Origin of the sequence: Kitasatospora sp. NPDC057015 (genome assembly GCF_042673745.1) — a bacterium.
GTDB lineage: Bacteria > Actinomycetota > Actinomycetes > Streptomycetales > Streptomycetaceae > Kitasatospora.
On sequence record NZ_JBHUSG010000035.1, the window covers coordinates 37339 to 95009 of the forward strand.

Annotated in this window: 46 protein-coding genes and 4 pseudogenes (1 of these 50 running past the window's edge); 36 read left to right on the forward strand and 14 right to left on the reverse strand. The window is 72.7% G+C overall.

The annotated features are described in order from the left end of the window. Positions 1 to 103: 103 nt before the first annotated feature. Complete coding sequence (locus ACFTWP_RS27665) at positions 104 to 982, reverse strand: CAP domain-containing protein (RefSeq protein ID WP_380267593.1); 879 nt, start codon at positions 980 to 982, stop codon at positions 104 to 106. Between the two features lie 383 nt (positions 983 to 1365). Between ACFTWP_RS27665 and ACFTWP_RS27670 the strand changes: the two genes are divergently transcribed. The 4 genes from ACFTWP_RS27670 to ftsY all read left to right on the forward strand — a co-directional run bounded on the left by ACFTWP_RS27670 (position 1366) and on the right by ftsY (position 7917). Next, positions 1366 to 1659, forward strand: a complete 294-nt coding sequence (locus ACFTWP_RS27670) for an acylphosphatase (RefSeq protein ID WP_380267594.1) — start codon at positions 1366 to 1368, stop codon at positions 1657 to 1659. Between the two features lie 482 nt (positions 1660 to 2141). After that, entirely contained in the window at positions 2142 to 2345 is a 204-nt protein-coding gene (locus ACFTWP_RS27675; protein WP_073925999.1) for a hypothetical protein, read from the forward strand. 311 nt (positions 2346 to 2656) lie between these two features. Then, on the forward strand, positions 2657 to 6382 hold the full coding sequence (locus ACFTWP_RS27680; RefSeq protein WP_380267595.1) for an AAA family ATPase: 3726 nt from the start codon (positions 2657 to 2659) through the stop codon (positions 6380 to 6382). 338 nt (positions 6383 to 6720) lie between these two features. Next, positions 6721 to 7917: a signal recognition particle-docking protein FtsY gene (gene ftsY, locus ACFTWP_RS27685; RefSeq protein ID WP_380267596.1), complete on the forward strand. Its 1197-nt coding sequence runs from the start codon at positions 6721 to 6723 to the stop codon at positions 7915 to 7917. A gap of 234 nt (positions 7918 to 8151) precedes the next feature. On the opposite strand, the gene ACFTWP_RS27690 is transcribed toward ftsY, so the two are convergent. Beyond that, entirely contained in the window at positions 8152 to 8883 is a 732-nt protein-coding gene (locus ACFTWP_RS27690) for a bifunctional DNA primase/polymerase (protein WP_380267597.1), read from the reverse strand. A gap of 700 nt (positions 8884 to 9583) precedes the next feature. On the opposite strand from ACFTWP_RS27690, the gene ACFTWP_RS27695 reads away from it, so the two are divergent. The 4 genes from ACFTWP_RS27695 to ACFTWP_RS27710 all read left to right on the forward strand — a co-directional run bounded on the left by ACFTWP_RS27695 (position 9584) and on the right by ACFTWP_RS27710 (position 15689). After that, complete coding sequence (locus tag ACFTWP_RS27695) at positions 9584 to 11038, forward strand: hypothetical protein (RefSeq protein WP_380267598.1); 1455 nt, start codon at positions 9584 to 9586, stop codon at positions 11036 to 11038. A gap of 397 nt (positions 11039 to 11435) precedes the next feature. Next, entirely contained in the window at positions 11436 to 12764 is a 1329-nt protein-coding gene (locus tag ACFTWP_RS27700; RefSeq protein WP_380267599.1) for an ammonium transporter, read from the forward strand. After that, positions 12764 to 13102 (forward strand): P-II family nitrogen regulator, encoded by a 339-nt coding sequence (locus tag ACFTWP_RS27705; protein WP_380267600.1) that lies wholly within the window; start codon positions 12764 to 12766, stop codon positions 13100 to 13102. The genes ACFTWP_RS27700 and ACFTWP_RS27705 overlap by 1 nt, the downstream gene beginning before the upstream one ends. Before the next feature lie 106 nt (positions 13103 to 13208). After that, complete coding sequence (locus tag ACFTWP_RS27710) at positions 13209 to 15689, forward strand: [protein-PII] uridylyltransferase (protein WP_380267601.1); 2481 nt, start codon at positions 13209 to 13211, stop codon at positions 15687 to 15689. A gap of 62 nt (positions 15690 to 15751) precedes the next feature. Here ACFTWP_RS27710 and ACFTWP_RS27715 read toward each other — a convergent pair whose 3' ends face one another. Genes ACFTWP_RS27715 through ACFTWP_RS27740 form a run of 6 tightly spaced genes read right to left on the reverse strand, consistent with a single transcriptional unit; the run spans position 15752 to position 22930 of the window. After that, on the reverse strand, positions 15752 to 16138 hold the full coding sequence (locus ACFTWP_RS27715; protein ID WP_380267602.1) for a CPCC family cysteine-rich protein: 387 nt from the start codon (positions 16136 to 16138) through the stop codon (positions 15752 to 15754). Continuing rightward, entirely contained in the window at positions 16039 to 16446 is a 408-nt protein-coding gene (locus ACFTWP_RS27720) for a hypothetical protein (RefSeq protein WP_380267604.1), read from the reverse strand. The genes ACFTWP_RS27715 and ACFTWP_RS27720 overlap by 100 nt, the downstream gene beginning before the upstream one ends. Next, a complete protein-coding gene (locus tag ACFTWP_RS27725; RefSeq protein WP_380267605.1) occupies positions 16433 to 16933 on the reverse strand; it encodes a hypothetical protein in 501 nt (166 codons plus the stop codon). Before ACFTWP_RS27725 ends, ACFTWP_RS27720 begins: the two co-directional genes overlap by 14 nt. Next, positions 16914 to 21716, reverse strand: coding sequence for a putative T7SS-secreted protein (locus ACFTWP_RS27730; RefSeq protein ID WP_380267606.1), 4803 nt, complete (start codon positions 21714 to 21716; stop codon positions 16914 to 16916). The genes ACFTWP_RS27725 and ACFTWP_RS27730 overlap by 20 nt, the downstream gene beginning before the upstream one ends. Position 21717: 1 nt before the next feature. Then, complete coding sequence (locus ACFTWP_RS27735; protein ID WP_380267607.1) at positions 21718 to 22347, reverse strand: hypothetical protein; 630 nt, start codon at positions 22345 to 22347, stop codon at positions 21718 to 21720. Continuing rightward, complete coding sequence (locus ACFTWP_RS27740) at positions 22340 to 22930, reverse strand: SseB family protein (protein WP_380267608.1); 591 nt, start codon at positions 22928 to 22930, stop codon at positions 22340 to 22342. The genes ACFTWP_RS27735 and ACFTWP_RS27740 overlap by 8 nt, the downstream gene beginning before the upstream one ends. A 208-nt stretch (positions 22931 to 23138) precedes the next feature. Between ACFTWP_RS27740 and ffh the strand changes: the two genes are divergently transcribed. Further along, complete coding sequence (gene ffh / locus ACFTWP_RS27745; RefSeq protein ID WP_380267609.1) at positions 23139 to 24707, forward strand: signal recognition particle protein; 1569 nt, start codon at positions 23139 to 23141, stop codon at positions 24705 to 24707. A 97-nt stretch (positions 24708 to 24804) separates the two neighbouring features. Continuing rightward, a complete protein-coding gene (locus ACFTWP_RS27750) occupies positions 24805 to 25332 on the forward strand; it encodes a GNAT family N-acetyltransferase (protein ID WP_380267610.1) in 528 nt (175 codons plus the stop codon). Positions 25333 to 25430: 98 nt separating this feature from the next. On the opposite strand, the gene ACFTWP_RS27755 is transcribed toward ACFTWP_RS27750, so the two are convergent. Further along, on the reverse strand, positions 25431 to 26261 hold the full coding sequence (locus tag ACFTWP_RS27755) for a class I SAM-dependent methyltransferase (protein ID WP_380267611.1): 831 nt from the start codon (positions 26259 to 26261) through the stop codon (positions 25431 to 25433). Positions 26262 to 26457: 196 nt separating this feature from the next. On the opposite strand from ACFTWP_RS27755, the gene proS reads away from it, so the two are divergent. The 19 genes and pseudogenes from proS to ACFTWP_RS27850 form a co-directional block, all read left to right on the forward strand. Continuing rightward, positions 26458 to 27870 (forward strand): proline--tRNA ligase, encoded by a 1413-nt coding sequence (gene proS, locus ACFTWP_RS27760; protein ID WP_380267612.1) that lies wholly within the window; start codon positions 26458 to 26460, stop codon positions 27868 to 27870. A 383-nt stretch (positions 27871 to 28253) separates the two neighbouring features. Then, positions 28254 to 28832, forward strand: coding sequence for a hypothetical protein (locus ACFTWP_RS27765; protein WP_380267613.1), 579 nt, complete (start codon positions 28254 to 28256; stop codon positions 28830 to 28832). Positions 28833 to 29270: 438 nt separating this feature from the next. Beyond that, positions 29271 to 29702, forward strand: a complete 432-nt coding sequence (gene rpsP / locus ACFTWP_RS27770) for a 30S ribosomal protein S16 (RefSeq protein ID WP_380267614.1) — start codon at positions 29271 to 29273, stop codon at positions 29700 to 29702. Between the two features lie 2 nt (positions 29703 to 29704). Beyond that, positions 29705 to 29944, forward strand: coding sequence for an RNA-binding protein (locus tag ACFTWP_RS27775; protein ID WP_030306741.1), 240 nt, complete (start codon positions 29705 to 29707; stop codon positions 29942 to 29944). A 131-nt stretch (positions 29945 to 30075) separates the two neighbouring features. After that, positions 30076 to 30729: a ribosome maturation factor RimM gene (rimM, locus tag ACFTWP_RS27780; protein WP_380267615.1), complete on the forward strand. Its 654-nt coding sequence runs from the start codon at positions 30076 to 30078 to the stop codon at positions 30727 to 30729. Between the two features lie 197 nt (positions 30730 to 30926). Then, entirely contained in the window at positions 30927 to 31745 is an 819-nt protein-coding gene (trmD, locus tag ACFTWP_RS27785) for a tRNA (guanosine(37)-N1)-methyltransferase TrmD (RefSeq protein ID WP_380267647.1), read from the forward strand. A 153-nt stretch (positions 31746 to 31898) separates the two neighbouring features. Next, positions 31899 to 32249, forward strand: a complete 351-nt coding sequence (gene rplS / locus ACFTWP_RS27790; protein ID WP_380267616.1) for a 50S ribosomal protein L19 — start codon at positions 31899 to 31901, stop codon at positions 32247 to 32249. A 548-nt stretch (positions 32250 to 32797) separates the two neighbouring features. Further along, positions 32798 to 33412, forward strand: coding sequence for a signal peptidase I (lepB, locus tag ACFTWP_RS27795; protein WP_380267618.1), 615 nt, complete (start codon positions 32798 to 32800; stop codon positions 33410 to 33412). Between the two features lie 100 nt (positions 33413 to 33512). Further along, on the forward strand, positions 33513 to 34445 hold the full coding sequence (gene lepB, locus ACFTWP_RS27800) for a signal peptidase I (RefSeq protein WP_380267619.1): 933 nt from the start codon (positions 33513 to 33515) through the stop codon (positions 34443 to 34445). Positions 34446 to 34691: 246 nt separating this feature from the next. Continuing rightward, on the forward strand, positions 34692 to 35669 hold the full coding sequence (lepB, locus tag ACFTWP_RS27805; RefSeq protein WP_380267620.1) for a signal peptidase I: 978 nt from the start codon (positions 34692 to 34694) through the stop codon (positions 35667 to 35669). A gap of 295 nt (positions 35670 to 35964) precedes the next feature. Then, complete coding sequence (lepB, locus tag ACFTWP_RS27810) at positions 35965 to 36645, forward strand: signal peptidase I (RefSeq protein ID WP_380267621.1); 681 nt, start codon at positions 35965 to 35967, stop codon at positions 36643 to 36645. A 46-nt stretch (positions 36646 to 36691) separates the two neighbouring features. Next, entirely contained in the window at positions 36692 to 37165 is a 474-nt protein-coding gene (locus tag ACFTWP_RS27815; protein WP_380267622.1) for an NUDIX hydrolase, read from the forward strand. A 54-nt stretch (positions 37166 to 37219) separates the two neighbouring features. Beyond that, positions 37220 to 37546 carry a DUF2469 domain-containing protein gene (locus ACFTWP_RS27820; RefSeq protein ID WP_190213000.1) on the forward strand — a complete coding sequence of 109 codons (327 nt, stop codon included), beginning with the start codon at positions 37220 to 37222 and terminating at the stop codon, positions 37544 to 37546. A gap of 410 nt (positions 37547 to 37956) precedes the next feature. After that, positions 37957 to 38196 (forward strand): annotated as a pseudogene (locus ACFTWP_RS27825) (YraN family protein); the annotation flags it as partial. Between the two features lie 108 nt (positions 38197 to 38304). Next, a pseudogene (locus ACFTWP_RS27830) lies at positions 38305 to 38502 on the forward strand (hypothetical protein); the annotation flags it as partial. A 1-nt stretch (position 38503) separates the two neighbouring features. After that, positions 38504 to 40105, forward strand: a complete 1602-nt coding sequence (locus tag ACFTWP_RS27835) for a YifB family Mg chelatase-like AAA ATPase (RefSeq protein WP_380267623.1) — start codon at positions 38504 to 38506, stop codon at positions 40103 to 40105. Positions 40106 to 40452: 347 nt separating this feature from the next. Next, positions 40453 to 41652 carry a DNA-processing protein DprA gene (gene dprA / locus ACFTWP_RS27840; RefSeq protein ID WP_380267624.1) on the forward strand — a complete coding sequence of 400 codons (1200 nt, stop codon included), beginning with the start codon at positions 40453 to 40455 and terminating at the stop codon, positions 41650 to 41652. Positions 41653 to 42455: 803 nt separating this feature from the next. Continuing rightward, positions 42456 to 43280: pseudogene (gene whiG / locus ACFTWP_RS27845) on the forward strand (RNA polymerase sigma factor WhiG); the annotation flags it as partial. A 313-nt stretch (positions 43281 to 43593) separates the two neighbouring features. Beyond that, positions 43594 to 44154 (forward strand): annotated as a pseudogene (locus ACFTWP_RS27850) (TetR/AcrR family transcriptional regulator); the annotation flags it as partial. 252 nt (positions 44155 to 44406) lie between these two features. Here ACFTWP_RS27850 and ACFTWP_RS27855 read toward each other — a convergent pair. Next, entirely contained in the window at positions 44407 to 45105 is a 699-nt protein-coding gene (locus ACFTWP_RS27855) for a M23 family metallopeptidase (protein WP_380267625.1), read from the reverse strand. 514 nt (positions 45106 to 45619) lie between these two features. Here ACFTWP_RS27855 and rpsB point away from each other — a divergent pair. The 6 genes from rpsB (at position 45620) to rlmN (ending at position 52036) form a co-directional block, all read left to right on the forward strand. Continuing rightward, positions 45620 to 46531 carry a 30S ribosomal protein S2 gene (gene rpsB, locus ACFTWP_RS27860; protein WP_380267626.1) on the forward strand — a complete coding sequence of 304 codons (912 nt, stop codon included), beginning with the start codon at positions 45620 to 45622 and terminating at the stop codon, positions 46529 to 46531. A gap of 130 nt (positions 46532 to 46661) precedes the next feature. Beyond that, positions 46662 to 47501, forward strand: a complete 840-nt coding sequence (gene tsf / locus ACFTWP_RS27865) for a translation elongation factor Ts (RefSeq protein WP_380267628.1) — start codon at positions 46662 to 46664, stop codon at positions 47499 to 47501. A 262-nt stretch (positions 47502 to 47763) separates the two neighbouring features. Next, the gene (gene pyrH, locus ACFTWP_RS27870; protein ID WP_073925897.1) at positions 47764 to 48519 is read left to right on the forward strand and encodes a UMP kinase; all 756 of its coding nucleotides are present in this window, start codon (positions 47764 to 47766) and stop codon (positions 48517 to 48519) included. 102 nt (positions 48520 to 48621) lie between these two features. After that, entirely contained in the window at positions 48622 to 49179 is a 558-nt protein-coding gene (frr, locus tag ACFTWP_RS27875) for a ribosome recycling factor (RefSeq protein ID WP_380267629.1), read from the forward strand. Between the two features lie 359 nt (positions 49180 to 49538). Next, complete coding sequence (locus ACFTWP_RS27880) at positions 49539 to 50741, forward strand: phosphatidate cytidylyltransferase (RefSeq protein ID WP_380267648.1); 1203 nt, start codon at positions 49539 to 49541, stop codon at positions 50739 to 50741. Between the two features lie 194 nt (positions 50742 to 50935). Further along, positions 50936 to 52036: a 23S rRNA (adenine(2503)-C(2))-methyltransferase RlmN gene (rlmN, locus tag ACFTWP_RS27885; RefSeq protein ID WP_380267630.1), complete on the forward strand. Its 1101-nt coding sequence runs from the start codon at positions 50936 to 50938 to the stop codon at positions 52034 to 52036. A 106-nt stretch (positions 52037 to 52142) separates the two neighbouring features. Here rlmN and ACFTWP_RS27890 read toward each other — a convergent pair whose 3' ends face one another. The 4 genes from ACFTWP_RS27890 to ACFTWP_RS27905 form a co-directional block, all read right to left on the reverse strand. Then, positions 52143 to 53297, reverse strand: a complete 1155-nt coding sequence (locus ACFTWP_RS27890; protein ID WP_380267631.1) for a hypothetical protein — start codon at positions 53295 to 53297, stop codon at positions 52143 to 52145. A gap of 16 nt (positions 53298 to 53313) precedes the next feature. Continuing rightward, positions 53314 to 54084, reverse strand: coding sequence for an ABC transporter ATP-binding protein (locus ACFTWP_RS27895; protein WP_380267632.1), 771 nt, complete (start codon positions 54082 to 54084; stop codon positions 53314 to 53316). A gap of 207 nt (positions 54085 to 54291) precedes the next feature. Next, a complete protein-coding gene (locus ACFTWP_RS27900) occupies positions 54292 to 55683 on the reverse strand; it encodes an aspartate aminotransferase family protein (protein WP_380267633.1) in 1392 nt (463 codons plus the stop codon). Then, positions 55680 to 56153, reverse strand: coding sequence for an Lrp/AsnC family transcriptional regulator (locus ACFTWP_RS27905; protein ID WP_190212991.1), 474 nt, complete (start codon positions 56151 to 56153; stop codon positions 55680 to 55682). Before ACFTWP_RS27905 ends, ACFTWP_RS27900 begins: the two co-directional genes overlap by 4 nt. 277 nt (positions 56154 to 56430) lie before the next feature. Between ACFTWP_RS27905 and ACFTWP_RS27910 the strand changes: the two genes are divergently transcribed. Next, a protein-coding gene (locus ACFTWP_RS27910) for a gamma-aminobutyraldehyde dehydrogenase (RefSeq protein ID WP_380267634.1) crosses the window boundary here: on the forward strand, positions 56431 to 57671 show its 5' portion. Its footprint extends 205 nt past the window's final position; the window shows 1241 of its 1446 coding nt (coding positions 1-1241); the start codon lies at positions 56431 to 56433; the stop codon falls past the right edge of the window.

A 57671-nucleotide genomic window follows, 5' to 3' on the forward strand; every position in this document is an offset into this window, starting at 1 on the left:
GGGGGGGGGGGGGGGGGGGGGGGGGGTGGTGGGCCCCCGGGGGGGGGGGGGGGGGGGGGGGGGGGGGCGGGGCGGGGGCGCCCCCCCCCCCCCCCCGCCGGGCTCAGAAGCCGAAGTCCTGGGTCCACCAGGGGCCGCCGGAGCCGGTGTGGACACCCACGCCGAGCTTGGTGAACTGGCAGTTCAGGATGTTCGCCCGGTGCCCCGGGCTGTTCATCCAGGCGGTCATCACGGCCTCCGCGGTGGCCTGGCCGCGGGCGATGTTCTCACCGCCGAGGTTGCTGATGCCGACGGCCTTCGCCCGGTCCCACGGGGTGTGGCCGTCCGGGTCGGTGTGGTCGAAGAACCCGCGTGCGGCCATGTCGTCGCTGAAGGCCTTCGCCAGCGCGTCCAGGCGCGCGTCGGCGGTGACCGGCGCGCAACCCGCCGCCTTGCGCTGCTCGTTCACCAGGGCCAGCACGGCGGCCGCGGGACTGGCCGCCTTGGTGCTCGGGCTCGCGGTGGTCGTGGGAGTCGCGCTCGGGCTCGGCTTCACCGTGGGGGCGGCCGTCGTCGCGGTGGCCGTCGCCGTGGGGGTGCCCGCGGTGGCGCCGGGGGAGGCGAGCGGCGAGCGGGCCTCGCCGCGGTCGGCCGCGGGAGAGGCGTCCGCACGGGTCGGGGTCGCGCTCGGGGCGCTCGCCCCGGCGCTCGCCGTGCCGTCGGGGGAGGCGGTGGGGGAGGAGCCGCCGGGCGTACCGGTGCCGTCGGGGGACAGTGCCGCCAACGGGGTGTCGCCGGCCACCACGGCGGCGTCCGGGGCGGGCAGGACACCGCTGATCACGCCCCCCGCGCCGGCGGCGAGCGCCGTGGCGCAGAGGGCCAGCAGCCCGCCCGTCCGGCGCCGGCGCTTCTGCTGCCTGGCCGCGCGAGCCGCTCGGCGGCCGGCTCGTCCCGGGGGCTCCTCGGTGTCGGCCGGCCGCGCGCCGCGTGCGTGTCGTGCCATCGAGCTGAACCCCTCCCGAAACTGTGAGCGATCGCAGAGGACTCTAGGGCATGCCGGCTGTGACGGGAGGGGAAGGGCGGAGAAGGGGAGGTGTGGGAGGGGTGAAGTGGGCGCGCGCCTGTTGGCTCGGCTCGCCTCCGGGGCGCTTCGATCCGGTGCCGACGGTCATCGCTCTCCCCCAACCTCCGGCCGGGGGTGCCCCCAGCGGTCGCTTCGCTCCCTTCCTCACTCCCTCTCCCCCAGCCTTCGGCCGGGGGTGCCCCCATTTCGGCACCGGCGCGCCCCTTCGGCTCGCTCGCGTCTTTGGGCTCGGCTCGCCGCCGGGCTGCTCGCGGTCGTGTGGCTCGGTTCGCCTGCGGGGTGGGGCCGATAGGGTCGGCCTCATGCATGGTCGTGACAGCAACGAGCCCGTCCGGGCCACCGTCTGGGTGCGGGGCAGGGTGCAGCAGGTCGGCTTCCGCTGGTGGACCCGCGCCCGGGCGCTGGAGATCGGCCTCAGCGGCTATGCGAGCAACCTCGGTGACGGCCGGGTCCAGGTGGTGGCCGAGGGGCTGCCCGCCGACTGCGAGCGGCTGCTCGCCCTGCTGCGCGGCCCGGACACGCCCGGCACGGTCACCGGGGTCACCGAGATCTGGACCGCCACGGGCGAGGGCTACGAGGGCTTCGCGATCCGCTGACCGCCGGGCTCGGGCCCGCCGGCCGGCCTCCTGTCGATCATGCCGGTCACCCGGACGGAGCACCTCCCGGACGGGGCGGACCGGACCCCGCACCGGATCCACGGCAACTGCCGGTGTCATGCGGTTGCCATCTGGGCAGACTCGTGGTTGACTCCGCATCGAGCAGTGATCCACCGCGAGTCGGTGGACCCATCGCGAGGCCGCCCGAGGGACCGCCGGCGTGACACTTCCGCCGTGCAGGTGACAGGGCCGTCGTCGCTTGCGGTGATCGTGTTGACCCGTTCCGTCTTTGGTGAGACGCTGGAAGCCCGCGCACACGACCGCGTTTTCCCGGTAGGCGCATGCCCTTGTGAGCCCAGCTCACAGTGGCTGTTCCGTAGTGCCCAGCCAGCACTGCCGGTGGCGCGAAGCGCGTGCGTCTTCCCTTCCCCCTAGACCCATACCGCACAGGTTCGGTCACTCAGCGTGGAGGACCACTCATCATGGCAAAGGCGCTTCTCGGGTACGTCGGCGGTCCCGACCCGCGAATGCTCTCCGAGATGCGACGGCTTCAGCAGCGCGTCCAGGACCTGGAGTCCGAGCTCATTCGGATGCAGGCCGAGAACGACGCTCTGATCGCTGTCGCGGACGAGCACTCGCTGCTCAGCAGCATCGATCTGGATCAGCGCGAGCCGGCACTCACCTGATCCCCGCCGTACCCTCGTCGGTCGACGCACTGTCGATCGACGGTTGTTCGACGCTGTTGTGCACTGAGCTCCCGTAAGGGACGCAGCTTGCAAGGGACGCCCTGACCGGCGTCCCTTCGTCGTGTCCGGAACCCTTTGCCGGTGAGGTTTCCCCTCCCGGCGCGCCTGAAACCGCCGGACCCCATGCGTCTGGAACCGCCGGATCGCCGGCGGTCGGAACCGCGCGCCCCCGCAAGCCTGGAGCCCTCCCCGTACCCGGCCGGATACAGTCGCGGGGCGGGGGCCGGCGCAGTGACGAGGAGGACCGGCGGATGCACCTGAAGAGTCTGACCCTGCGCGGTTTCAAGTCCTTCGCCTCCGCCACCACACTGCGCTTCGAACCCGGCATCACCTGCGTGGTCGGGCCCAACGGCTCCGGCAAGTCCAACGTGGTGGACGCGCTCTCCTGGGTGATGGGCGAGCAGGGCGCCAAGTCCCTGCGCGGCGGGAAGATGGAGGACGTCATCTTCGCCGGCACGAGCGGACGCAGCCCGCTCGGCCGGGCCGAGGTCAGCCTCACCATCGACAACTCCGACGGCGCGCTCCCCATCGACTACGCCGAGGTGACCATCACCCGGACGATGTTCCGCAACGGCGGCAGCGAGTACGCGCTCAACGGCGACACCTGCCGCCTGCTCGACATCCAGGAGCTGCTCTCCGACTCCGGCATCGGCCGCGAGATGCACGTCATCGTCGGGCAGGGCCAGCTGGACTCCGTCCTGCACGCCGACCCGATGGGCCGACGGGCCTTCATCGAGGAAGCGGCCGGCGTCCTCAAGCACCGCAAGCGCAAGGAGAAGGCGCTGCGCAAGCTGGACGCGATGCAGGTCAACCTCAACCGCGTCCAGGACCTGGTCGCCGAACTGCGCCGCCAGCTCGGACCACTGGGACGTCAGGCGAAGATCGCCCGACGGGCCGCCGGTATCCAGGCCGACCTGCGGGACGCCCGGATGCGCCTGCTCGCCGACAACCTCACCGGGCTGCGGCGCGCCGTCGAGGCCGAGGCCGCGGACGAACTCGCGCTGGCGGTCCGGCGCTCCACCGTGGAGCAGGAACTCGCCCGGGCCCTGCAGCGCGAGGCGGTGCTGGAGGCGCAGGTCCAGCAGCTCGGACCGCGGCTGGAGGCCGCCCGGCAGACCTGGTACCAGCTCTCCGCGCTGACCGAGCGGGCCCGGGGCACCATCGGCCTGGCCGAGGCCAGGGCCCGGCACGCCGAGGCGAGCGGGCAGGCCGAGGAGCGCCGCGGCCGCGACCCCGAGGAGCTGGAGCGCGAGGCGCAGCACGTCCGCGAGGAGGAGGCCGCGCTCGCCGAGGCCCTGGAGGAGGCCCGCTACGCGCTGGCCGAAGCGGTCGAGACCCGGGCCGGGCTGGAGCGCGACCTCGCTGCCGAGGACCGGCGCCTGAAGGCCGCCGCCCGCGCCGTCGCGGATCGGCGCGAGGGCCTGGCCCGGCTGCACGGACAGACCGCCGCGGCCCGCTCCAAGGCCGCCGGGGCCGAGGACGAGATCGGCCGGCTCGCCCGGTCCCGGGACGAGGCGATCGCTCGGGCCGAGGCCGCCGAGGCGGAGTTCCGGCAGCTCCAGGAGCAGGTCGACGGCCTCGCCGAGGGGGACGAGGCACTCGAACGCTCCCACCGGGACGCCCGCGCCGGCCTCGCCGCGGCCGACCGCGACCTCACGGCCGTCCGGGACGAAGCCGCCGCCGCCGACCGGGAGCGGGCCGCGACCACCGCCCGGCGCGACGCCCTGGCACCGGGCCTGCGCCGCAAGGACGGCAGCGGCACCCTCCTCGCGGCCGACGACGACCCGGCCGCCGGCGTGCTCGGCCCCGCCGCCGCCCTGCTGAAGGCCGAGCCCGGGTACGAGAGCGCCGTCGCGGCAGCCCTCGGCGCCGCGGCGGACGCGGTCGCGGTGGACGGCGTCGAGGCGGCCGTCCGGGCCCTCGCCCTGCTCCGCAGTCAGGACGCGGGGCGGGCGGCCCTGCTGATCGCCGGCCGGCCGGCGACGCCGAATGCCGCGCCGGACGAGCTGCCCGCCGGCGCCCGCGCCGCAGCCGACCTCGTCACGGCCCCGGCCGAACTGCTGCCGGCGGTCCGCGGCCTGCTGGCGGGCGCGGTGGTGGTCGACGGGTTGCCGGCAGCCCGGCGGCTGGTCGTCGAACGCCCGGAGCTGACGGCCTACACGCTCGACGGCGACCGGCTCGGCGCGGGCTTCGCCCAGGGCGGCTCGGCCGGCGCACCGAGCCTGCTGGAGATCCGGGCCGCGGTCGACGAGGCCGAGCGGGCCATCGAGGAGCTCGCCGCCCGGTGCGGGCGCCTCGCCGAGCGGCTCGGCGAGGCGACCGCCCGCCGCACTGCGGCGGCCGCCCCGGGGGAGCGCCTCGCGCGGGGCGCCCCCCACGCGCCGCAGGCCCGCGGGGCGCGCGGGGGGGGGGCGGGGCGCGGGGCGGGGGGGGGGGCCCCCCCCCCCCCCCGCCGCACTGCGGCGGCCGCCGAGGTGGAGCGCCTCGCGCTGGGCGCCCGCCAGGCGCAGCAGGACCGGGCCCGGGTCGCCGGCGCCCTCGGCCGGCTCGGCGGACAGGCCCGCGCCGCCGCCGGCGAGGCCGAGCGCCTCGCCGCCTCGGCCGCCCGGGCCGAGGAGGGACTGGAGCAGGCCCGGGCGGCCGCCGAGGAGCTGGCCGAGCGGCTGGCGGCGGCCGAGGAGGCGGCCTGCGCCGACGACCTGGAGCCCGACGGCGCCGAGCAGGAGCGACTGGCCGAGGCCGCCGCCGGGGCCCGACAGGCCGAACTGGAGGCCAGGCTCTCCGTCCGCACCCACGAGGAGCGCGTCCGGGCCCTGGCCGGCCGGGCGGACCAGCTGGACCGCTCCGCCCGCACCGAGCGCGAGGCCCGGGCCCGGGCGGTGGCCCGGCGGGAGCGGGCCGGGCACGAGGCGGGCGTGGCCAAGGCCGTGGCCACCGGCACCCGGCAGCTGCTCCGCTGCCTGGAGGTGTCGCTGGCCCGGGCCGCCGCGGACCGGGACGAGGCCGAGCAGGCCCGCTCCGCACGCGAGGGCGAACTGCGCACCGGCCGCGAGCACGGCCGGGAGCTGAAGGCCGAACTCGACAAGCTGGTCGACACCGGCCACCGGGACGAGGTGCTGCGGGCCGAGAAGCGGCTGCGGATCGAACAGCTGGAGACCAGGGCCCTGGAGGAGTTCGGCGTCGAGGCCGACGAGCTGCTCGCCGGCTACGGACCGGACGTGCCGGTGCCGCCCGGGATCCCGGAGGACGGGCAGCAGCCGGGGGAGCCCGTGCCGTACGTCCGGGCCGAGCAGGAGAAGCGGCTGCGGGCCGCCGAACGCGCCTACCAGCAGCTCGGCAAGGTCAACCCGCTGGCGCTGGAGGAGTTCGCCGCGCTGGAGGAGCGCCACCAGTTCCTCGGCGAGCAGCTGGACGACCTCAAGCGCAGCCGGCGCGACCTGATGGACATCGTCCGGGACGTGGACACCCGGGTCGAGCAGCTGTTCACGGCCGCCTACCGGGACACGGCCGCGCAGTTCGAGGGCGTGTTCTCCCGGCTCTTCCCCGGCGGGGAGGGGCGGCTGCTGCTCACCGACCCCGACAACATGCTGACCACGGGCGTCGAGGTGGAGGCCCGGCCGCCGGGCAAGAAGGTGAAGCGGCTGTCCCTGCTCTCCGGCGGCGAGCGCTCGCTCACGGCGGTCGCCCTGCTGGTCGCCATCTTCAAGGCGCGCCCGAGCCCGTTCTACGTGATGGACGAGGTGGAGGCGGCACTGGACGAGAGCAACCTGCGCCGGCTGATCGCCATCATGGAGGAGCTGCGGGAGAGCTCCCAGCTGATCGTGATCACCCACCAGAAGCTCACCATGGAGTCCGCCGACGCGCTGTACGGCGTCACGATGAAGGGCGACGGCATCTCGCAGGTGATCAGCCAGCGGCTGCGCGTCGCGGCACCGCCCTCCCGCCCGGCCGCCCCGGCGGGGGCCGGTCCGGTCTGAGCGGCGGGGCTGCGTAGGGGGGCTGCGTCGCGAGTCCGAGCGGCGGGTCTGCGCCGCGGGGCTGAGCCCGCCGGGTGATCCGCGCGCCCGACGGCCCCCGGGGCCGGGCGTGTGCCGCTTCCACGGGCCGGTCGCGGATACTGGGAGGGTTGTGACTCCTCCCCCTCGCCCGCGAGGGGGGCTGCGCACTCAGCCGCCCGGCGAAGCCGGAGCGGCCGGCCACGACCTCCGCCGAAGGGCGGCGGTCAAGCAGTGAAGCGGCGGTGCTGCGGCCCGCCGGGCGAAGGATCACCAGCACTCCCGGCCTCACGGACGGGCACCCAGCGAAGGAGTTTGATGTGGAATTCGTGATCCTTGCCGTGGTCATCGCGGTGGCCGTCATCGGCACGATCGCGGGCCTCGTCGTCAGCGGGAGGCGACGCAAGGAGCTGCCGCCGAAGGCGTCGGCACCGGTCATCACGGCGCCGAAGGCCCCGGTCGAGCCCGAGCCGGAACCCCAGGTGGGGGACGAGGCCGCGCCACCGGTCGAGGTACCCGTCCAGACCGTCGAGGAGGTCCAGCTCCCGCCGGCCCCCGCGGTCGAGGAGGCGCCCGCCCTCGAAGTCCCCGAGCCGACCGCCGGGCGGCTGATCCGGCTGCGCTCGCGGCTGTCCCGCTCGCAGAACTCGCTCGGCAAGGGCCTGCTCACGCTGCTCTCGCGCGAGCGGCTCGACGAGGACACCTGGGAGGAGATCGAGGAGACCCTGCTGGTCGCCGACGTCGGGGTGAAGCCGACCCAGGAGCTGGTCGAGCGCCTGCGCACCCGGGTCAAGGTGCTCGGCACCCGCACGCCCGCCGAACTGCGCGGCCTGCTCCAGGAGGAGCTCGTCCTGCTGATCGGTGCGGACACCGACCGCACGCTGCACACGGCCAAGCACGAGGACGGCCGCCCGGCCGTCGTCCTGGTGGTCGGCGTCAACGGCGTCGGCAAGACCACCACCTCGGGCAAGCTCGGCCGGGTCCTGGTGGCCGACGGCCGCAAGGTCGTCCTGGGCGCGGCCGACACCTTCCGGGCCGCGGCCGCCGACCAGCTGCAGACCTGGGGCGAGCGGGTCGGTGCGCGGACGGTGCGCGGACCGGAGGGCGGTGACCCGGCCTCGGTCGCGTTCGACGCCGTGAAGGAGGGCATCGCCGAGGGCGCCGACACCGTCCTGGTGGACACCGCCGGGCGGCTGCACACCAAGACCGGCCTGATGGACGAGCTGGGCAAGGTCAAGCGGGTCGTCGAGAAGCACGGTCCGGTCGACGAGGTGCTGCTCGTCCTGGACGCCACCACCGGCCAGAACGGTCTGGTGCAGGCCCGGGTGTTCGCCGAGGTGGTCGACATCACCGGCATCGTGCTGACCAAGCTGGACGGCACCGCCAAGGGCGGCATCGTGATCGCGGTCCAGCGCGAGCTGGGCGTCCCGGTCAAGCTGATCGGGCTCGGCGAGGGCGCGGACGACCTGGCGCCCTTCGAGCCGACCGCGTTCGTCGACGCGCTGATCGGTGACTGACCGGCGACCGATCGGCCACTGACCGATCGGCGACCGACCGGCCGCGGGTGACCGCGTCCGTGCGAACGGCCGCCGCAGGGGCCGCTTTCCCGAGGAGGGGGAGCGGCCCTTCGTCGTACCGGCACGCGGGCCGTCGTGCGCGGCGAGCGGGCTCCGGCGGGATGGACACGGTCCGACGGGTTGGACCGGGGTCCGACGGGTTGGACCGGGGTCGGACGGGGTGGACCGCGGGGCTCAGGAGGCCAGCCAGACGGGCTCGGCCCGGCGTTCGCGCCCGCGGTGGCAGGCGTAGGCGAGCGTACCGAGCAGCAGGCGGGCCTCCGGCGGGCAGCCGGCGTTGTCCCGGGTGGGGCGGCGCAGCCAGCGGACCGGGCCGAGCCCGTCCAGCACCGTCGGCGGCGCGGCCACGTAGCTGCCCTCGCCGTGACAGGCGAGGTCGAGCGCGGCGTCGTCCCAGCCCATCCGGTACAGCAGTTCGGGCAGCCGGCGGGCGGTGCCGGCCGCGACCAGGAACTGCAGCCGCCCGGTCGGCGGGGCCAGCACCGGGCCGACCTGGGTGCCCATCCGCTCCAGCCGCACCAGGGCCTGCAGCCCGGCCTGCTCGGGGACGTCCAGCACGTCGAAGGCCCGCCCGGTCGGGAAGAGCACGGCGCCCGCCGCGCCGAGCTCCGCGCCGGCCTCCCGGGGGGCCGGCCCGGCGGGGAGCCCGGCCGGGAGGCCGGCGCCAGGGGCGGGGTGCAGGCCCGGGGCCGCGCAGCGGGCGGCGCCGCAGGGGCAGCCCAGCGGTGCGCCGGCCCGGCCGACGGGGCCGGCCGGCCGGCCGGGCGCACCCGGGGCGACCGCCCAGCCCCAGCGCCCGGTGTACTCCGCTGCCGCCTGGAACGCGGTGGCGCGGATGCGGCGCCGGGTGCCGCGAGCCGCGAGCCGCAGGTGTCCCAGTCGAAGATCGCCGAACAGGTTGTCCATGCCTCCCCCAACAGGTTCTCGTTGCCAGTGGTTACGGGATGGTGACGTTGTGTCGATTGTCCGATGTGGTGCGTGTGGTGCGGGGGCGGCGCGCAGTGGCCGGTGTGCGCCAGTTCGTACGGCGCGATCCGGCGGTCGCCCTGCGGCGGCCGGTACGGGGGCGGAACGCCGGGGGCGGGTGCGCCCCCCGGTGCGGCGGGGCCGGCAAACTCGCCTGCGGCTGCTGCCGGTTGTCCTGTCGGTCGGGATATCACAGGTGACTTGGCGGCCCGCATATGCCGGTCCGGCCGGACTACCAGTGAAGCGTGTGCGGACTGCGCACAGTTCACCCGTGGGGGTGGCGAAAGGTGGCGTTTCTCCGGCGATGCTCCCCCGGATGGTCGAAAGAGCGTTACGTTCACCTCACCGAGCGCGACGAGGCATCCGCTCCAGCCCTTCCGGGGGCGGGAGTTGGGGAGTGCGACACCTCCTCGTCGGGCGGTGGCACACCAGTACGAAAGGCGTGAGTGCGAGGAAGCGTGGACACGTGGACCGTGGACGCGTGGAGACAGGCGGGTGCGACCGCACCACTGCGGGAGCAGCGGCGTCGGAGGGCACCCGGGCGGTACGAACAGGTACGGCACGTCTAGGAATCGCCCGCGACCGTCGGGCATCACGAGCGGGGCCCCGTGGGCGGGGCCGGGCGGGATGGGACGTTCCCATGGCAGAGAAGCAACCCAACGAGAAGCTGACCTCGTGGTTCGGCCGAAGCGGCTGGTCCAAGGGCGAGTTGGCCCGGCAGGTCAACCGCAGGGCCCGCCAGATCGGCGCGCACCACGTCTCCACCGACACCTCACGGGTGCGCCGCTGGCTCGACGGTGAACAACCCCGCGAGCCGATCCCGAAGATCATGTCGGAACTGTTCTCCGAGCGGTTCGGCTCGGTCGTCTCGATCGAGGACCTCGGGCTGCGCGCCGCCATCCCGGTCTCCACCGTGGGCGGCGGCGTCGACCTGCCGTGGAGCGCCCCGCAGACCGTCCAGCTGATCAGCGAGTACTCCCGCAGCGACCTGATGCTCAACCGCCGCGGATTCCTGGGCACTTCACTCGCCCTGACGGCCGGCGCCGCGCTGATCGAGCCGATGCAGCGCTGGCTGACCCCCGGCCCCGGCGGCGCCCCCACCCCCATCCTGGCGGCGGCCAACGGCGGCGAGCCGTTCAGCGGCCGGCTCTCCGAGCCGGAACTCGAACTGCTGGAGCAGACCACGGTCATGTTCCGGCAGTGGGACGCGCAGAACGGCGGCGGCCTGCGCCGCAAGGCCGTCGTCGGCCAGCTGCACGAGGTCACCGACCTGCTGCAGGAGAGCTACCCCGAGCACACCACCAGGCGGCTGTTCCGGCTCACCGCCGAACTCGCCCACCTCGCGGGCTGGATGTCCTACGACGTCGGGATGCACCCGAGCGCGCAGAAGTACTACGTGCTCGCCCTGCACGCGGCCAAGGAGGCCGGCGACCGCCCGTTCGGCGCGCTCATCCTCACCGACATGAGCCGGCAGATGATCCACCTCAACCGCGGCGAGGACGCGCTGGAGCTGATCCACCTGGCCCAGTACGGCAGTCGCGACACCGCCACCCCCAAGCAGCAGTCGCTGCTGTACGCGATGGAGGCCCGCGCCTACTCGACGATCGGCGAGGTCAACCGCTGCGCCCGCGCCGTCCGGCTGGCGGAGGACACCTTCACCGACATCCGCGAGGGCGACAACGACCCGGACTGGCTGAAGTTCTTCTCCGCGGCCGAGCTCAACGCCGAGAACGCGCACTCCTACCGCGACCTCGCCTACCACTCCAGCCGCAGCGACCTCTACGCCTCGATGGCGGCGCCGGTGATGGAGCGCGCGGTCGACCTCTTCCGCCGGGACGACGACCACGTCCGCTCGTACGCCTTCAACCTGGTCGGCATGGCCAGCGTCCACCTGCTGCAGAACGAGCCCGAGCAGGCCGCCGTGATGGCCGAGCAGGCGGTGGACATCGCCACCAAGGTGCGCTCGGAGCGGCTCAACACCCGGGTGCGCAAGACCTCGGAGGCGGCCAACCGCAACTTCAGGGGCGTGCCGGGGGTCAGCCGGCTGGCTGACCGGGTGGTGCAGGAGATCCCGGAGTTCGCCTCGGCGGTCTGACCGGGCCGCGGCCCGTCGGCCCCGCCGGGCCGGCGGCTCGCGGTGCCAGGTGCGGGTGCGCGGGCTGCACCGCCGACCGCAGACTTCCGGCCATCGAGGGCCGCCCGGGGCCGCCGCAGGGCCCGTCCCGCCGACCGTGGAGGCCACCGCCTCCACGGTCGGTGATCGTTTGGGCACTCCCGGTGCTGTGCGGCCGTACGGTAACCCAAGATCTGTCATGGCACGGCCGTAGTTCACGTCGGCGTAACCCGTGGGTTCACGTCGTCACGGCGGCGAAACACCGAGCCGCATCGGCCGAAACCCGCCTTCGACACTCTCCTCTTCATCGCCGACACCCCGGGTGGCACGGGACAGGTATCCCGCGGGTGGAGCGGCTTTCATTTACGAGGAGACGCCGATGCCGGACGGCTTCAGCGCAGGCGATACCGCCTTTGTGCTCATCAGTGCGGCCCTGGTCATGTTGATGACCCCGGGCCTGGCCTTCTTCTACGGGGGCATGGTCAGGGTCAAGAGCACGCTCAACATGCTGGTCATGAGCTTCGTTTCGCTCGCGATCGTCACCGTGCTCTGGGTGCTCTACGGCTACAGCCTCAGCTTCGGCCCCGACGCGGGCGCCGGTCTGATCGGCAACCTCGACTTCCTGGGGATGCAGGGCATCGGCCTGAACGACCTGACCGGCACCATCCCGGTCACCACCTTCGCGGTGTTCCAGCTGATGTTCGCCATCATCACCCCCGCGCTGATCAGCGGCGCCATCGCGGACCGGGCGAAGTTCGGTGCCTGGGCCCTGTTCGTCGCCCTCTGGGTGACGATCGTCTACTTCCCCGTCGCGCACTGGGTCTTCTTCTTCGACAAGGGCAACGGCGGCTGGCTCGGCGACCGCAACGGCGTGATCGACTTCGCCGGTGGCACCGCGGTCCACATCAACGCCGGTGTCGCGGGCCTGGCCCTCTGCCTGGTGCTCGGCAAGCGCGTCGGCTTCAAGCGCGACCCCATGCGCCCGCACAGCCTCCCGCTGGTGATGCTCGGCTCCGGCCTGCTGTGGTTCGGCTGGTTCGGCTTCAACGCCGGCTCGGCGCTGGCCGCCAACGGCGTCGCCTCGATGGCCCTGATCAACACCCAGATCGCCACCGCCGCCGCGGTCCTCGGCTGGCTGATCTACGAGAAGATCAAGCACGGCGCCTTCACCACCCTCGGTGCCGCCTCCGGCGCGGTGGCCGGCCTGGTCGCCATCACCCCGGCCTGCGGCTCGGTCAGCCCGCTCGGCTCGATCGCGATCGGCCTGATCGCCGGCGCCGCCTGCGCCGCCGCGATCAGCCTCAAGTACCGCTTCGGCTTCGACGACTCCCTCGACGTGGTCGGCGTGCACGCCGTCGGCGGTGCCATCGGCTCGCTGCTGGTCGGCCTGTTCGCCACCGGCACGGTCGGCCAGACCGCCAAGGGCCTGTTCTACGGCGGCGGCCTCGACCAGCTCGGCAAGCAGGCCATGGGCGTCGGAGTGGTCGCGGTCTACTCCTTCGTCTTCTCCTGGCTGATCGGCCAGGCGATCCACAAGACCATCGGCTTCCGGGTCTCCGAGGACGTCGAGGTGGCCGGCATCGACCAGGCCGAGCACGCCGAGTCGGCCTACGACTTCAGCGCGATGGGCGCCAGCCTGTCCCGCGCCACCCCGGCCCCCGCCGGGAAGACCGAGAAGACCGCCGAGAAGACTGAGGTTGGCGCCTGATGAAGCTCATCACCGCGGTCATCAAGCCGCACCGGCTGGACGACGTGAAGGCCGCCCTGCAGGCCTTCGGGGTGCACGGTCTGACCGTCACCGAGGCGAGCGGCTACGGCCGCCAGCGCGGCCACACCGAGGTCTACCGGGGCGCCGAGTACACGGTCGACCTGGTGCCGAAGGTCCGCATCGAGGTCCTCGTCGAGGACGACGACGCGGAGCAGCTGATCGACGTCCTGGTGAAGGCCGCCAGGACCGGCAAGATCGGCGACGGCAAGGTCTGGAGCATCCCCGTCGACACCGCCGTCCGGGTCCGTACCGGGGAGCGCGGGCCCGACGCCCTCTAACATCGTCTCGATCACTCACGCGGACCTGCGGCCGGTTACCGGTCGCAGGTCCGCTGACGGCATATCAGGACCGTGCACCGCCCGGACGACGGATGGGGATCTCGACATGACCACCGAATCCAGCCCGCCCTCCCCGCCCGCGGACGGACCGGACGGGCCCACCGGCTACGGCGACGCCCGGACCCGGCTGCTCGCCGACCCCGCCGTCCTCGGCGCCGAACGCCGCGCCGCGCTCGCCGCGCTCACCGACCGCTGGCTGGCCGGACTGCTCGACGCGGCCGGCGCCCCGCCCGGCGTCGCCCTGGTCGCGGTCGGCGGCTACGGACGCGGCGAGCTCTCCCCGCGCAGCGACCTCGACGTCCTGCTGCTGCACGACGGCCCGGTCGACCCCGAGCTGCCCGAGCGCATCTGGTACCCCGTCTGGGACGCCGGGGCCGCCCTCGACCACTCGGTCCGCACCCTCGGCGAGGCCCGCTCCGTCGCGGCGGAGGACCTCAAGGCCCAGCTCGGCCTGCTGGACGCCCGGCACATCGCCGGCGACGCCGCCCTCACCGCCTCGCTGCGCTCCGCCGTCCTCTCCGACTGGCGCGCCACCGCCTCCACCCGCCTGCCGGAGCTGCAGGAGCTCTCCGCGGAGCGGGCCGAGCGGCACGGCGAGCTCTCCTTCCTGCTGGAGCCCGACCTCAAGGAGGCCAGGGGCGGCCTGCGCGACGTGGTCACCCTCAACGCGATCGCCGCCTCCTGGCTCGCCGACGCCCCGCGCGACGGGCTGGACGCCGCCGCCCGCCGCCTCAGCGACGTCCGCGACGCCCTGCACCAGACCACCGGACGAGCCACCGAACGCCTCAGCCTGCAGGACCAGGACCAGGTCGCCGCGACCCTCGGGGTGCTCGACGCCGACACCCTGCTGCGCCAGGTGTACGAGGCCGCCCGCACCATCACCTACGCCGGCGACGTCACCTGGCGCGCCGTCGACCGGGTGCTCGCCGCCCGCTCCAGCCGGGGCCGGCGCTCCTCCCGGCTCTCCTTCCCGTTCACCGGCGTCGGCCGCGGCGGCGGCGCCGTGGCCCGGGGCGCGGTGGACCGCAGACCGCTCGCCGAGGGCGTGGTCGAGCAGGACGGCGAAGCCGTCCTCGCCCAGGGCGCCCGCCCCGCCACCGACCCGGTGCTGCCGCTGCGCGCCGCCGCCGCGGCCGCGCAGGCCGGCCTGACCATCTCGTACGCCACCGTGCGGCGGCTGGCCGCCGAGACCAGGCCGCTGCCGGTGCCCTGGCCCGACGAGGCACGCGAGCAGTTGATCACCCTGCTGGGCGCGGGGGAGGCGTGCATCCCGGTCTGGGAGGCGCTGGAGGCCGAAGGCCTGATCACCCGGCTGCTGCCGGACTGGGAGCGGGTCCGCTGCCGCCCGCAGCGCAACGCCGTGCACCGCTGGACGGTCGACCGCCACCTGGTCGAGACCGCGGTGAAGGCCGCCGCCATGACCCGTCGGGTGGCCCGCCCCGACCTGCTGCTGGTCGCCGCGCTGCTGCACGACCTGGGCAAGGGCTGGCCGGGGGACCACTCGGAGGCGGGCGAGGTGATCGTGCGCGACGTCGCCGTCCGGATGGGCTTCGACCGGGCCGACACCGAGACCCTCGCCGTCCTGGTCCGCCACCACCTGACGCTCGTCGACACCGCGACCCGGCGGGACCCGGACGACCCCGCCACCGTCGACCTGATCACCAAGGTGGTCGGCACCCTGCCGCACCTGGAGCTGCTGCACGCACTGACCGAGGCCGACGCCACCGCGACCGGCCCGGCCGCCTGGAGCAGCTGGCGGGCCTCGCTGGTGGACCACCTGGTCTCGCGCGCGGCCGCCCAGCTCGCCGGCGGGGATCCGGCGCCGGCCTTCGACCGCGGCGGCCCCCACCCGGACGCCGAGCCGACCGCGGAGGAGGAGCGCCTCGCCGTGGAGGCGGCCCGGACCCTGGGCCCGGCGCTGTCCCTGCACGCACAGAGCAACCAGGACTCCTTCGCCACCGAGCCGATGGGTGTCGACCTCACCCTCGCCATCCCGGACCGCCCCGGCCTGCTGGGCACCGTGGCCGGCGTGCTGGCCCTGCACCGGCTCACCGTCCGCGCGGCGAGCCTGCGCGAGCTGGACCCGATCGGCGCCGGGGCCGTCCTGCTGCTCTCCTGGACGGTCACCGCCGAGTACGGCGAGCTGCCGGAGGCCGCCCGTCTGCGGGCCGACCTGCGCCGCGCCCTGGACGGCTCGCTGGACGTCGCCCGCAAGCTCGCCGAACGCGACGCCGCCGCGCCCCGGCGGCGCGGCATCAGCACCCCGCCGCCGGTGGTCTCGGTCGCCCCGGGCGTCGCCTCCGCCACCGCCACCGTCCTGGAGGTCCGCGCCCACGACGCGCCCGGCCTGCTGCACCGGATCGGCCGGGCCCTGGACGGGGCGGGGGTGCGGGTGCGCACCGCGCACGTCTCCACCCTGGGCGCGGACGCCGTCGACGCCTTCTACGTCACCGACCCGGCCGGCCGGCCGCTGTCGGCGCAGCGCGCGGCGGAGGTGGCGGCGGAGATCCAGGCGGCCCTGGGGTGACCGTGGGCGTGGGCGTGGGCGAGGGCGTGGCACGGGGACCGGCCGGGTGCGGCCGGCCGCCGTCAGTGCTCGCGGTCGGGGAGTTCGGAGCCCTTCGGCGGGCGGGTCAGGCCCAGCAACCGCTCCTCGGAGGCGCCGAACTCCCGGAAGTTCTCCCGCGCCTGCGTCAGCGTGACCCGGTTGGGGCCGCCGCGGTCCGCGTCCGCGTCCGCGTCGCCCTGTCCCGTGTCCTCCCACCCGCACACCGGGCAGATGTCGTACCGTCCGCGGGACGGCAGGGTCGTACGACGGCAGCAGGGGCAGCCGTGGCGAGGTTCTCCGCGAGTCCCGCTCCGGCTTCGCTCCGGGTTCACTCCGGCGCGGAACGGTAGGTCCGGAGGCCCTCGACGCGTGCGGTGGCGAAGGCGAGCTCCACGCGGGTTCCCGGACCTCGCATCGAGAGCAGGCACTGCCCGGGGCCGGTGCGGGAGAACGCGTACTCGTCCACTCCCTGGTAGCCCCACCCGTCGATGTCCGCGCGGGTCAGGCCGGAGAGCACGACGAAGAACTCCACCGAGTGCCGCGGGGCTTCGTCGATGCCGCCGGACGCCGTGGCCGGCGGAAGCCCCGGACGTTCGAATCCGAGGGTGACCGACTCCCCGCGTTCGTCGGCCAGGAGGGAGAAGAGGTCGAGCTCCTCGAAGGCCGGCGGGCCGCCGAGGGCTCCGACGAGTTCGTCCGGATTCGTCAGCAGCCCCGTCCAGTCAAACCCGCTCATAGTAGTTCTTCTCCCAGGTGGCGGGCGGTGCCGAGTACCGCAGTGCGTCGACTCGGCCGGTGTAGTGGTGGACGGGGGAGGGCCCGTCCGTCGCGGCCTCCCGGGTGCTCAGCCGTCCGACCGAGACGGAGCGGTTGCCGGTGAAGGCGATGCTCGTCCGCCCGCCGTCGATGCGCACCGCGATCCGGTTCTCCGGGAGCTCCCCGATCTCGATCACCGCCTCGGCGGGCAACGGACCGCCGGTGATCCGGACGTCCCCGACGTCCAGGAACTGGAGGTGGAACTCGACGGTGTCGCAGCCCGGTCGGGCCCTGTCCGCCCGCAACAGCTCGCCCTGGTCCGGGAGGCTGGCCCTGAGCGTGAGGGTCGGCCCGCGCCGGTTCAGATGGAGCGAGTGGATGCGCGGCGCACCCGCCCGCGGCCCGGTGCGGTACAGCTCCAGCAGCTTCTCCGGGTTCCGGAGGGTGTCAACCCAGTGCAGGGTCATAGTAGTAGTGCTCCTCCACCGGGGGCCCGAGCTGGCCGTTGCGCGGGTCATCATACGGTCGGACGTGTACGTGGGGAGGCTGGTCGCCGACCCCGTTCGGGTCACCGTAGGAGTGCCCGGTGTGGTGGTCCTGGAACGTCACGAGATCGCCCGAGTCCGTCAGGTAGTCCTCCTCCTTGAAGTACACCGGCTGGTGGTTCTCGTCCAGGATCTGCTTCCCGCGCGGAGTCGTCGACGGGACCCAGCGCTCTTCGAGGGGCTCGGAGCCCTCCGGAACGCCCGCGTCCCTGAGCGCCTGCTCCTTGGCCGCGGCGCGGCAGGGGGCCAGGCCGAGCGGGTCCGACCAGACGGTGGGGTTGGGCACGTACGCGTAGTGGTCGGGGGCCGGCGTGAGGCCGAGCGGGTCGGGGGACGCGTACCGGCCGACCTCGGGGTCGTAGTAGCGGTTGACGTTGTAGTGGAGCCGGCTCTCGGGATCGAAGTACTGGCCGGGGAAGCGCAGCGGCGTGTACGTCGTGCTGCTCTTCGGCCAGGTCGTCGACCCCCAGACGGTGGTCCGTGCGCGCCAGGCGATCGCGCCGGATCCGTCGACCAGCTCGGTGGGCGTGCCGATCAGGTCCGTGACGATCGCGAAGAACCTGCGGTCGACCTCGGCCGGATCCGCATCGCGGGTGATCTGCTCGATCTGGCAGACGGGCCGCGCCCCGCGGTGCTGCCACGTCAGGGTGTGCAGGCCGGCGGAGTGCGGGTGACGGGTCCGCTGCTCGGCCAGCGTGAAGCCGTCCCAGGTGAAGTCGGTCTGCTCGGCGACCCGTCCGTCCTCCCCTTCGAGCCGCTGCTTGGCGATGCGGCGCCCGAGCGGGTCGTACAGGTAGCGCCAGTCCGTTCCGTCCGGGGTGGTGAGCGCGGTGAGGCGGTTCTCCGCATCCCAGGCGAACCGCCAGGTCTCCGGCTTGCGCGACAGCCTGGTCTTCTGCCGGAGCGTCATCCGGCCCTGGGCGTCGTACTCGTAGCGCACGCCGCCCGCGCGGGTCACCCGAGTGCCGGCGTACTCCCGCGGACCGACCGCCGCGGCGGTGTTCGCCGACTCCGGCCAGTGGGCCTCGGTCACCCCGCCCGTCGCGTCGTAGGCGTAGCGCTCGGTCCAGTTGTGCGCGCTCACGGCGCTGATCCGGCCGTTGCCGTCCAGGGCGAAGGAACGCCGCCCGGAGAGCCGGTCGTCCACCTCGGTGAGCATGCCGTCGGGGCGGTAGGTGTAGTCGCGGCTCTGGACCACCCGGCCGCCGGCCGCCGTGGCCGGCTCACTGAGCGGGTCGGGGGCGTCGTCGACCAGGATCGCCTGGCTGCTCAGGCGGTGGTCCTGGTCCCAGAGACTGGCCAGGCTCGCCCGGCCGGCCAGGCTGCGGCTGGTCTCCCGGCCGGCCTCGTCGTAGGTGAAGCCGACGGTGTGGCCGGAGGCGGAGAGCGAGGTGCGGCGTCCCGCGGCGTCGTAGCCCCAGAGGCTCTCGACGCCGGCCGGTGTCCGCCGGCCGGTACGGCGTCCGGCCTCGTCGTAGTGGCTCTCCAACCGTGCGCCGTTGCACACTTCGGCGGTGATCCGGCCGAGCTGGTCGTACTCGCGGACCAGTTCGACGTCCGGGCAGACCGCGCGCAGCAGCCGTCCGGCCCGGTCCCGCGTGTAGGTCGTCGTCGCGCCGTCGACCGTCTTGCGGACGAGGCGGCCGAGCACGTCGTGCTCGTACCGGACCGCCTCGGCACCGCCCGTGCGCCGGGCCAGCACCCGTCCGACGGCGTCCCGGTCGTAGCCGAGGACACGATCGTCGAAGTCGCTCTCGGCCACCAGCCGGCCGGCCGGGTCGTAGCTGTAGTCCCAGGTGAGGCCCTGCGGATTGGTGACCCGGAGCAGTCGCAGTTCGGTGTCGTGGACGAACTCGTGGCGCACGCCGTCCGGGCCGGTGCGGGCGGCGAGCAGGTCGAAGTGCGTGTACTCGTACCGGCTCACGCCCCCGACGGCGTCGACGTGCTCGACCAGGTTGCCCTCGCCGTCGTAGCGCCAGGACTCCCGTGCCCCGCCGGGGGTGGTCCGCCCGGCGAGACGGCCCTCCAGGGTCCAGGAGTAGACGGTGGTGCCGCCCACCGGGTCGGTGCTCGCCACCGGCCGGCCGAAGGCGTCGCGCTCGTAGCGGAGGGTGCCGCCGAGCGGATCGCGGACCTCCAGCAGCAGGCCCGCCGCGTCGCGCCTGAGCGTCGTGGTGTTGCCGAGCGGATCGGTGACCGCGACGACGTGGCCGAGCTCGTCGTGGCGCAGGCGGGTCGTGCGGCCGGCCGGGTCGGTCGTGGCGATCCGGTTGCCCCGGCGGTCGTACCGGTGGCGCCAGGTGGCACCGTCCGGGTCGACGAGCACGAGGGGGACGTTCAGCTCCGCGTCGTAGGCGGCCAGGGCCTGCGCGCCGTCGGGGCGGGTGACGGTGACCAGGTTGCCCGCGGGGTCGTACTCGTAGGCGGTGATCCGGCCGAGCGCGTCGGTGCGGGAGAGCACCCGGTCGTGGCGGTCGCGCCGCCACTGGGCGACGTGGCCGAGCGGGTCGGTCTCCTGCAGGACCTGGCCGCGGTCGTTGACCAGGAAGCGGGTGGCGTGGCCCAGTGAGTCCGTCGCGGTGGTGACGCTGTGGCCGCTGGCCGGGTCGATCTCGCCGTAGGCGTAGCGGTAGTGCAGGTGGCCGGCCGTGCCCCCCTGGTCGGTGCAGCGGTCCAGGTGGTCGTAGGCGTAGCCGTACCGGGAGCCGTTGCGGTCCACCCAGGCCGTCATGCGCCCCCGGTCGTCGTACTCGAACACCTGCGGCAGGCCGGAGGAGTTGACGACGTGGGTGAGCATGCCGTCCGTGTAGCCGTACCGGACGATCTCCAGGTCACCGCCGTCCGGCCCGGCCCCGGTGAGGTGGAGGGCGGTGATCCGGTCACCGGTCACCTCGATGCCCACCCGGTGGCCGCTGTGGTGCCGGATCGCCACCGGCGCGCCCGCGGCGTCGTAGTCGAACGCCGTCCAGCGGCCGTTGCGGTCCCGCAGTTCCGTGAGCGGCGCGTGGGAGGCGTCGTCCGGATCGGGGGTGAACACCCGGGACCGGCCGGTCAGCGGGTCCTCGACCGAGTAGGTGCCCGACGGGTCGAGGGTGAGCGGCCACCTGGCCCCGGACACGGGGAGGACCGCGACGCCGGGGACGGGGTGCGGGTAGCTCAGCAGACCGCCGTCGGCCCTGAGCAGCAGCACGCCCGCCGAGTCCACGACCAGCCGCTCGTCCGCGCCGCAGGCCCAGCGCGGTCCCATCCAGAGGCCGGAGCGGTACCCCGAGTTGTAGGCGCGGCCGAAGGACACCGGGAGCGAGCCCTGGAGCGCGAGGTCGCTCTGGCGCAGGATCACCCGTCCGGTCGCGACGTCGACGGGGTCGCCGCACTCCTTGATGTTCGCCGGCTCCCGGGCCTCCTTCCCGGCGTTCTCCGCCGCGTCCCTGGCCGCCTGGCCGGCGTCCTTGCGGGCGGCGTTCTCGCCCGCGTCCTTCGCGGCGTTCTTCGTGGCGTTCTCGCCCGCGTCCTTGGCCGCGTTCTCGGCGACGTTCTTGGACGTGTTGAGCGCGACGTCCTCGGCGACCGCGCCCGCCTCGCCGGCGCCGCCGGTGGCCACCCCGAAGGCGACGTTGGTGGTCAGCTTCCCGAAGGCCTCGAAGGGGTCGGAGCTCCAGCCGGAGCCCACCACGGCCGAGAGCAGCTCCATCGGATGGTTGGAGGCGTGCAGCAGTCCGGCGGCCGTGGTGGAGACGTGATCGGCGTACTGGGCGGGGTGGGTCAGGTTGTACGGGTCCGTCGGGTTCAGCCCGCGACCGAACTTGACGATGTCCGCGGCCCCCTTCACCAGGCCGCCGGCCAGGTGGAGCTGTCCGACCATGGCGCCCTGGAAGGTGTCGGACAGGTCGTTGCCCATCCGGGACCTGAAGCTCGGCTCGGCCGGCGCGGTGGCGGTGGCCGCGTCGACGGCCGACCTGGCGGTGTCGGCGGCGGCGTCCCGCTGCTGCCGGGCGGTGCGCAGTTTCTCCTGGGCCTGCTTGAGGCCCGCCACGCCCGGGTCGTGGAACTCGCCCGGATCCGTGGGCCGCGGGCCCGGGTCCCTGCCGTCCTGGGAGGCCTTGTTCCAGTCCTGGGCGGCCTGGTTGTAGCGGTCGACGTTCTTGTCGTAGGAGTCGCGGGCCTGTTCCGAGGCCTTCTTCGCGGCCTTGTACGTGTCGATGGCCTGTTGGGCCTGCTCCTGCGCCCAGGTGACGGTGTGGGCGAAGCCGTCCATCGCGTACGCCGCCGCCCGGCAGGCGTCCGCGGCGGTCAGCCAGAGCTTCGGCTGCGGGGCGAACTTCGCCCGGAAGGCGTCGCCGGCCGCGCCCTTCCAGTGCTCGGCGTCCAGCCGGGACAGGCCCTGCCCGGTCTGCTCGAACGCCGCCTGGAACCTCCGCAGGTGCTTGACCGACTCGCCGATCCCCTCGACGTCCCCGTGCACCAGGTCCTTGGGGTCGTCGGACTCGCCCAGCTGGTACTCCCCGACCTGCGCGCCCAGCGAGTCGGCCACGGAGTCGCCGAAGGAGTCGACCGCGTGGGCGGCGCCGTGCAGCCCGACCGCGTCCAGCCCGTCGCCCAGCAGGTGCGCCCCGCCGTCGACGGCCGAGCCGACCGTGCTCTTCACCGAGTCGATGCCGTCCTCGAAGGCGTCCCCGACGCCGTCGACGAAATCCCCGAAACCCATCTCAGCCCCCGCTGTCCGGCCGCTGCTGCGGCACCACCTTCGTGCCGAACAGGTCGGTCTGCGCCTGCTCGTACTCGTCCCCGAGGCCCGCCAGGTCGGCGGCCTTGCGGCGGACGCCCATCGGGCCGTCCATCAGGTCCCGGCCCTCGGCCTGCCAGGTCTCCTTCATGTGCTCGCCGGCCGCCGCGGCGGACTGGGCCGAGAAGTCCGCGTCGCGGACCTGGGTGTACGGGTTGTCCGAGAGGGTCTGACCCCAGGACTGCGCCTCGACCTGCTCCTGCGTGAGGTCCGGGTTGCCCATCGCGGCGTTGACCACGTCCTTGAACGTGCCCGACACGTACTGCTCCTGGTCGTGGTACAGCCCGGCCGACAGGCCCAGCCGCAGCGCGATCTCGTTGCCGTCCTGGACGACGGTGCGCACGCCCCAGGCCCAGCGCTCGGCGAACGCGGCGAAGGAGTCGTGCAGGCCGGCGTGTCCGATCTGCATCCCGGAGAGCTCGATGTTGGAGAAGCCGCGGCCCACCTCGGCGCTCTCGTCGATGCCGAGCGTCTTCAGCTCCGCGATCGCGCCGTTGATGCCGTCGGCGGCGAGCTTCAGGGCCTGCGGGTCCACCGCGTAGCTGTCAGCCACGGCCGTCCTCCCCGGCGAGGTCCAGCGCGGCCGCGTCCGGCACGATCCCGGCCATCGGCGGCAGGAACGCGGGGGCCGGGCCGGCCACGTCCAGCACCACGCCGGTGGGCAGGGGGGCGGCCGGGACGGCGACGTCCAGCAGGCGGGCGCCGTAGACGGTGACGTACGACCACTCCCGCCCGGCGCGGCCGTCCCGCCGCTCGGCGAAGCGGGCCAGCGCCGCCTCACCGGTGAAGGCGTGCAGCCAGCGGATCCCGCCGCTGTCGGCCGCCCACCAGCCGCCGTCCGCGGTGACCGGGACGAGTACGGCGCTGCGCCGGAACTCCCCGATCAGGGCCGCCGGGTCGTAGTCGGCCGTGCCCAGTTCGGCGGCCCGGGCGGCCAGCGCCTCGTTGTGCGGCGTCCCGCCCCCCGGCAGCCCGTCGCTCGGCGCCCCGTCGCCCGGTGCCCCGTGGTGCGGAGTCCCGTGGTGCGGCCCGTCGCCCGGTGCCCGGCTCCCGGGAGGGCCGTCCGTGCTCCAGGAAGGGCCGTCCTTCGACGGACCGCCGCCCGAACCCCCGCCGCTCGATGCCCCGGCGCTCATGAATGCTCCCCCTGTGACGCAGGCATGACGGCACCGACCGTAGCCAAGCGCGGGCGGTCGCGACACCTCGCTTCGGTAAAGAAACCGCCCGCCCGGGCAGCTCTCCCGACCTGGCCGCCACCGGGGTGGAGACCGTACCCGGGGCGGCCGGATACCCTGGGGGCGACGACCGTACCCGTACCGATGCCGCAAGGGACCCGCGACCGACGTGTTCGACACTCTTTCCGATCGCCTCGCAGCGACGTTCAAGAACCTCCGGGGCAAGGGCCGCCTCAGTGAGGCGGACATCGACGCCACCGCCCGCGAGATCCGGATCGCGCTGCTCGAAGCGGATGTCGCACTCCCCGTGGTGCGGGCCTTCATCAAGCAGGTCAAGGACCGCGCGCTGGGCGCCGAGGTCTCCGGTGCGCTCAACCCGGCCCAGCAGATCATCAAGATCGTCAACGAGGAGCTCATCAACATCCTCGGCGGCGAGACCCGACGGGTCCGGTACGCCAAGACCGGTCCGACGGTGATCATGCTCGCCGGTCTGCAGGGTGCGGGCAAGACCACCCTCGCGGGCAAGCTCGGCCACTGGCTGAAGTCGCAGAAGCACACGCCGCTGCTGGTCGCCTGCGACCTCCAGCGCCCCAACGCCGTGAACCAGCTGAGCGTCGTCGCCGAGCGCGCGGGCGTGGCGATCTACGCGCCCGAGCCGGGCAACGGCGTCGGCGACCCGGTCAAGGTCGCCCGCGACTCGATCGAGTACGCCAAGCAGAAGCAGTACGACGTCGTCATCGTCGACACCGCCGGCCGCCTCGGCATCGACGCCGAGCTGATGCAGCAGGCCGCCGACATCCGGGCCGCGGTCAACCCCGACGAGGTCCTCTTCGTCGTCGACGCGATGATCGGCCAGGACGCGGTCACCACCGCCCAGGCCTTCCTCGACGGCGTCGACTTCACCGGTGTGGTGCTGTCCAAGCTCGACGGCGACGCCCGAGGCGGTGCCGCGCTGTCGGTGGCGCACGTCACCGGTCGGCAGATCATGTTCGCCTCCAACGGCGAGAAGGTCGACGACTTCGACGCCTTCCACCCGGACCGGATGGCCTCGCGCATCCTCGGCATGGGCGACATGCTCAGCCTGATCGAGAAGGCCGAGCAGACCTTCTCGCAGGCCGAGGCGGAGAAGATCGCCTCCAAGCTGCAGGGCGGCGGCAAGGACTTCACGCTCGACGACTTCCTGTCGCAGCTGGAGCAGGTCCAGAAGATGGGCTCGATCTCCAAGCTGCTCGGCATGCTGCCGGGCATGGGCCAGATCCGCGACCAGATCAACAACATCGACGACAAGGACGTCAACCGCGTCGGCGCGATCATCAAGTCGATGACGCCGGCCGAGCGGACCGACCCCAAGCTCATCAACGGCTCGCGCCGGCTGCGCATCGCCAAGGGTTCGGGCGTCGGCGTGGGCGAGGTCAACAACCTGGTCGAGCGCTTCTTCGAGGCCCGCAAGATGATGTCCGCGATGGCCTCCGGCAAGGGCATCCCCGGAATGCCGGGCATCCCGGGCATGGGCGGCGGCAAGAAGTCCGCGAAGAAGGCCCCGGCGGCCAAGGGCCGCAAGAAGTCCGGCAACCCGCTGAAGCGCGCGCAGGAGGAGCAGGCCGCCGCCGAGCGCCGGGCCCTGGGCCCCGGCGCGCCCGGGCAGCAGGCGCCGGCCCAGGGCGGGGCGTTCGGGCTCGGCGCGGGCAAGGGCCCGTCCGACTTCGAGCTCCCGAAGGAGTTCAAGGACCTCCTCTGACCCTCCCCGGTCCCCGAGTCCTCGGGTACGGCCCGCCCCCGGCAGACCCGGGTGGCGGGCCGTACGCGTGCCCGAGGGTGTGACCGATGATGGTGGGGTGCGAGTGACGATCCGGGCCCCGAGGCCCGCAGACGTGGAGCAGTACGCCGAGACCGTGCGGCGCTCGGCGGACCACATCGGCCGCTGGAACCCGGTCGAGCCGGACGGACTGCCCGAGCTGCTGGGGCGCCAGGGGTCCGGCCTGCGGACCTACCTGATCATCGACCGCGAGACCGGCGGGCTGGTCGGCAAGTGCAACGTCGCGAACATCGTGATGGGCCGGTTCTGCAACGGGGCGCTCGGCTACGACGCGTACCTGCCCTTCGCCGGCACCGGCCGGATGACCGAGGGCATGCTGCTCGTCGTGGACCGCTGCTTCGCCCACCAGTCCGCGGGCGGTCTGGGACTGCACCGGCTGGAGATCAACGTGCAGCCGGAGAACGAGCGCTCGATCGCGCTGGCCCGGCGGCTGGGCTTCCGGCACGAGGGCTTCACGCCCCGGATGCTCTACCTCGGCGGTGCCTGGCGGGACCACGAGCGGTTCGCCATGACGTCCGAGGAGTGGCCGGGACCGCCCGGGCGCTGACCCGGCCGCTCCGCGCCGTCGCACCCCGACCCGGAGCGTCGCCGAGGGGGCGCACGCGAAACCGTGTGCGCCCCCTCGACGCCGCCGGGGCGGCCGGGTCAGCGGACCCGTTCCGCGACCACGTACCGGAAGACGTTGGCCATCCGCACCGCGCCGCCCGGGAGCAGGTACGGGTGCAGGGTCTCCTCCAGCTCCTTCGCCACCAGCGACCCGCCGGAGAACTCCACCGCCGCGTCGTACAGACCGGTGGAGAGCAGCCCGCGGACGGCGCTGTCCAGGTCCGCGTAGGCGAACGGGCAGGAGACCCGGCCACTGCCGGCCGGCCGGAGGCCGGTCCCGGCCAGCAGGTCCTCCAGACCGCCGGGGGAGCTCAGCGCGAACGGGTCGCGGGCGCTGGTGCGCCCCGCCCGGCGCCGCGCCACGTCCAGGACGGCCGCGCTCTCGCAGCGCTCCGGCGGGCCCCAGGCCGCCAGCACCACCTGGCCGCCGACGAGCGTGTGCCCGGCCGCCTCGACCACCACCCGGCCGGGATCGGCGGCCCCGGGCAGCTGCTCGAAAACCGTGACCAGCGAGTAGGCCGTGCGGGGGACGTCGTCCTCCGGCGTGCCCGGCCGCCCGGCCGCCCCGACCCGTAGCCGGCGGTCCTGGGCGAGCCGGCGCAGCTCCGCCTCCGGCTCCTGCCCGGCGACCTGTGCACCCCGGCCGGCGGCGAGCAGCAGCGCCAGCCCCGACCGGCAGCCGAGCCCGAGCACGCTGGTGGCCGGGCCGACCTCCAGACGGTCGTAGACCGCCTCGTAGAGCGGTACGAGCATCCGTTCCTGGATCTCGGCCCAGTCCCGGGCCCGGCCCGGACCCGGTCCGTGGGCCGCCCTGTGGTCCTCCGCCCGCGTGTGAACTGAGGTTGTGCCGGTCGCCTGCGCTGAAGCCATCGCGGCCTCCCATCCGGTCCTTCGGTGTCCTGTCCGTGGCTCCCCCAAAGTCCCGCCCCACTCCAGCGAACAGCGGCTCGGGCGCGGCGTCCAGAGGGGTGCGGGGTGGTATCCGCGCGCCGTGGTGGTGCGCCCCTCCCCGCGCGCCGGTGAACAGATTCGAAGTCGGGGGCCTACTCCCCGTACCATTCGCCCCATGGCAAAGGCACCCGTTCTCACCCCCCAGGCGGACGACTTCCCGCGCTGGTACCAGGACCTCATCAACAAGGCCGAGCTGGCCGACAACGGTCCGGTCCGCGGCACCATGGTCATCCGACCGTACGGCTACGGCCTGTGGGAGCGGATGCAGCAGGAGATGGACGCCCGCATCAAGAAGGCCGGCGCTCAGAACGCCTACTTCCCGATGTTCATCCCGCAGTCGTACCTGACCAAGGAAGCCGAGCACGTCGAGGGCTTCGCCCCCGAGCTCGCGGTGGTCACCCACGGCGGCGGCAAGGAGCTGGAGGAGCCGGTCGTCGTCCGGCCCACCTCCGAGACGATCATCAACGAGTACTTCTCCAAGTGGGTGCAGAGCCACCGCGACCTGCCCCTGCTGATCAACCAGTGGGCCAACGTGGTCCGCTGGGAGCTGCGTCCGCGCGTCTTCCTCCGCACCACCGAGTTCCTCTGGCAGGAGGGCCACACGGCCCACGCCACCTACGAGGACGCGCGCCAGTACGCCTCGCGCATCCACACCGAGGTCTACGCCGACTTCATGGTCAACGTGCTCGGCATCGACGTCGTGCTCGGCCGCAAGACCGCCCGCGAGCGTTTCGCGGGCGCCATCAACACGCTCACCCTCGAAGGCATGATGGGTGACGGCAAGGCGCTGCAGATGGGCACCAGCCACGAGCTGGGCCAGAACTTCGCCAAGGCCTTCAACACCACCTACCAGCTGCAGGGTGCCGAGCGCGAGCACGTCTGGCAGACCTCCTGGGGCGTCTCGACCCGCATGGTCGGCGGCCTGATCATGTCGCACGGCGACGACAACGGCCTGCGCGTGCCGCCGCGACTCGCCGCCACCCAGGTCGTCGTCCTCGCCATCAAGGGCGACGACGCCGTGCTGGCCAAGGTCCGCGAGATCGGCGCGCAGCTGGAGGCCGCCGGCATCCGGGTGCTCGTCGACGACCGCACCGACACCCCGTTCGGCCGCCGCGCGGTGGACTGGGAGCTCAAGGGCGTACCGGTGCGCATCGAGGTCGGCCCGCGCGACCTGGAGGGCGGCACCGCGATGCTGGCCCGCCGGATCCCCGGCGGCAAGGAGCCGGTCGCCATCGACGCCCTGGCGTCGCTGCTGCCGGGCATCCTGGAGGAGGACCAGGCGCTGCTGCTGCGCCAGTCCCGCGAGCGCCGCGAGGCCCGCACGGTGGACGTCTCGACCATCGACGAGGCCGTCGAGGCCGCGGCCACCGGCTGGGGCCGGATCTCCTGGGCCGAGCTCGGCCCGGAGGGCGAGGCCAAGCTGGCCGAACAGGGCGTCTCGGTGCGCTGCATCATCGCCGCCGACGGCTCGGTCCCGCTGACGGATGACCAGGAAGGCAATATCGCGATCGTCGCGCGTGCCTACTGAATCGATTTCGTCCTAGTTACCGGACGGTTCACTTCCGCCCCGGAAGGCCCGGATCGGCGCGGTGGGGGCATCCGTCTCGCCGGCTGACATGCCTACTGACCGGTCAACTGCCGGTATTAACGGAATAGCGGTACGGTGTACGGCCCGTGGCCCTGTCAACTCGACGAGGGCCCCGGGCCGTACGTCTTGGGGCGACAGCCCGCCCCCGGGCGGAAGCGACGAGCCCGGCGAACTCCGACGGGCACATACTGCAGGGGGTTGGTCTTGCGTCAGATCCAGAGCGCGCAATTCGCGTGCTGTCACGCATTCCTGAGAGTTTCCTGGGAATTCCCGGAGAACGGGAACACGCGGAACATCGGCTCGCACTCCATCGTTGGTCTAGCGTGAGCACGACACAGCCCCTCGTCCTCGCGGCCGAACTGGCCGCCGCCTGGAGTGACATCCAGACCCACCACCAGGATCTCCCCGACCTGGCCTCTCCTGAGGCGCTGATCGGCGAATCCTCCTCGGCCTGTGGCACCCGGCTCGGATTCGAGCGGCTGCTTCACGAGGCCGCCCACGGCCTGGCCGCCGCCCGGGACATCCGGGACACCTCAAGGGCCGGGCGCTACCACAACCGGCGCTTCCTCCTCCTTGCCTCCGAGCTCGGCCTGGCGCACCCGGTGGAGCCGCACGCGAGCAGCGGCTTCTCCCAGGTCACCATGCTCAAGGAGACCCAGGAGCGGTACGCCGACACGATCGAGCGGCTCGACCGTGCGCTCGGTGCGCACCAGGAGGCCGTGGCCGGCGACGGCGCCTCGCGCGCCTTCCGCGGGCCCGCCGCCCGGCACGGTTCGTCCGGGGGCGGCGTCAGGGTCAAGGCGATCTGCGGCTGCGGCCGTAACGTCCGGGTCGTGCCGTCGGTGCTGGCGCAGGCTTCGATCGTCTGCGGCGCCTGCCAGCAGCCGTTCAAGATTGCGTAGTCAGGGGTCTGGTCGGCCGGGGCGGCTGCTCCCGGTCGACCAGACCTTCGTCCGCCCCCAGGCGGGCGAGCCCCCGGATCGGCTCCCGGACGACTGCCCGGGCGGATCCGGACATCCGTGCCGGTGAGTCGGAGCCCGCTGTGCGCCGCCCCTGTCCAGCCCCCGCCCGCGTCTGTGGGCGGCGCCGCGGCCCGCACCCGGTGTGCGGGGGGCACGGGGGATTGCGACGCCGTCGCGACGGCGGTCCGGCTCCGGTGATCGTCCGCCCCCTGGCGGGCCGACCTGCGCCGGTATGGCACAATTGACAGCTGAGTACTCGGCAGCCGAGCAGGACCCCTCTCTCCTACGGCTGGCGTGTCCCTTGAACGGCCGACCCCCGCAACCCCACGCGGAGGACGCGGCCGCTCACCCACGTCAACTCCAGGAGAATCCACTCCCGTGGCAGTCAAGATCAAGCTCAAGCGTCTCGGCAAGATTCGCGCCCCGCACTACCGCATCGTCGTCGCCGACGCCCGCACCAAGCGTGACGGTCGCGCGATCGAGGAGATCGGCATCTACCAGCCGACCTACGACCCCTCGAAGATCGAGGTCGACAGCGACCGCGCCCAGTACTGGCTGTCCGTCGGCGCCCAGCCGACCGAGCCGGTGCTCGCCATCCTCAAGCTGACCGGCGACTGGCAGAAGTACAAGGGCCTGCCGGCCCCGGCGCCGCTCAAGGTCGCCGAGCCCAAGGTCGAGGACTTCTCGCACCTGTTCGCGAAGGCCGTTGCCGGCTTCGAGGACAGCACCACCGGTGTTGCCATCACCCCGAAGGCGAAGAAGTCGGACAAGGCCGAGGCTGAGGCCGACGCCGCTTCCACCGAGGCCTGATCGTGATCGAGGACGCCCTCGATCACCTGGTGAAGGGCATCGTCGAGCACCCCGACGAGGTACAGGTGCGTTCGCGCAACCTGCGTCGGGGGAACACCATCGAGGTGCGGGTGCACCCCGATGACCTCGGCAAGGTGATCGGCCGTGGCGGCCGGACCGCGCGCGCTCTGCGCACCGTGGTCGGCGCCCTCGGCGGTCGCAACGTCCGGGTCGACCTCGTCGACGTGGACAGCATTCGCTGACTACGCCGCTCCGCGGAGCGTGCAGTCTGCTCGGGCCGGTCGGGACGCTTGTCGTCCCGACCGGCCTTCTTTTCGTCGGCCGGTCCGCTGTCCGGCACCCGGCCCGTACCGAACTCAGGAGAGCGATCACCGTGCAGCTCGTCGTCGGCAAGATCGGCCGCGCCCACGGCATCAAGGGGGACGTCAGCGTCGAGGTCCGTACGGACGAGCCGGAGCTCCGGCTCGGCCCCGGCGCCGTCGTGCTCACCGACCCGGCGTCGGCCGGCCCGCTGACCGTCGAATCCGGCAAGGTGCACAGCGGCCGGCTGCTGCTGCGCTTCGCGGGGGTCAACGACCGCAACGCGGCCGAGGCCCTCCGCGGAACCGTCCTGATCGCCGAGGTCGACCCGGAGGAGACCCCGGAGGACCCCGAGGAGTACTACGACCACCAGCTGATCGGCCTGGACGTGGTCCTGCTGGACGGCACCCCGGTGGGCGAGCTGACCGAGGTCGTCCACCTGCCCTACCAGGACCTGCTCACCGTCACCAAGGACGACGGCACGGAGGTCCTGGTGCCCTTCGTCACCAGGATCGTTCCGACCATCGACCTGGAGAACCAGCGGGTCGTCCTCGACCCGCCGCCCGGCCTGATCGACGCGGCGGACGCCGAGATCGCCCGTGGCGAGTCCGAGGAGGACGGCGCCGACGACGAAGGCGTTGCCGAGGGCGCGCCGGGAGCAGGCCAGAGCGACAGTGCCGAGGTGGATGGCGCCGGGGGCGACGAGCGCACCGAGGGTGAGGCATGAGCCGGCCGCTCGGGACGCAGGCAGCCACCGAGGGACTCGGGCTGCCCGGGGACGCCTCGCCGGTCGAAGCCGCCGAGCCGTCGGGGAAGCCGGCCGGAGCCGCCGAGCCGTTGGGGGAGCCGGCCGGAGCCGCCGAGCCGTCGGGGGAGGCAGCGCCGTCCGGGACGGGCGCTCCGACGCAGTCCGCCCAGCACGGGATGCGGATCGACGTCGTCACGATCTTCCCCGAGTACCTTGAGCCGCTGAACGTCTCCCTGGTGGGCAAGGCGCGCGCACGCGGTCAGCTCGACGTGCACGTGCACGACCTCCGCGGGTGGACCACCGACGTGCACCGCACGGTGGACGACACCCCGTACGGGGGCGGTCCCGGCATGGTGATGAAGCCCGAGCCGTGGGCCGCCGCCCTGGACTCGGTGCTGAACCAGGGGCCGGAGGGCACGGTGCCCACCCTGGTCGTGCCCACGCCCAGCGGGCGTCCGTTCACCCAGGAGCTGGCCCAGGAGCTCGCCGCCCGACCCTGGCTGGCCTTCGCTCCCGCCCGCTACGAGGGCATCGACCGGCGGGTGATCGAGGAGGCGGCCACCCGGATGCCGGTGGTGGAGGCCTCGATCGGCGACTACGTGCTGGCCGGCGGAGAGGTGGCCGTCCTGGTGATGGTCGAGGCCGTCGCCCGCCTCCTGCCCGGAGTGCTCGGCAACGCCGAGTCCCACCGGGACGACTCCTTCGCCCCCGGCGCGATGGCCGATCTCCTCGAAGGCCCGGTCTACACCAAGCCCGCCGAGTGGCGCGGACGCGTCGTGCCCGACGTACTGCTCAGCGGCAACCACGGCAGGATCGCCCGCTGGCGGCGTGAGCAGGCCTTCGCCAGGACCCTGGCCAACCGGCCCGACCTGGTCGCTCGCTGGCAGTACGGGGCCTTCGACAAGAAGGACCGCGAGGCGCTCAGCATCCTCGGCCTGGCCTGGGACGAGCGGCTCGGTCGATTTCGGTCCCTGACCGATGATGTGGAAGAATAGGCGGCTGTTGTCTGTCGCTGGGTTCCTCCCGTAGGGACCATGTGGACCGGTGCCCCCGCCACGGGGGGACCACCGCCAGCCGTGCGGCCCGCAACGCACCCCATTGTGACGAACTTCCGTAGGCGGCCCGTGGCGCCTGCGATGGAGAGCAAAATGAGCAACAAGCTCGCTGCTGTCGACGCGCCTTCGCTGCGCACCGACATCCCCGCGTTCCGCGCCGGTGACACCCTGAAGGTTCACGTCCGGGTCATCGAGGGCAACCGCTCCCGTGTCCAGATCTTCCAGGGCGTCGTCATCCGTCGCCACGGCTCCGGCGTCGGTGAGACCTTCACCGTCCGCAAGGTGAGCTTCAACGTCGGCGTGGAGCGCACCTTCCCGGTGCACACCCCGGTCGTCGAGAAGATCGAGGTCGTGACCCGCGGTGCGGTCCGCCGCGCCAAGCTGTACTACCTGCGTGACCTCCGCGGCAAGGCCGCGAAGATCAAGGAGAAGCGCGACCGCTGATCCCCTGCCCGTCTCCGCCTGGCGGAGCGGGTCGGGACGCTCGACGGGGTCCAAGGGCTGCACTGTAAGCTCAGCCCCCGATGAGCACGTACGAACCAATCGCGGACCGCGACGGCAGTCACGCACCCACGGGTGCGGACACGCCGTCGCGGTCCGCGGCTGTTTCCACCCCCGGGGCGAGTGGTGCCGCGGCCGGGTCCACGCGCACCTCCGACGCCTCCGCGGCCGCCGAGGGGGCAGCCGTCGCCGAGCCCGGGGACGAGCCTGACGGCGATTGCGTGCCCGTTCCCGTTCCCGTGACCGATGCCGAACCGGATTCCGGAGCGGAGCCCGGAGCCGGGAGCCGGGCAGCCGGCCCGACCGCAGGGCCCGGCGAGGGACAGGCGGGGCCCGGAGTTCGGGCGCAGTCGCAGTCGCAGTCGCAGTCGCAGTCGGAGCAGGGGGAGGGGCCGGCGGCCGACGAGGACGAAACGTCCGCCGAGCGCGGCGGGCGGTGGGCGCGTGACCTCCTCCTCCTGGCGGGCGTCTGCCTGCTGACACTGCTCCTGGTGAACGCTTTCGTCGCCCGACCGTTCGCAGTCCCTTCGGGGTCGATGGAGAACACGCTGTACCCGGGTGACCGGCTGGTGGCCAACAAGCTGGCCTACGCCTTCGGCGGGCACGTCGAGCGCGGCGATGTGGTGGTGTTCGACGGCACCGGATCGTTCCTTCCCCGGGCCTCCGGGGCCGACGGAGTCGGAGGAACCCTGCGGGGCCTCGGGCAGGAGCTCGGCCTCGCGCCGGCGGGCGACACGGTCTACGTCAAGCGCGTGATCGGCGTCGGCGGCGACAGGATCACGAGCCCCGGGCCGGACGGGCCGCTGAAGGTCAACGGTGTGCCGCTCGACGAGTCGGACTACCTTCGGCTCGGAGACGCACCGTCGAGCGTGGCGTTCGACATCGTGGTGCCCGCCGGCAAGCTCTGGGTGATGGGCGACCATCGCAGTGCCTCCCGCGACTCACGTGATCACCTCGGTGAGCCGGGCGGTGGCTTCGTCCCGGAGGACAAGGTGATCGGGCGCGCCGACTGGGTGGTGTTCCCGGTCGGCCACTGGACCAGCCTGGACCGGCCGGCGGCCTTCGCCGCGCTAGGGGGGACAGGTGGGCATGGGGACCAGGGGTAGAGGACGGGTCGCAACCCCCTCGTCCAGCCGTCCGAGCGCCCGTCCGGGTACGGCTTCGGCCACCACCGGGACAGGGCGCGGCCCGGGCGATGCCCTCGGCGTGGCGGGTGGTATCTCCGAGGGGGCGGCGAGAGGTGATCGGATCACGGCCGCCCCCGGGTCCGTCGGCGACACCCCGGCCGTCCCCTGGCGCGGGCGCGCGGATCGGCGCAAGAGCGCGCGGCGGGCCGCCCGTCGGCGTCGGCGCTCCGTCCTGCGCGAGTTCCCGCTGATCGTGATCGTGGCGCTGTTGGTGGCCTTGGTGATGAAGACCTTCCTGATCCAGGTCTTCGTGATTCCGTCCGGCTCGATGGAGCAGACCATCCAGATCGGTGACCGAGTGCTGGTGGACAAGCTCACGCCGTGGTTCGGCAGCGAGCCCTCACGCGGCGATGTGGTTGTCTTCAAGGATCCCGGCGGCTGGCTGGAGGGTGAGCACAAGCCCTCCACGGACGGGCCGGTCATGCGCGGGGTGAAGTCGGCCTTCACCTATGTCGGCCTGCTGCCCTCGGAGAACGAGCAGGACCTGATCAAGCGGGTCATCGGGGTGGGGGGTGACACGGTCGAGTGCTGCGACGAGCAGGGGCGGGTCAGCGTCAACGGCAGGGCCGTCGACGAGCCGTACCTCTCGCCGGGGAACCCGCCGTCCAGGCAGCCCTTCAAGGTGGAGGTCCCCGAGGGGCGGCTCTGGGTGATGGGCGACCACCGGGACGTCTCCGCGGACTCGCGTTTCCACATGGGGAACCCGGGTCAGGGCACCATCCCGCTGGCCGACGTGGTGGGCCGGGCCTTCGTGATCGCCTGGCCGATCCAGCGATTCCATCAACTGGACGAGCCCGCTTCACTCTCCTCGCTGCCGGCTCGGGCGGCGGCGCCCGGAGTCGTCCGCTACGAGATGGGCGTGTGGCCGCGACCGACGGAACCTCCGCTCGTTATGGGTGTGTTGGGCGTCCTTCCGCTCATTGCCCGCCGCCGCCCGACGGCTTCGGGCTAGAGCCGGCATGTGGCCGCCCGCGGAGCCCGGCGCGTGGGATCACGGGCCGGATGCCTTGGAGTGATAGAGAAGTGCTGGGCCCCGGTACGAAGTACCGGTTTCCCAACGGCCGCGTCTGCGTCAGGTGGGCTCCTTGCGGGCAGGCCTGAGGTGGATTGACGGTCGGATCGTGGTGAGCGTGGTGCCCGCTGTGCGGCACTGGTGAGAGCGGACGCACGAGCGTCCGCACAGCAGGGAGGAGATGTCGTGGGGGATTTGGTGATCGGCGCGCGTTCGGGCGCCGGAGAGCCCGAGGGCGCCGGCGGCCGGACGGCCCGGTCGGCCGAGTCCGCAGAGCCCTTGGGCTCTGTCGAGGACACCGCGGCACAGTCGGCCGAGGATCAGGGCAGTGGCATGGACGACATCCCAGCTGGAACCGCTGACGACGAGCGCTCGGCGGACAACCCGAGCACGGAACGCAAGCAGCGCTCGTTCTGGAAGGAGCTGCCGATCCTGATCGGGATCGCGCTGATCCTCGCTCTGGTGATCAAGACGTTCTTCGTCCAGGCGTTCTCCATCCCGTCCGAGTCCATGCAGAACACGCTGCAGGTCGGCGATCGCGTTCTGGTGGACAAGCTGACCCCGTGGTTCGGGTCCGAGCCCGAACGCGGTGAGGTCGTGGTCTTTCACGACCCGGGCGGTTGGCTGAACGACGAGCCCGCCCAGCAGAGCAACAACTCCTTCGTCAGGGGTCTCCAGGACGTCCTCAGCTTCGTCGGCCTGATGCCGTCGGCCAACGAGAAGGACCTGATCAAGCGGGTCATCGCCGTCGGCGGCGATACCGTCGAGTGCGAGGGCGAGGGGCCGGTCAAGGTCAACGGGATCGCGCTCGACGAGCCCTACGTCTTCCCGGGCAACACCCCCTGTGGGACGAAGCCCTTCGGTCCCGTCCACGTGCCCGACGGCCGGATCTGGGTCATGGGCGACCACCGGGCGGACTCCCTGGACTCGCGCTACCACATGGACCAGCCGGGTGGCGGCACCGTTCCGGTGAGCGACGTGGTGGGGCGGGCGTTCGTGGTCGCCTGGCCGCTCGACCGCTGGGCCACCCTGCCGGTGCCGGCGACCTTCGACCAGAAGGGCCTGGCGGCGGCGGAGCCGTTCGTTCCCCCGGTGGCCGGCACGCTCGGCGCGGTGGGGCTCTTTCCGCTGGTCCGCCGGATGAGGCGGAGGATCGGATCCTGAGCTGAGCCGCTTGGCTCCGCCGTGTGACATCCATCGTGATCGACTCCTTCCGGGCCGGTACGACTGTCCGGTGGATCTGGGTGCACGGGTGTTCGCCGGGTCTTGCGCGGGCCGTGGTACCGACGAGTAATCTGCTCGGACGTGCCACGGCCCGTCGACGTTCGCGCGCCGGTCCGGGGACGCCCCGCAGGTTCCCCAGGTCGGTCAGGGTTGGACGGTATCGATGAGCAGTGTCGCGGAGCAGGCTGTCGACCGTCCGGTGCGAGCACCCCGGCCGAGGCGAGGGATTGGATCCGTGGCCCAGGGCGTGGCCATCGCGCTGGGTCTGGTGCTCCTGTTCGGAGGATTCGGGCTCATAGCGGTCGACTACACCCCCTACCGCATTCCGACGGCCTCGATGACGCCGACGCTGCAGATCGGCGACACCGTCCTGGCTCGTAAGGGCGGAGGTACGGTCGGCCGCGGTGACGTGGTGGTGTTTCGCGACCGGCTCTGGGGCGGAGCGGAAATGGTCAAGCGGGTGGTGGCGGTGGGAGGCGACACGGTGGCCTGCTGCGACGCGGGCAACCGGCTGACGGTCAACGGCAAGCCGATCGACGAGCCGTACGTCGACGAGCAGCAGTTGCAGGGCGCCGCCTTCAGCGTCGAGGTACCGGCCGGCAGGCTCTTCATGATGGGGGACAACCGTCTGGGCTCGCTGGACTCCCGTACCCACCTGGACGTGGCGAGCGGCACCGTTCCCGTGGAGGACGTCGTGGCGCGGGTGGAGGCGACCGTCCTGCCCTTCGGTCGGGTCGGGATGTTCGGGCGTACGGTGGCCTTCGACGCGGTCGGTGGGGCCGTCCCGGGCGGGCGGGGCCCGCTGGAGCCGGCGGCCTACGCCACGGCGGCGGGGGCCGCTCTGATCGTGGTGACGTCTGCGATCGGTGCCGTGGCCGGTCTGGCCCGTCGAATCCGTCGGCGGGCGAGGGCCTGAGCACCGGAGAGCCCGGGCGGTGGTGGGAGCGGGAGGAGGCGCGGGCATGGTGATGCAGCGGCGGACGGCCGCCCGCGTCCTGTTGCTGGACGAGCAGGACCGGCTGCTACTGCTTCGCGGGATCGATCCCGCGAAGCCCGACGTGACCTGGTGGATCACCCCTGGCGGTGGGCTGGAGCCGGGTGAGGGCGTGCCCGAGGCCGCCCTGCGCGAGCTCTTCGAGGAGACGGGCCTGCGTGATGTCGTGCTGGGGCCGCTGGTGGCGTTCGGCACGGTGTCGTTCTCCTTCCGGGGGCAGCGGTTCGAACAGGATCAGTGGTTCCATCTGGCCCGGACGGCGCGCAGCGTCGTGGACCCTCCGCACTCCGGGGACCAGGAGCACGCCCTGCTGCTGGAGTCGCGTTGGTGGACGGCGGCGGAGCTGCGGGACACGGTGGAGACCGTGTACCCGGTCGGACTGGCGGGGTTCCTGGAGCGCCTGTTGGCGGATGGGCCGCCAGTCACTCCAGTACGGCTCTGATGGCGGGTGTGGTGGTCCACAATGGGTGGACTGACGAGTTGAGGGGACACCTGAATGAGTGCCGAGGATCTCGAAAAGTACGAGACCGAGATGGAGCTCAAGCTCTACCGGGAGTACCGGGACGTAGTCGGCCTGTTCAAGTACGTGATCGAGACCGAACGGCGTTTCTATCTCACGAACGACTATGAACTGCAGGTCCACTCGCTCCAGGGCGAGGTGTTCTTCGAGGTGTCGATGGCTGACGCCTGGGTCTGGGACATGTACCGGCCGGCCCGCTTCGTCCGCAAGGTCAGGGTGCTGACGTTCAAGGACGTCAACATCGAGGAGCTGGCGAAGAGCGATCTGGAGCTGCCCTCCGACGACTCGGGCTTCGGCAACTGACGGTGCGCCGCCCGCCGGCCGTTGTCCAGGGGTGATCCGATTCCTCACTCCTGTGGGTGACAGGAGTTATCCACAGGCCGTGGTTATCCACAGGAAATCGTTTCCTGCTGGCCACCTCACGGTCCGCCCGGCAGCCTCCGTAGCCGGAGGTGGTCACCGTGCAGGAATCGACGCAGAGCACGACCCGGCGCACACCGCGCACCAAGCAGCCCGCAGGGGCGAGTGCGGCGCGGGAACAGGGCGGCGGCCGGCCGCGACGCACGGGCGGACGAGGTACCCGGCGGCCGGAAGGCAGCCCGCCCGGGCCAGCGCTGCAGAGAACCGGGCAGGACGAGTCGGCCACTGTCCGCCCGGCCGCCCGTAGTCAGGTCGGGCGCGCCACCGACACCGGCCGGAGCGGCAACAACGGGCTGGGCCGCTACGGGGAGCAGGTCGCGGCCCGTCGGCTGGTGGCGGACGGGCTTCGCATCCTGGAACGGAACTGGCGCTGCGCCGAGGGCGAGCTCGACATCGTCGCTCTCGACGGCGAGACACTCGCCGTCTGCGAGGTGAAGACCCGCTCCGAGCGGAGCTTCCAACAGCCCAGCGAGGCGATCGACGCGACCAAGGCGGACCGCCTACGCCGATTGGCCGAGCGCTGGCTCGCCGAGCGTTGGCCCGTTCACTTCGCGGCCTTGGCGGAGGGCGTGAGCAGCTCGCTCGCGGGCCCACCCTTCGCCACGAGCTCCGGAGCGCACGCGCCGCCCGCGAGCACTCCTCACCCCGGCGCTCCGATTGCCGGTGCACCCGACCTACCCGGCGACGGTGCGCCAGGCACCGGTACAGCGGGGCCGGGCCCTGCGGAGCCGCACTGGCCGGCCCCGCCACCGCCCGGCGGGGTGCGGATCGACCTGGTGGCCGTGATCAACCGGATCAAGGGTGCGGCCACCGTCGAGCACCTTCGCGGGGTGGTGTGAGATGGCCTTCGCGAGGACGTGCTCGGTCGCACTCGTCGGCGTGGACGGTGTGGTCGTCGAAGTCCAGGCAGATCTCGAACCGGGAGTGGCGGCGTTCAGCCTGGTGGGGCTGCCCGACAAGGCCCTCTCCGAAGCCCGGGACCGGGTCAGGGCAGCCGTGGTCAACAGCGGTGAGGCCTGGCCGCAACGCAAACTGACGGTCGGGCTGAGCCCGGCCTCCGTCCCCAAGAGCGGTAGCGGGTTCGACCTGGCCGTGGCCTGTGCGGTCCTGGCCGCCGCCGAGCGGCTCGACCCCACCACCATCGCCGAGCTTCTGATCATCGGTGAGCTGGGACTGGACGGCAGGGTACGGCCCGTCCGCGGAGTTCTGCCGTCCGTGCTCGCCGCTGCCGAGGCCGGTTACCGGCACGTCGTGGTCGCCGAGCAGACGGCGGCCGAGGCTGCACTCGTCCCCGGTGTGTCGGTCATCGGGGTTCGAAGCCTGCGCCAGCTGATCGCCGTCCTCACCAACACTCCCGTGCCGGACGAGCCGCAGGACACCGTGAACGGCCGTCCCGATCCGCTCCTGGCCGGGCTCGTGCTGCCCGGATCGGGTTCACGAGGCCTGTCGGGTCAGGCGAGTCCACAGCTCGACCTCGCGGACGTGGCCGGCCAGTACGAGGCACGCCGTGCCCTGGAGATCGCGGCCGCGGGCGGTCACCACCTCTTCCTGAAAGGGCCGCCAGGAGCAGGCAAGACCATGCTCGCCGAGCGACTGCCGGCGCTGCTGCCACCGCTGACGCAGTCCGAGGCCCTGGAGGTCACCGCCGTTCACTCCGTCGCCGGGCTCCTTCCCCCCGGGCGTCCGCTGATCGCGGGCCCGCCGTACTGCGCCCCGCACCACTCGACCACGATGCCCGCGATCGTCGGTGGCGGAAGCGGACTGCCCAGGCCCGGTGCGGTCTCGCTGGCTCACCGCGGTGTGCTGTTCCTGGACGAGGCGCCGGAATTCCCGGTCCGGGTGCTGGATGCGCTGCGCCAGCCCCTGGAGTCCGGCGAGGTGGTGATCGCCAGATCGGCCGGGTCCCTGCGCCTGCCGGCCAGATTCCTGCTCTGCCTGGCCGCCAACCCCTGCCCCTGTGGCCGGCACTCGTTGCGCGGGGGCGGCTGCGAGTGCACTTCGGTGATGGTGAACCGCTACCAGAGCCGGCTGTCCGGCCCACTGCTGGACCGTGTGGACCTCCAGGTCCAGGTGGCGCCGGTGACCAGGGCCGAGCTGCTGGACCACGACACCACGGCGGAGACGACGGCGACCGTCGCGGCCCGGGTCCGGGAGGCCAGGGACCGCGCGGCCGCCCGCCTGGCCGACACCCCCTGGCGGACGAACGCCGAAGTGCCCGGGCACCATCTGCGCACCCGCTGGGATCTCGCGCCGGGCGCGATGACGGACGTCGGCCGTCAGCTCGAACGTGGTCTGCTGACCGCCCGAGGGCTGGACCGGGTGCTCCGGGTGGCCTGGACGGTGGCCGACCTCGGTGGGCGGCAGCGACCCGACCAGCGTGACCTGCGGACCGCTCTCGTCCTGCGGACAGGGGTCGACCAGGGTCTGTCCCCTCCCAGGTGAACCCGGAACCCGGCGAAGGTTCCCCGACCCGTCAGGGCGGTGGGGACTCTGCCCGCCCGGCCCGGCGGCGCGTGCATTCCCTCACTTCGGCTGCTCCTCCCGCGCCGTCCGCCTGGCGCCGACACCGGCACGCGGGACTTCGCCCGTGCGCACCACCAGCGGCCCGGCGGCGCCGGCCTCCCGGGCAGTGCCGAGAACGGACGACCACTGATCATGTGTCAACCCTGGAGGTGACGGTGAACCACAGGAATCGGACCACCCCGCAGGCGACGTCCGCCGAGTCGGTCTCGACTTGGTTCGCAGCCCCCCGCACCGCAACCGGGCCGACCGTACCCGGTCGGGCGGCCATGGCGACGTCCGGACCGACGCGGCTGCCCTGCACGGCTCCGGCCGCGTACGCCGAGACCGTCGAACCGCCGACGCTCGCCGACCCCGAGCGCCTGGCCAGAGCAACGCTCAGCCGGCTCACCGAGCCCGGTGACGCGGGTATGGGCCGTTGGCTCGCGCGAGCCGCGGCCACCACGGTGGTGGAGTGCATCCGGGACGACCGGGCGTCCGAGGAATCGGGCCTCGACCCCGGGCGGCTGGCCGCGTACCGGGCGCGCCTACCGGGAGTCGATCCGGTGGCCGACCTGGAACGGGTGTGCACCCGTGGAGGCCGCTTCATCATTCCGGGGGACACCGAGTGGCCCAGCCAGCTGGACGATCTCGGCGTGGGGAGGCCGATCGGGCTCTGGGCGGTGGGCACCGGCTCGCTACGCCTGCTCGCCCTGCGCTCGGTCTCGGTGGTCGGAGCCCGGGCCTGTACCAGCTACGGCGCCCATGTCGCGGGCGAACTCGGAGCCCAACTCGCCGAGCTCGGCTGGGTGGTGGTGTCGGGCGCGGCCTATGGCATCGACGCCGCCGCCCATCGGGGTGCACTCGCGGTCGGAGGGCTCACCGTCGGCGTCCTCGCCTGCGGCGTCGACATGGCCTACCCGCAGGGGCATGCGGAGCTGATTCGTCGAATCGCCGAGCAGGGGCTGCTGTTGAGCGAACTCCCGCCGGGCGAAAACCCGAATCGCTTCCGGTTCGTCCTGCGCAACCGCGTCATCGCCGCACTGACCCGTGGCACGGTGGTGGTCGAGGCGGCGCTGCGCAGCGGGGCGCTCAGTACGGCCCGGCGCGCCCGCGATCTCAACCGACACACCATGGGCGTCGCCGGCCCGGTCACCTCCGAGCTCTCCGCCGGCGTCCACGCCTTGATCCGCAGTGGCGCGGCGGTCCTGGTGACGGACGCGGCGGAGATCGGCGAGCTGATCGGAGCGATCGGAGAGGATCTGGCGCCGCGGCGCGCCGGGCCCGTCCTGCCACGGGATCTTCTGGAGCCGGCCGTCGCGCGAGTCCTGGAAGCCGTGTCGGCGGCTGCTGAGGGATCGTCGATCGGAGGGGTGGCCAGGCAGTGTGGTCTGCCACCCGACGAAGTCCTGCAACGCCTCTACGAGCTCGGCTCGTTGGGATTCGTCGAGAGGTCCGGGGCGCACTGGAGGCTGGTCCGCCGCAGGTGACGCGGCAGGGTGCCCACGCCCTCCGGCCGCCCGTCGGCGGGGCTCGTGGGAGCACGGTCCGGGCGCCACCGGATCGGGGGACGACCGAGTGGCGGTAGCGCATTGCAGTGAGTCGGTCACGCTACGCTCGCCATTGGCTTCCCTATCAGCACACGACTCGGCAGAATGGCGCAGACCAACGTATGCCCACACACATTCCCGGACACAGGGTGACCGGCAGCGGTCGGTCCTCGGGAGGGCCGAGGACCGAGACACGTTCCGGGGCCGATCTCCAGCCCAAGACGCTGGGCGCGATGGGGCTTGCTCGGCAGAGCGGGCGAGCCGGCGCCGGCGGTACCGCCTCGGCCGATGTCGCACCGGAGGTGACCTCCGCATCGACCGAGGCCGTTCCGCACGGGGCCCCGGCGTTCGAGGCGAGACCTCCGGTGACCGGGTCCGCCCGAGCCGCGCTGGCGGGGGCCGACACACCGGTCCGAACTCATCCGGCCGACACCAGCGGGACGGTCGCCCCCGGTCACCTGATCAGCCCGGCGAACCCGAACGGTGCCGCGGGAGCGGCTGCTGCGGGCACGCTCGGGATTGCAGCGGCCCCGGGTACCCTCGGCGCGACCGCGGGGTCGACGGCCACCACCGGGTCGTCGGCCGCCCCGGCCACTGCCGCCACCGCGGCCGGGGGCACCGGAGTCACCAACGAAGTCACTGCGACGGCCGAAGCCGACACGGCGTCAAACGGCACCAGGGCGAGCACGGCTCGCCGCGCGCAGTCGCCGCGCCCGGGTCGTGGGGCTGCCACGTCCGCCACCGCGCAGCGTGCAGCGCCTCCCACCGGTCGGACCCCGGCGGCTCGCCGGGAGGCGGGTGGCCCCGACCGCACGGCCCTGGAGACGCTCTGGCGCTCCTACAAGGAGACGGGCGACGCCCGTCTGCGGGAGCAGCTGATCCTTCACTACTCCCCGCTGGTCAAGTACGTCGCCGGCCGGGTGGGTGTGGGTCTCCCGGCCAACGTCGAGCAGGCCGACTTCGTCTCCTCCGGGGTCTTCGGCCTCATCGACGCGATCGAGAAGTTCGACATCGACCGCGCGATCAAGTTCGAGACGTACGCCATCAGCCGTATCCGTGGCGCCATCATCGACGAGCTCCGGGCGCTGGACTGGATCCCTAGGTCGGTGCGCCAGAAGGCGAAGGCGGTGGAGCGTACCTACGCGACCCTGGAGGCCAGGCTCCGCCGCACGCCCCACGAGCCCGAGGTGGCGGCGGAGATGGGCATCGCGATCGAGGATCTGCACGCGATCTTCAGTCAGCTCTCGCTCGCCAACGTGGTCGCGTTGGACGAGCTGCTCCACCCGGCGGGGGAGAGCGGTGACCGGCTGAGTCTGGTGGACGTCCTGGAGGACCGCGGAGCCGACAACCCGGTGGCGGTCGCGGAGGATCGCGAGCTGCGCCGGCTGCTGGCCAACGCCATCAACACGCTCCCCGAGCGCGAGAAGACGGTGGTGACCCTCTACTACTACGAGGGACTGACCCTTGCCGAAATCGGCCAGGTGCTGGGGGTGACCGAGAGCAGGGTCAGCCAGATCCACACCAAGTCGGTCCTGCAGCTGCGGGCGAAACTGTCCGACATCCGTTGAGTCGAGCCCGCGTCCGACCGCGCGGGGACGACGAGCCGGGGACGACGGGTCGGGGCAGGCCGCCGCGGGTTGCCCGCTCCGGGCTGACCACTCGGGTCTGCTGACCCGGATCGGATCGGGCCGGCAGGGTCGGGCGAGCGCGGGCCGCAGGTGTGGCGGGCGCTGGTCCGGTCCGGCGTCGGCCGGCGGTCCCGTGGGTGAGGCCGTTTCGCCGGTTCGCCGTCGCGGAAGCCCGGGGCTGGTGCGCGGCACCGTTCCGGCCTGCCGGTGGGCTCCGTAGAGTGGAGCCGTGCCGAAGATTCGAGCAGCCACCTTGGCCGAGCATCGCCAGTTGCAGCGGGCAGCCCTTCTCGATGCTGCCCGCAGCCTGCTCACCGACGGCGGGATGGACGCGCTGACGTTCCCCGCACTCGCCGGGCGTACGGGGCTCGCCCGCAGTTCGGTCTACGAGTACTTCAAGTCCCGCGCGGCCGTGGTGGAGGCCCTGTGCGAGGTCGACTTCCCCCTGTGGGCGGCCGAGATCGAGGCCGGTATGGCCGGCTGCGACACCGCGGCCGATCGCATCGAGGCCTACGTCCGGGGGCAGCTCGCCCTGGCCGGTGACCCCCGGCACCGGGCGGTCGCGGCGATCTCGGCACTGGAGCTGGACGAGGCCGCCCGCGAGCGGATCCGGGCCGCTCACGGCAAGCTGGTCGGCCTGGTGGTGCAGGCGCTCGACGATCTGGGGCACGAGCAGCCCCGACTGGCCGCCGCGCTCCTTCAGGGAGTCGTCGAGGCCGCGGTCAAGCGGAGCGAGCGCAGCCCGACCGCCCGCCTCGGGGAGGACCCGGAGGTGATCGCGGACGCCGCCGTCGCACTGGCGCTGCACGGTCTCGGGCCTCGCGATGACGAGTCCGACGCAGTCGGTGCCGGCAGCAGTGCCAGGCGGGAGACCCGAACCGGGACCGCTGGCAGTGCCGGGACCGGCGCCCCGACCGCGACCGACAACACGACCAACAACGCGACCGAGAACGGGAGCGGACACCCGGGGTCGGCGGACCCCCGGACAGGTCCCGCGGAAGCCGGCGACGCGGCGTCGGGCGCGGCCTGAGCGGCACGGACCAGTCGGCCGCCGGACTTCGGTGGCTCACCCGTGCAGCGGGAGCAGGCGGGCGGCCCCGGCGCCGAACAGTGCCAGCGGGTCGAGGTAGCGGTCACCGCGCAGCAGTCCCCAGTGCAGGCAGCCTTCGGCGCAGTGACCCACCCCCGGGGCCAGCCGGCCGATCGGCAGCCCCGCGCTCACGGGCGTGCCCACCGGCAGGGTGCCCGCCACGGGCAGGTAGGTCGTACGCAGCGGGGGCACCCCGGAGCCGGGGTGGCTCACGGTGACCACCGGGCGCCCGGCCACCACCCCGGAGAAGGTCACCACTCCGGGGGCGGCGGAGCGGACCTCGACGCCCGCGTCGGCCATCAGGTCGACCCCGCGGTGTCCGGCGGCCCACCTGGTGGGCGGCGCCTCGAAGCGCCGGATCAGGGCCGCGGGCCCGCCGACCGGCCAGGCCCGCCCCGGCCCGGCCCCCGCCGCCGACGAGACCGCCGTCCGCGCAGGCCGCCACCCCTCTGCGGCGGGCCCCCACACCGTCCCGCCGGGGCCGGACGCCGTTTCCACGCCGGGCGGTACGCCGGCCGCCGCCCGTACCGGCGGTGCGGGCAGGGTCAGCAGGAACATCGCCGTCAGCAGCAGGGCGAGCAACAGCGCGCGGCGGGGACGGTCCGGCGCGGGCGGCGGCGACCCGGCGCCGGAGCAGCAGGGCGCGGGCGGGACGAGCATCAGGTGGGCGGTCATGCCGACGAGCGTCCTGCGAGCCGGCGCCCGCCTCCAGCCCCTCCCCCGAACCTGTGGACAACTGGCGGTTGTGGACGGGGCGCGACCGCCCCGGTGGACGGGGTGTGACCCCGCGGCCGGGGTCGGTCCGCCCCCGAACGGGTGAGGTGCCCCGATCCGGTGCCGCGAGGGGCGCTCGAACAGGGCCGAATCCGCCTCGCACGGGGCCTTTGGAACGCTTCGAGTCGACCCTCGCTCGGCGCTTCCCGTACACTTCACACGCGACCCGGTCTGCCGGGTCGACTTCGCACGCCCCGCCACCGGTCGAGTGACTGCGGTTCCGCCGCCGTCGTCGCCAGGTGCGAGTGCCGCTCGGTCCGCCGAGCCTGACGCGGTTCCGACCGCCAGGCCGCAGCGGCTCGGCACGTCCGGGGCGTCAGGCGTGGCGGTCACCTGGCCGTCACGGACAAAACCGAGCCCGACCCGGCAGTGGCGTCAGACGCCAGAGCCGGGCGTAACACCGAGGAGTACGGCTATGGCCGTCGTCACGATGCGGGAGCTGCTGGAGAGCGGCGTCCACTTCGGTCACCAGACCCGTCGTTGGAACCCGAAGATGAAGCGCTTCATCTTCACGGAGCGCAACGGCATCTACATCATCGACCTCCTGCAGTCGCTGAACTACATCGACCGCGCCTTCGAGTTCGTCAAGGAGACCGTTGCCCACGGCGGCAGCGTCCTCTTCGTCGGCACCAAGAAGCAGGCCCAGGAGGCCATCGCCGAGCAGGCCACCCGCGTGGGCATGCCCTACGTGAACCAGCGCTGGCTCGGCGGCATGCTGACCAACTTCCAGACGGTCTACAAGCGCCTTCAGCGGATGAAGGAGCTCGGCGAGATCGACTTCTCGGACGTGGCCGGTTCCGGTCTCACCAAGAAGGAGCTCCTGGTCCTCGAGCGCGAGCACACCAAGCTCGAGAAGACCCTTGGCGGTATCCGTGACATGCAGCGCGTTCCCAGCGCTGTCTGGATCGTCGACACCAAGAAGGAGCACATCGCGGTCGGCGAGGCCCGGAAGCTCAACATCCCGGTCGTCGCCATCCTCGACACCAACTGCGACCCCGACGAGGTCGACTACAAGATCCCGGGCAACGACGACGCGATCCGCTCCGTCACCCTGCTGACCCGCGTGATCGCCGACGCCGTCGCCGAGGGCCTCAAGGCCCGCGCCGGTGTCGCGAAGGGCGACGTCAAGGCTGAGCCGGGCGCCGACCAGCCGCTGGCCGACTGGGAGAAGGACCTCATCGAGGGCGAGAAGAAGGCCGAGGAGGCCCCGGCCGCCGAGGCTGCTGTCGAGGCTCCCGCCGCCGAGGCCGCCGAGGCCGCCGAGGTCGCCGAGACCGTCGAGGCTCCGGTTGCCGAGGCTCCGGCCGCCGAGGCCGAGCAGGCCTGACGTACCTAAGGGCGAGGGGCACCCGCCGGTACGACACCGGTAGGTGCCCCTCTCTCCCGTGCCGGGGCTGAACCATCAGCCCCGGCACAACCCCACGCAGACACGCGAGACGCGAGAAGAGATTCACACCATGGCGAACTACACCGCCGCGGACGTCAAGAAGCTCCGTGAGCTCACCGGCGCCGGCATGCTGGACTGCAAGAACGCTCTCGTCGAGGCCGACGGCGATGTCCAGAAGGCCGTCGAGCAGCTCCGTATCAAGGGTCAGAAGGGCGTCGCCAAGCGCGAGGGCCGTGACGCCTCCAACGGCGCCGTCGCCGCGCTGATCGCCGAGGGCGACAAGTCCGGCGTCCTGGTCGAGCTGAACTGCGAGACCGACTTCGTCGCCAAGGGCGGCAAGTTCGTCGAGGTCGCCAACGCGATCGCCGCGCACGTCGCCGCCACCTCCCCGGCCGACCTCGAGGCCGCGCTGGCCAGCGAGATCGAGGCCGGCAAGACCGTCCAGCAGTTCGTCGACGAGGCCAACGCGACCCTGGGCGAGAAGATCGTCTTCCGTCGCTTCGCGCAGTTCGACAACGACGGCTTCGTCGCGGTCTACCTGCACAAGTCGGACCCGGACCTCCCGCCGACCATCGGTGTCCTGGTCGAGCTCGACCAGGAGAACGCCCAGGTCGCCAAGGACGTCGCGCAGCACATCGCCGCCTTCGCCCCGAAGTACCTCTCCCGCGAGGACATCCCGGCCGAGGACATCGAGAACGAGCGTCGCGTCGCCGAGGCCACCGCTCGCGAGGAGGGCAAGCCCGAGGCCGCCCTGCCGAAGATCGTCGAGGGTCGCGTCACCGGTTTCGTCAAGGAGAACTCCGTCCTGGAGCAGGCCTTCGCGAAGGACAACAAGAAGTCCGTCGCCAAGGTCCTCGAGGAGAACGGCGTCACCCTCAAGCGTTTCGCGCGCTTCCGCGTCGGCGCCTGAGCCACGTTCCACGGAGGTCCGGCCCGCATAGGGTAGGAACTGCCCCCGTCCGCTGACCGGGACGGGAGGAACGCCGATCGGGCTCATCCAGCCCCATCCCCCCGGGGAGGGTGCGCCGCGTCGGCACCATGAACGACGAGGAGGCCATTGCCGTGCAGGACACCGTACCGGTTCCCGCGGCAGTGGCCTCCTCGCGTGTACGCGCAGGTCTGGGCTCCGCACACCCGGGCCTGTGAATCAGCAGGTGTAGAAGGAGAAGTCCATGCAGGAGACGCAGGAGACCGCGCAGGAAGTCCGGCGCCGCCGGGTTCTGCTCAAGCTGTCCGGTGAGGCGTTCGCCGGTGGCGGCGGCCTCGGCGTCGACCCGGACGTCGTGCACGCGATCGCGCGTGAGATCGCCACGGTGGTCCGCGCCGGAACCGAGGTCGCGGTGGTGATCGGCGGTGGCAACTTCTTCCGTGGCGCCGAGCTCCAGGTCCGCGGCATGGACCGCGCCCGGTCCGACTACATGGGCATGCTCGGCACGGTGATGAACTGCCTCGCGCTCCAGGACTTCCTGATCAAGGAGGGCATCGAGACCCGGGTCCAGACCGCCATCACGATGGGCCAGGTCGCCGAGCCGTACCTGCCGCTGCGCGCCGTCCGCCACCTGGAGAAGGGCCGCGTGGTCATCTTCGGCGCGGGAATGGGCATGCCGTACTTCTCCACCGACACCACGGCGGTCCAGCGCGCGCTGGAGATCCACGCCGAGGTGCTGCTCATGGGCAAGAACGGCGTGGACGGCGTCTACGACGCCGACCCGCGGACCAACCCGGAGGCGGTCAAGTTCGACGCCCTGGAGTACTCCGAGGTCATCGCGCGCGATCTCAAGGTCGCCGACCTCACCGCGATCACGCTGTGCAAGGACAACAACCTGCCGATGCTGGTCTTCGAGCTGCTGGCCGAGGGCAATATCGCCCGCGCGGTGAAGAGTGAGAAGATCGGCACGCTCATCAGCCAGGATTCCGTCCGGGCCTGAGCAGCCTGCACGTCGGCCGCAGCAGCAAGCCGCCGGCCCGGAGCGTGACCGGCCGGCGGGACATCAGTACGGCATCAAGGCATACCGGACAGGGAGCAGACCGTGATCGAAGAGACCCTCCTCGAAGCCGAGGAGAAGATGGAGAAGGCCGTCGCCGTCGCGAAGGACGACTTCGCCGCCATCCGTACCGGCCGGGCCCACCCGGCGATGTTCGCCAAGATCGTGGCGGACTACTACGGCGCCCTGACGCCGATCAACCAGCTCGCCTCGTTCGCCGTTCCGGAGCCGCGGATGGCGATCGTCACGCCGTTCGACAAGAGCGCGCTGCGCAACATCGAGACCGCGATCCGCGACTCGGACCTGGGTGTCAACCCGTCCAACGACGGTTCCATCATCCGGGTGTCGTTCCCGCAGCTGACCGAGGAGCGCCGCAAGGAGTACATCAAGGTCGCGCGCGGCAAGGGCGAGGACGCCAAGGTCTCCATCCGTTCCGTGCGCCGCAAGGCCAAGGACACCATCGACAAGCTGGTGAAGGACGGCGAGCACGGCGAGGACGAGGGCCGTCGCGCCGAGAAGGAGCTGGACGACCTCACCGCGCGCTTCGTCGCGCAGGTCGACGAGCTGCTGAAGCACAAGGAAGCCGAGCTGCTCGAAGTCTGATGAACGACGCCCCTGACGCCCCCGGCTACTGGGGCTCATCCGACCAGCAGTACCTGCCGCCGTACCCTGCCGCGCCGTCGGCTGCTGCGGGTGACCAGCACCGAATGGGTCACTCGCAGCAGTCCCCGGTGTACTGGGGCGACGATGCGGCGCAGACTCGGTTCATGCCCCCAGTCCAGGACGGCTCCGGCCACGAGCACCCCCCGGTGCCTGCGCCCGGGCCGTACGGGGCCGGGGGACCGGCCGAAGGCCCCGCGCAGGGGTCGGCCCGGGAGCCGGAGCAGCCGCCGGCGCGGGTGCCGGGCCGCCTCAGCGGCCCCCTGTTCCGCGACGAGCAGCAGGCTGCCGGCGTTCCGGCGGTGGAGGAGACGGTGGTGCTGCCTCCGCTCACCGGCCTGCTCGACGATCCGGCCCGGCCGTACCCGGGTCAGCACGCCGCCGAACCCCCGTACCCGGGGCAGTACGCCGCCGGGCCGCCGCCCTCGGGCGCTCGGCAGGCGTCCCACCGTCGGCCCGAGGCGGCGCAGCCGTTCGACGGCGGGCCCGCCGCGAGCAGCGGCCCGTACGCCGACCAGCAGTACCCGCCGTACCAACAGCACCAGCACCAACAGCAGCCACCGCAGTACCCGGGGCAGGAGCACACCGCACAGCACCACCCGGCGCAGCACCATTCCGCGCAGCACCACCCCGTGCCGTCCTACCCAGGGCAGGAGACACCAGTGGCCCAGCCCGACCCGCAGCCCCGCAAACAGCGCGGAGGCCGAAACCTCCAGGCCGCGATAGGCGTAGGGGTCGGCCTCGGTGCCGTGATCATCGCCTCGCTGTTCGTCGTGAAGGCGCTGTTCCTGGTCGTGGTGATGGCCGCCGTGGTGGTCGGGGTGTGGGAGCTGTCCAGCCGGCTGACCGAGCGCAAGGAGATCAAGGTCCCGCTCGTCCCGCTGGTCGCGGGCAGCATCGCGATGCTCTCGACCGGCTACTGGGCGGGCGTGGAGTGGGCGGCCGCCTCGCTGGCGCTGACGGGGCTGGCGGTCATGGTCTGGCGGATGGCCGAGCCTCCGGAGAACTACCTCCGTGACGTGACGGCCGGCATCTTCACCGCCTTCTACGTGCCCTTCCTGGCGACCTTCGTGGCCATGATGCTGGCGGCGGACGACGGCCCGCAGCGGATCGTGCTCTTCCTGATCGTGACGGTCTGCAGTGACACCGGCGCCTACGCGGTGGGCTACAAGTTCGGGAAGACCAAGCTGGCGCCGACCATCAGCCCCGGCAAGACCCGCGAGGGCCTGGCCGGCGGCGTGGCGCTGTCGATGCTGGCGGGCGCGCTGCTGATGCAGCTGATCATCGACGACGGCAGCTGGTGGCAGGGCCTGATCCTGGGTGGCTGCGCGGCGGTCACCGCGACCCTGGGCGACCTCGGCGAGTCCATGATCAAGCGCGATCTGGGCATCAAGGACATGGGCACGCTGCTGCCCGGCCACGGCGGCATCATGGACCGGCTGGACTCGCTCCTGCCGACCGCGCCGGTGGTCTGGCTGCTGCTGGCGGCCTTCGTCGGCAGCTGACGGCTCGCGACGCACTCGTACGGGCCCCGGGCGCACGCCCGGGGCCCGTACGAGTCTCCGGCGCGGACCGCAGGGGACACCAGGGCCGGTCGGGGCGGACGGTCGGGAACCGGTCGGGGCGAACGGCCGGGGCCGGGAGCCCGGGCCCACGGCGGCCGGGGGCATGCACCGCCATCTGCGACACTGGATGAACCATGCCTGCACCCGGAGAACTGACCTTTGTCGCGCCGCGCGGCGCCAAGCCCCCGCGACACCTTGCCGACCTCAGCCCCGCCGAGCGCAAGGAGGCCGTCGCCGAGCTGGGCGAGCAGCCGTTCCGCGCCAAGCAGCTGTCCAACCACTACTTCGGCCGGATGTCCAACGACCCGGCGCAGTGGACGGACATCCCGGCCGCCAGCCGCGACAAGCTGACCGAGGCCCTGCTGCCCGAGCTGATGTCGGTCGTGCGCCACGTGTCGTGCGACGAGGACACCACGCGCAAGACGCTGTGGAAGCTCTTCGACGGCACGCTCGTCGAGTCGGTGCTGATGCGCTACCCGGACCGGGTCACCATGTGCATCAGCTCGCAGGCCGGCTGCGGAATGAACTGCCCGTTCTGCGCGACCGGCCAGGCGGGCCTGACCCGCAACCTGTCCACCGCCGAGATCGTGGAGCAGATCGCCGCCGGCATGCGCGCGCTGAAGGCCGGGGAGATCCCGGGCGGCGAGGCGCGGCTGTCCAACGTGGTCTTCATGGGCATGGGCGAGCCGCTGGCGAACTTCAACCGGGTGCTGAAGTCGATCCGCCGCCTCACCGACCCGGCGCCGGACGGCTTCGGGATGTCCCAGCGCGGCATCACCGTCTCGACGGTGGGCCTGGTCCCTGCGATGAACCGGCTGGCGGACGAGGAGCTGAGCGTCCGGCTGGCGCTCTCGCTGCACGCGCCGGACGACGAGCTGCGCGACGAGCTGGTGCCGGTGAACACGCGGTGGAAGGTCGCCGAGGTGCTGGACGCGGCGTGGAACTACGCGGAGAAGTCCGGCCGCCGGATCTCCATCGAGTACGCGCTGATCAAGGACATCAACGACCAGGCCTGGCGGGCCGACCTGCTGGGCCGGCTGATCAAGAAGCACCGGGTGCACGTCAACCTGATCCCGCTGAACCCGACGCCGGGTTCGAAGTGGACGGCCTCCCGTCCGGAGGACGAGCGCGAGTTCGTCCGGGTCCTGCAGTCGCACGGCGTGCCGACCACCGTCCGCGACACCCGTGGCCAGGAGATCGACGGCGCCTGCGGCCAGCTCGCCGCGGCCGGCTGAGCCGGCCTGACCGGCGAACGCCCGGGTGGACCTTCGTGGTCTGCCCGGGCGTTCGTGTGTCGGGCCGGTGGTCTCCCGGGGCCGGCGCTCAGGGCCGGTGCGCCGTTCAGGCCAGCACGGCGGCGCCCAGCAGGGCGGTGAGCCCGCCGGTGAGAAGCAGGACCGTCCCCGCGGTGAGGGTGCGTATGGCGACGGCGCTGTACAGCAGCCGGGGCGGGGTGCCGAGTCCGAGCAGGGCGTCGGTGACCTCCCGGCGGGCCGTCCGGATCTCGGCCAGCCGGACGACCACGGCCGCGGCGGCGCAGCCGATCAGGAGCCCCGCCTCGACGACGGGCAGGATGTCGGCGTTGCCGGGGGTGCGCACCCAGTGGCGGACCACCGTGAGGACGACGGCGAGGGTCAGCGCGAACACGGCGAGCGGCGGGCCCAGCCGGCGGGCCTCGGCGGTCAGGCCCCGGCCGGCGAGCAGCCGTAGCGGGGTCGGCCGGGCGAGGGCCAGCAGACGCCCGGCCCAGGAGAGCAGCGGTCCGGTCAGCAGGGCGAGGCCGAGGGCGGTCATCGCCCAGCCGCCGAGGGCGGCGGTGCTGGTGGTGCCGAGTCCGGCCGGCAGTCGGACGGGCCGGCCGTCCTCGGCGGCGCCCGGGCGCAGGCCGTACAGCTCCAGGGCGACGCCGGTGACGATCAGGCCGGTGGGCAGGGCGATCCGCAGCGGGTGGAAGCCCCGGGGTCCGGGCGCGGGGGTGGCGCCGGGCAGCGCGTCGGTGACGGGGACGGCGGCGGCGGCCGAGATCCCGGCGACCAGGGGGACGAGGACCAGCAGGGTGATCGGTGCGGCGGGCGGCAGCTCCACGCCCATGCCGAGTTCGGGGGCCAGGGCCGCGCCCGCGATGTCGTTGCGCAGGATCAGGAAGAGCAGCAGGGTCAGGGCGCAGCCGAGGGTGCCGGCGAGGGCGGTCTCGCCGGCGATCAGGGCCCGGATCCTGGCCGGTCCGGCGCCGGCGGCGATCAGTCCGGTGATCCGTTCGGGGCGCTGGGCGGGTACGGCGCGCGCGGCGACCGCGGCGAACCAGGCGACCGCGGCGAGCGGTGGCAGGCACCACAGCAGCCGGGTGACGGCGCCGCCGCTGCCCAGCGGGTCGCTCATGGCGCGTCCGAGGGCGCGCAGCAGGAAGGCCGCGACCACGGCGCCCGCGGCGGAGGTGAGCAGCCAGCGGCCGAGGTCCGGTGCCCGGTAGCCCCGGGCGAGGCGGAGATAGAACACGGGGACTCTTTCGGCGCTACCGGGGCGAGGCCGAGACGGCGGTCGATCCGGCGGTGGCGGTGACCGCGGCGGGTCCGGCGGTGGCGGCGACCGCCGTGGCTGCGGCGGACGGGGTCAGACGCCCGTCGGCCAGGGCGACGGAGCGGTCCGCGTACCGGGCGAGCTCGGGGTCGTGGGTGGCCAGGACGAGGGTGAGCTGGTGCGAGCGCGCGGCGCTGGACAGTATCCGCAGGACCTGGTCGGCGGCCTCGCGGTGCAGCGGCGCGGTGGGGTCGTCGGCGAAGACGACCGGGGGCAGCGGGGCGAGGGCGCGGGCCACCGCGATCCGCTGGCGCTGGCTCTGCACCAGGCGCTCGGGCCGCAGCCGGGCGGTGTCGCCGATGTCGAGCCGCTCCAGCCATTCGTCGGCCGCGGTGTAGGCGGCCCGGTTGCCGGCGCCGGCGAGCAGCAGGGGCAGCGCGACGTTCTCCCGGGCCGTCAGTTCCGGTACCAGGTGCGGCTGCGAGCCGACGAAGCCGAAGCGGTCGCGGCGCAGGCGTGCCCGGCCGGCCCGGCCGAGGGTGTGCACGGGGGAGCTGTTGAACCAGACCTCCCCCTCGTCGACCGGCAGGAGCGCGGAGAGGCAGCCGAGCAGGGTGCTCTTGCCGGAGCCGCGCGGGCCGGTGACGGCGAGCACCTCGCCGACCTGGACGCCCAGTGAGACGCCGCGCAGGGCGGGAGTGCCGTGGTGGGACTTGACGATCCCTCGGGCCCACAGCACGTCGTTGTCAGGCGGGGCCGCTGACATGAAACTCCTCCGCCGGTCCAGAACGTGATTCTTAGCGATATGACAGTCGTCAGATTAGAACGACAAGGACACGAAGAGGTTGCGGCACACGGGTCCGAACGGGTCGAAACTCGGGCGAATACGGCGTGTCCCCCCTCGCCCGAAAACGTCGACGGGCGGTCCGGCACTCGGCCGGACCGCCCGTCGACGGAGGGTGGGGAGGAACTGCTAGATCTTGGCCCACGCGTCGGTGAGGCTGACCCGCAGGATCTGCTCGATCTCGTCGAAGGTCGACTGGTCGGAGATCAGCGGCGGGGCCAGCTGGATGACCGGGTCCCCACGGTCGTCGGCGCGGCAGTACAGGCCGTTGTCGAAGAGCGCCTTCGACAGGAAGCCGTAGAGCACGCGCTCGACCTCGTCGTCGTTGAACGACTCCTTGGTGACCTTGTCCTTGACGAGCTCGATGCCGTAGAAGAACCCGTTGCCGCGCACGTCGCCGACGATCGGGAGGTCGCGCAGCTTGTCGAGGGTGCCGAGGAAGTTCGCCTCGTTGTCCAGGACGTGCTGGTTCAGGCCCTCGCGCTCGAAGATGTCGAGGTTGGCCAGCGCCACCGCGGAGGAGACCGGGTGGCCGCCGAAGGTGTAGCCGTGCAGGAAGGTGTTGTCGCCCTTGTAGAACGGCTCGGCCAGGCGGTCCGAGATGATCGTGGCGCCGATCGGGGAGTAACCCGAGGTCATGCCCTTGGCGCAGGTGATCATGTCGGGCTGGTAGCCGAACTTGTCGGCGCCGAACATGGTGCCGAGGCGGCCGAAGGCGCAGATGACCTCGTCCGAGACGAGCAGCACGTCGTGGCGGTCGCAGATCTCGCGCAGGCGGGCGAAGTACCCGGGCGGCGGCGGGAAGCAGCCGCCGGCGTTCTGCACCGGCTCGACGAAGACGGCGGCGACGGTCTCGGCGCCCTCGAACAGGATGGCCTGCTCGATCTCGTCGGCGCACCAGCGGCCGTACGCCTCGGGGTCGATCACGCCGTCGCGCTCCAGGAAGGCGGGCGCGCGGTAGATGTTGGTGTTCGGCGCCTTGTGGGTGCCCGGCACCAGCGGCTCGAACGGGGCCTTCAGGCCCGGCAGGCCGGTGATGGACAGGGCGCCCTGCGGGGTGCCGTGGTAGGCGACGGCGCGCGAGATGACCTTGTACTTGGTCGGCTTGCCGGTCAGCTTGAAGTACTGCTTGGCCAGCTTCCAGGCGGTCTCGACGGCCTCGCCGCCACCGGTGGAGAAGAAGACCTTGTTGAGGTCGCCCGGGGCGTAGTTGGCCAGGCGCTCGGCCAGCTCGACGGCCTTGGGGTGGGCGTAGCTCCACACCGGGAAGAAGGCCAGTTCCTTGGCCTGCTTGGCGGCGGCCTCGGCCAGCTCCTCGCGGCCGTGGCCGGCCTGGACGACGAACAGGCCGGCCAGGCCGTCCAGGTACTTCCTGCCCTTGTCGTCCCAGACGTAGGTGCCCTCGCCCTTGACGATCGTCGGCACGGGGGAGTTCTCGTACGACGACATGCGGGTGAAGTGCATCCACAGGTGGTCGTAGGCGGTCTTCGAAAGGTCCTTCTGTGCCGGGTCGGCGGTCATCGGGTGCCCCAGGTGTAGGTCTGTTTCCGGAGCTTCAGATAAACGAAGCTCTCGGTGCTCCGCACGCCGGGAAGCGAGCGGATGCGCTTGTTGATCAGTTCGAGCAGGTGCTCGTCGTCCTCGCAGACCAGTTCGGCCAGCAGGTCGAACGAGCCGGCGGTGCAGACCACGTAGTCGACCTCGTCGAGGGCGGCCAGCGCGTCCGCGACGGGCTCGATGTCCCCCTCGACGTTGATCCCGACCATGGCCTGCCGGGTGAACCCGACGGTGAGGGGGTCGGTGACGGCGACGATCTGCATCACGCCTTGGTCGAGCAGCTTCTGGACGCGCTGGCGCACGGCCGCCTCCGACAGGCCGACGGCCTTGCCGATGGCGGCGTACGGGCGCCGCCCGTCCTCCTGCAGCTGCTCGATGATCGCCTTGGAGGCGGAGTCGAGTGGAACGCTGGCGTTCCGGTCGCGGTTGGCCACGTCGCCACTGTGCCCGATCGGCTGCACGATCGCAAGCGAGTGAGCTGCTGATTTCGTTGCAGTCCTGGAAAACGCATGCGGATTTCATCGCTGTTCCGGTGTGAGCCTGTCGAGAACGGCAGTGAACCGGCTAGCCTGGACCAGTACGCGCGCCCCCTCCCGCGGAGGCGTGCGCACCCTTCGAGTGGACCGCGCCGGACCCGACCCGGCCACTCGGAGCCGACGTACCATTGCGCCGGATTCTGCAACGCCGCAGGCCCAGACCGAGGAGAGACCCGTGAGCGACCTTCGTACGCTGCGCAACTACATCAACGGTGAGTTCGTCGATGCGGCGGACGGCCGCACGCTGGAGATCGTCGACCCCACCACGGGCGAGGTCTACGCCACCTCCCCGCTGTCCGGTCCCGCCGACGTGGACGCCGCCATGGCCTCGGCCGCCGCGGCCTTCCCGATCTGGCGCGACGCCACCCCGAGCACCCGGCAGAAGCTGCTGCTGAAGATCGCCGACGCGGTCGAGGAGCGCGCCGACGAGCTGGTGGACGCCGAGTGTCGCAACACCGGCAAGCCGCGCGGGCTGACCAGGTCCGAGGAGATCGGCCCGATGGCCGACCAGATCCGCTTCTTCGCCGGCGCCGCCCGCCTGCTGGAGGGCAAGGCCGCGGGCGAGTACATGGACGGGATGACCTCGATCGTCCGCCGTGAGCCGGTCGGCGTCTGCGCCCAGGTGGCGCCGTGGAACTACCCGATGATGATGGCCGTCTGGAAGTTCGCGCCGGCCATCGCCGCGGGCAACACCGTCGTCCTCAAGCCCTCGGACACCACCCCGGCCTCCACCGTGCTGCTCGCCGAGATCATCGGCGGCATCCTGAAGGACCTGGAGCTGCCGGCCGGCATCTTCAACGTGATCTGCGGCGACCGTGAGTCCGGCCGCCTGATGGTCGAGCACCGCACCCCGGCGATGGCCTCGATCACCGGCTCGGTGCGCGCCGGCATCCAGGTCGCCGAGTCCGCCTCCAAGGACGTCAAGCGCGTCCACCTGGAGCTGGGCGGCAAGGCCCCGGTCGTGGTCTTCGAGGACGCCGACATCGCGGAGGCCGTCGAGGGCATCTCGGTGGCCGGCTTCTTCAACGCGGGCCAGGACTGCACCGCCGCCACCCGCGTGCTGGTGCACGAGTCCATCCACGACGCCTTCGTGGAGGCCCTCGCCAAGGCCGCCGCCGAGACCAAGACCGGCGGCATCGACGACGAGGACGTGCTCTACGGCCCGCTGAACAACGCCAACCAGCTGAAGCAGGTGGCCGGCTTCATCGAGCGGCTGCCCGCCCACGCCAAGGTCGAGTCCGGTGGCCACCAGGTCGGCGAGGTCGGCTACTTCTACGCCCCGACCGTCGTCTCCGGCCTGAACCAGGACGACGAGATCATCCAGAACGAGGTCTTCGGCCCGGTCATCACCGTGCAGCGGTTCTCCGACGAGGACCAGGCCGTGGACTACGCCAACGGGGTGGAGTTCGCGCTCGC

Bases quoted from the DNA above. Each gene is read 5' to 3' on its own strand.
- ACFTWP_RS27665 (WP_380267593.1), bottom strand. From the start codon at position 982: ATGGCACGACACGCACGCGGCGCGCGGCCGGCCGACACCGAGGAGCCC.
- ACFTWP_RS27670 (WP_380267594.1), top strand. From the start codon at position 1,366: ATGCATGGTCGTGACAGCAACGAGCCCGTCCGGGCCACCGTCTGGGTG.
- ACFTWP_RS27675 (WP_073925999.1), top strand. From the start codon at position 2,142: ATGGCAAAGGCGCTTCTCGGGTACGTCGGCGGTCCCGACCCGCGAATG.
- ACFTWP_RS27680 (WP_380267595.1), top strand. From the start codon at position 2,657: ATGCACCTGAAGAGTCTGACCCTGCGCGGTTTCAAGTCCTTCGCCTCC.
- ACFTWP_RS27690 (WP_380267597.1), bottom strand. From the start codon at position 8,883: ATGGACAACCTGTTCGGCGATCTTCGACTGGGACACCTGCGGCTCGCG.
- ACFTWP_RS27695 (WP_380267598.1), top strand. From the start codon at position 9,584: ATGGCAGAGAAGCAACCCAACGAGAAGCTGACCTCGTGGTTCGGCCGA.
- ACFTWP_RS27700 (WP_380267599.1), top strand. From the start codon at position 11,436: ATGCCGGACGGCTTCAGCGCAGGCGATACCGCCTTTGTGCTCATCAGT.
- ACFTWP_RS27705 (WP_380267600.1), top strand. From the start codon at position 12,764: ATGAAGCTCATCACCGCGGTCATCAAGCCGCACCGGCTGGACGACGTG.
- ACFTWP_RS27710 (WP_380267601.1), top strand. From the start codon at position 13,209: ATGACCACCGAATCCAGCCCGCCCTCCCCGCCCGCGGACGGACCGGAC.
- ACFTWP_RS27720 (WP_380267604.1), bottom strand. From the start codon at position 16,446: ATGAGCGGGTTTGACTGGACGGGGCTGCTGACGAATCCGGACGAACTC.
- ACFTWP_RS27725 (WP_380267605.1), bottom strand. From the start codon at position 16,933: ATGACCCTGCACTGGGTTGACACCCTCCGGAACCCGGAGAAGCTGCTG.
- ACFTWP_RS27730 (WP_380267606.1), bottom strand. From the start codon at position 21,716: ATGGGTTTCGGGGATTTCGTCGACGGCGTCGGGGACGCCTTCGAGGAC.
- ACFTWP_RS27740 (WP_380267608.1), bottom strand. From the start codon at position 22,930: ATGAGCGCCGGGGCATCGAGCGGCGGGGGTTCGGGCGGCGGTCCGTCG.
- ACFTWP_RS27755 (WP_380267611.1), bottom strand. From the start codon at position 26,261: ATGGCTTCAGCGCAGGCGACCGGCACAACCTCAGTTCACACGCGGGCG.
- proS (WP_380267612.1), top strand. From the start codon at position 26,458: ATGGCAAAGGCACCCGTTCTCACCCCCCAGGCGGACGACTTCCCGCGC.
- trmD (WP_380267647.1), top strand. From the start codon at position 30,927: ATGCGGATCGACGTCGTCACGATCTTCCCCGAGTACCTTGAGCCGCTG.
- rplS (WP_380267616.1), top strand. From the start codon at position 31,899: ATGAGCAACAAGCTCGCTGCTGTCGACGCGCCTTCGCTGCGCACCGAC.
- ACFTWP_RS27815 (WP_380267622.1), top strand. From the start codon at position 36,692: ATGGTGATGCAGCGGCGGACGGCCGCCCGCGTCCTGTTGCTGGACGAG.
- ACFTWP_RS27820 (WP_190213000.1), top strand. From the start codon at position 37,220: ATGAGTGCCGAGGATCTCGAAAAGTACGAGACCGAGATGGAGCTCAAG.
- ACFTWP_RS27835 (WP_380267623.1), top strand. From the start codon at position 38,504: ATGGCCTTCGCGAGGACGTGCTCGGTCGCACTCGTCGGCGTGGACGGT.
- dprA (WP_380267624.1), top strand. From the start codon at position 40,453: ATGGCGACGTCCGGACCGACGCGGCTGCCCTGCACGGCTCCGGCCGCG.
- ACFTWP_RS27855 (WP_380267625.1), bottom strand. From the start codon at position 45,105: ATGACCGCCCACCTGATGCTCGTCCCGCCCGCGCCCTGCTGCTCCGGC.
- rpsB (WP_380267626.1), top strand. From the start codon at position 45,620: ATGGCCGTCGTCACGATGCGGGAGCTGCTGGAGAGCGGCGTCCACTTC.
- tsf (WP_380267628.1), top strand. From the start codon at position 46,662: ATGGCGAACTACACCGCCGCGGACGTCAAGAAGCTCCGTGAGCTCACC.
- pyrH (WP_073925897.1), top strand. From the start codon at position 47,764: ATGCAGGAGACGCAGGAGACCGCGCAGGAAGTCCGGCGCCGCCGGGTT.
- rlmN (WP_380267630.1), top strand. From the start codon at position 50,936: ATGCCTGCACCCGGAGAACTGACCTTTGTCGCGCCGCGCGGCGCCAAG.
- ACFTWP_RS27895 (WP_380267632.1), bottom strand. From the start codon at position 54,084: ATGTCAGCGGCCCCGCCTGACAACGACGTGCTGTGGGCCCGAGGGATC.
- ACFTWP_RS27900 (WP_380267633.1), bottom strand. From the start codon at position 55,683: ATGACCGCCGACCCGGCACAGAAGGACCTTTCGAAGACCGCCTACGAC.